At 65.5% G+C, this 56,237-nt stretch carries 52 protein-coding genes and 1 pseudogene (1 of these 53 running past the window's edge); 26 read left to right on the plus strand and 27 right to left on the minus strand.

The window, feature by feature from the left end; translation table 11 throughout:
• From GGD62_RS33730 to GGD62_RS33750, 5 genes are all read left to right on the plus strand, one after another.
• Nucleotides 1-1,764: chemotaxis protein CheW (locus tag GGD62_RS33730; protein WP_183712512.1), on the plus strand; the 1,764-nt coding region annotated here is incomplete at its 5' end.
• A 24-nt stretch (nucleotides 1,765-1,788) separates the two neighbouring features.
• Nucleotides 1,789-2,262, plus strand: coding sequence for a chemotaxis protein CheW (locus tag GGD62_RS33735; RefSeq protein ID WP_179734749.1), 474 nt, complete (start codon nucleotides 1,789-1,791; stop codon nucleotides 2,260-2,262).
• Between the two features lie 72 nt (nucleotides 2,263-2,334).
• On the plus strand, nucleotides 2,335-2,700 hold the full coding sequence (locus tag GGD62_RS33740) for a PleD family two-component system response regulator (protein WP_007600538.1): 366 nt from the start codon (nucleotides 2,335-2,337) through the stop codon (nucleotides 2,698-2,700).
• 75 nt (nucleotides 2,701-2,775) lie between these two features.
• Entirely contained in the window at nucleotides 2,776-3,966 is a 1,191-nt protein-coding gene (locus GGD62_RS33745) for a chemotaxis response regulator protein-glutamate methylesterase (RefSeq protein ID WP_018316919.1), read from the plus strand.
• Nucleotides 3,963-4,835 (plus strand): protein-glutamate O-methyltransferase CheR, encoded by an 873-nt coding sequence (locus GGD62_RS33750; protein ID WP_018316920.1) that lies wholly within the window; start codon nucleotides 3,963-3,965, stop codon nucleotides 4,833-4,835. Before GGD62_RS33745 ends, GGD62_RS33750 begins: the two co-directional genes overlap by 4 nt.
• 159 nt (nucleotides 4,836-4,994) lie before the next feature.
• Here GGD62_RS33750 and GGD62_RS33755 read toward each other — a convergent pair whose 3' ends face one another.
• The 4 genes from GGD62_RS33755 to ctrA form a co-directional block, all read right to left on the minus strand.
• Entirely contained in the window at nucleotides 4,995-6,155 is a 1,161-nt protein-coding gene (locus GGD62_RS33755) for a glutathionylspermidine synthase family protein (protein WP_183712514.1), read from the minus strand.
• A 2-nt stretch (nucleotides 6,156-6,157) separates the two neighbouring features.
• Entirely contained in the window at nucleotides 6,158-6,559 is a 402-nt protein-coding gene (locus GGD62_RS33760) for a hypothetical protein (RefSeq protein ID WP_183712516.1), read from the minus strand.
• Nucleotide 6,560: 1 nt separating this feature from the next.
• Nucleotides 6,561-6,965, minus strand: a complete 405-nt coding sequence (locus tag GGD62_RS33765; RefSeq protein WP_026201752.1) for a DUF350 domain-containing protein — start codon at nucleotides 6,963-6,965, stop codon at nucleotides 6,561-6,563.
• A gap of 184 nt (nucleotides 6,966-7,149) precedes the next feature.
• Nucleotides 7,150-7,851, minus strand: coding sequence for a response regulator transcription factor CtrA (ctrA, locus tag GGD62_RS33770; protein WP_008138878.1), 702 nt, complete (start codon nucleotides 7,849-7,851; stop codon nucleotides 7,150-7,152).
• A 450-nt stretch (nucleotides 7,852-8,301) separates the two neighbouring features.
• Between ctrA and fliI the strand changes: the two genes are divergently transcribed.
• From fliI to GGD62_RS33800, 6 genes and pseudogenes are all read left to right on the plus strand, one after another.
• Entirely contained in the window at nucleotides 8,302-9,627 is a 1,326-nt protein-coding gene (gene fliI, locus GGD62_RS33775; protein ID WP_183712519.1) for a flagellar protein export ATPase FliI, read from the plus strand.
• 121 nt (nucleotides 9,628-9,748) lie between these two features.
• Nucleotides 9,749-10,168, plus strand: a complete 420-nt coding sequence (fliJ, locus tag GGD62_RS33780) for a flagellar export protein FliJ (RefSeq protein ID WP_008138882.1) — start codon at nucleotides 9,749-9,751, stop codon at nucleotides 10,166-10,168.
• A 342-nt stretch (nucleotides 10,169-10,510) separates the two neighbouring features.
• Nucleotides 10,511-11,056: a sigma-70 family RNA polymerase sigma factor gene (locus tag GGD62_RS33785; protein WP_018316925.1), complete on the plus strand. Its 546-nt coding sequence runs from the start codon at nucleotides 10,511-10,513 to the stop codon at nucleotides 11,054-11,056.
• 37 nt (nucleotides 11,057-11,093) lie between these two features.
• Nucleotides 11,094-12,149: an anti-sigma factor domain-containing protein gene (locus GGD62_RS33790; protein WP_018316926.1), complete on the plus strand. Its 1,056-nt coding sequence runs from the start codon at nucleotides 11,094-11,096 to the stop codon at nucleotides 12,147-12,149.
• Between the two features lie 248 nt (nucleotides 12,150-12,397).
• Nucleotides 12,398-13,357 carry an AraC family transcriptional regulator gene (locus GGD62_RS33795; protein ID WP_183712521.1) on the plus strand — a complete coding sequence of 320 codons (960 nt, stop codon included), beginning with the start codon at nucleotides 12,398-12,400 and terminating at the stop codon, nucleotides 13,355-13,357.
• Nucleotides 13,358-13,490: 133 nt separating this feature from the next.
• Nucleotides 13,491-14,709, plus strand: a pseudogene (locus GGD62_RS33800) (NAD(P)/FAD-dependent oxidoreductase).
• A gap of 1,062 nt (nucleotides 14,710-15,771) precedes the next feature.
• Here GGD62_RS33800 and GGD62_RS33805 read toward each other — a convergent pair.
• From GGD62_RS33805 to GGD62_RS33840, 8 genes are all read right to left on the minus strand, one after another.
• The gene (locus tag GGD62_RS33805; protein WP_018316930.1) at nucleotides 15,772-15,972 is read right to left on the minus strand and encodes a hypothetical protein; all 201 of its coding nucleotides are present in this window, start codon (nucleotides 15,970-15,972) and stop codon (nucleotides 15,772-15,774) included.
• 294 nt (nucleotides 15,973-16,266) lie between these two features.
• Nucleotides 16,267-18,408, minus strand: coding sequence for a flagellar biosynthesis protein FlhA (gene flhA, locus GGD62_RS33810; RefSeq protein WP_183712523.1), 2,142 nt, complete (start codon nucleotides 18,406-18,408; stop codon nucleotides 16,267-16,269).
• A gap of 331 nt (nucleotides 18,409-18,739) precedes the next feature.
• A complete protein-coding gene (locus GGD62_RS33815; RefSeq protein WP_183712525.1) occupies nucleotides 18,740-19,042 on the minus strand; it encodes a copper-binding protein in 303 nt (100 codons plus the stop codon).
• Nucleotides 19,043-19,058: 16 nt separating this feature from the next.
• Nucleotides 19,059-19,511, minus strand: a complete 453-nt coding sequence (locus tag GGD62_RS33820) for a plastocyanin/azurin family copper-binding protein (RefSeq protein WP_179734728.1) — start codon at nucleotides 19,509-19,511, stop codon at nucleotides 19,059-19,061.
• A 32-nt stretch (nucleotides 19,512-19,543) separates the two neighbouring features.
• The gene (locus GGD62_RS33825; RefSeq protein ID WP_183712527.1) at nucleotides 19,544-20,875 is read right to left on the minus strand and encodes a copper oxidase; all 1,332 of its coding nucleotides are present in this window, start codon (nucleotides 20,873-20,875) and stop codon (nucleotides 19,544-19,546) included.
• A gap of 13 nt (nucleotides 20,876-20,888) precedes the next feature.
• Complete coding sequence (locus GGD62_RS33830) at nucleotides 20,889-22,328, minus strand: TolC family protein (protein ID WP_183712530.1); 1,440 nt, start codon at nucleotides 22,326-22,328, stop codon at nucleotides 20,889-20,891.
• A gap of 9 nt (nucleotides 22,329-22,337) precedes the next feature.
• On the minus strand, nucleotides 22,338-22,622 hold the full coding sequence (locus GGD62_RS33835; protein ID WP_183712532.1) for a hypothetical protein: 285 nt from the start codon (nucleotides 22,620-22,622) through the stop codon (nucleotides 22,338-22,340).
• Between the two features lie 75 nt (nucleotides 22,623-22,697).
• Nucleotides 22,698-23,138: a hypothetical protein gene (locus GGD62_RS33840; protein ID WP_183712534.1), complete on the minus strand. Its 441-nt coding sequence runs from the start codon at nucleotides 23,136-23,138 to the stop codon at nucleotides 22,698-22,700.
• Nucleotides 23,139-23,363: 225 nt separating this feature from the next.
• On the opposite strand from GGD62_RS33840, the gene GGD62_RS33845 reads away from it, so the two are divergent.
• Nucleotides 23,364-24,551, plus strand: coding sequence for an MFS transporter (locus GGD62_RS33845; protein WP_179734718.1), 1,188 nt, complete (start codon nucleotides 23,364-23,366; stop codon nucleotides 24,549-24,551).
• Here GGD62_RS33845 and GGD62_RS33850 read toward each other — a convergent pair.
• Nucleotides 24,548-24,955, minus strand: coding sequence for a DUF4864 domain-containing protein (locus GGD62_RS33850; RefSeq protein WP_018316938.1), 408 nt, complete (start codon nucleotides 24,953-24,955; stop codon nucleotides 24,548-24,550). The genes GGD62_RS33845 and GGD62_RS33850 overlap by 4 nt on opposite strands.
• A 66-nt stretch (nucleotides 24,956-25,021) precedes the next feature.
• Nucleotides 25,022-25,660 carry a TetR/AcrR family transcriptional regulator gene (locus GGD62_RS33855; protein ID WP_183712700.1) on the minus strand — a complete coding sequence of 213 codons (639 nt, stop codon included), beginning with the start codon at nucleotides 25,658-25,660 and terminating at the stop codon, nucleotides 25,022-25,024.
• Nucleotides 25,661-25,911: 251 nt separating this feature from the next.
• On the opposite strand from GGD62_RS33855, the gene GGD62_RS33860 reads away from it, so the two are divergent.
• The 3 genes from GGD62_RS33860 to GGD62_RS33870 are packed head-to-tail and all read left to right on the plus strand — an operon-like array spanning nucleotide 25,912 to nucleotide 29,715.
• On the plus strand, nucleotides 25,912-26,409 hold the full coding sequence (locus tag GGD62_RS33860) for a (2Fe-2S)-binding protein (RefSeq protein WP_179734714.1): 498 nt from the start codon (nucleotides 25,912-25,914) through the stop codon (nucleotides 26,407-26,409).
• Nucleotides 26,406-27,461 carry a xanthine dehydrogenase family protein subunit M gene (locus tag GGD62_RS33865; RefSeq protein ID WP_183712536.1) on the plus strand — a complete coding sequence of 352 codons (1,056 nt, stop codon included), beginning with the start codon at nucleotides 26,406-26,408 and terminating at the stop codon, nucleotides 27,459-27,461. Before GGD62_RS33860 ends, GGD62_RS33865 begins: the two co-directional genes overlap by 4 nt.
• Nucleotides 27,454-29,715, plus strand: coding sequence for a xanthine dehydrogenase family protein molybdopterin-binding subunit (locus GGD62_RS33870; RefSeq protein ID WP_183712539.1), 2,262 nt, complete (start codon nucleotides 27,454-27,456; stop codon nucleotides 29,713-29,715). The genes GGD62_RS33865 and GGD62_RS33870 overlap by 8 nt, the downstream gene beginning before the upstream one ends.
• A 42-nt stretch (nucleotides 29,716-29,757) precedes the next feature.
• Here GGD62_RS33870 and GGD62_RS33875 read toward each other — a convergent pair whose 3' ends face one another.
• Nucleotides 29,758-29,910: a hypothetical protein gene (locus tag GGD62_RS33875; protein WP_177236994.1), complete on the minus strand. Its 153-nt coding sequence runs from the start codon at nucleotides 29,908-29,910 to the stop codon at nucleotides 29,758-29,760.
• Between the two features lie 191 nt (nucleotides 29,911-30,101).
• Nucleotides 30,102-30,650: a cupin domain-containing protein gene (locus GGD62_RS33880; RefSeq protein ID WP_008561958.1), complete on the minus strand. Its 549-nt coding sequence runs from the start codon at nucleotides 30,648-30,650 to the stop codon at nucleotides 30,102-30,104.
• Nucleotides 30,651-30,798: 148 nt separating this feature from the next.
• Here GGD62_RS33880 and GGD62_RS33885 point away from each other — a divergent pair, with 148 nt between their 5' ends.
• Nucleotides 30,799-32,127: an aspartate aminotransferase family protein gene (locus tag GGD62_RS33885; protein WP_049801758.1), complete on the plus strand. Its 1,329-nt coding sequence runs from the start codon at nucleotides 30,799-30,801 to the stop codon at nucleotides 32,125-32,127.
• Nucleotides 32,128-32,197: 70 nt separating this feature from the next.
• Nucleotides 32,198-33,463 carry a D-amino acid dehydrogenase gene (locus GGD62_RS33890; RefSeq protein WP_183712541.1) on the plus strand — a complete coding sequence of 422 codons (1,266 nt, stop codon included), beginning with the start codon at nucleotides 32,198-32,200 and terminating at the stop codon, nucleotides 33,461-33,463.
• Between the two features lie 276 nt (nucleotides 33,464-33,739).
• On the opposite strand, the gene GGD62_RS41145 is transcribed toward GGD62_RS33890, so the two are convergent.
• The 3 genes from GGD62_RS41145 to GGD62_RS33900 all read right to left on the minus strand — a co-directional run bounded on the left by GGD62_RS41145 (nucleotide 33,740) and on the right by GGD62_RS33900 (nucleotide 35,004).
• Nucleotides 33,740-34,084: a hypothetical protein gene (locus GGD62_RS41145; protein WP_246783404.1), complete on the minus strand. Its 345-nt coding sequence runs from the start codon at nucleotides 34,082-34,084 to the stop codon at nucleotides 33,740-33,742.
• Nucleotides 34,081-34,296, minus strand: coding sequence for a hypothetical protein (locus tag GGD62_RS41150; RefSeq protein ID WP_246800378.1), 216 nt, complete (start codon nucleotides 34,294-34,296; stop codon nucleotides 34,081-34,083). Before GGD62_RS41150 ends, GGD62_RS41145 begins: the two co-directional genes overlap by 4 nt.
• A gap of 63 nt (nucleotides 34,297-34,359) precedes the next feature.
• Nucleotides 34,360-35,004, minus strand: coding sequence for a helix-turn-helix domain-containing protein (locus tag GGD62_RS33900; protein WP_183712543.1), 645 nt, complete (start codon nucleotides 35,002-35,004; stop codon nucleotides 34,360-34,362).
• Between the two features lie 179 nt (nucleotides 35,005-35,183).
• Between GGD62_RS33900 and GGD62_RS33905 the strand changes: the two genes are divergently transcribed.
• From GGD62_RS33905 to GGD62_RS33920, 4 genes are read left to right on the plus strand one after another with little or no spacing between them, the layout of a single operon-like run.
• Nucleotides 35,184-35,942 carry an ABC transporter substrate-binding protein gene (locus tag GGD62_RS33905; RefSeq protein ID WP_092253893.1) on the plus strand — a complete coding sequence of 253 codons (759 nt, stop codon included), beginning with the start codon at nucleotides 35,184-35,186 and terminating at the stop codon, nucleotides 35,940-35,942.
• A 31-nt stretch (nucleotides 35,943-35,973) separates the two neighbouring features.
• Nucleotides 35,974-36,627, plus strand: coding sequence for an amino acid ABC transporter permease (locus GGD62_RS33910; protein ID WP_092253891.1), 654 nt, complete (start codon nucleotides 35,974-35,976; stop codon nucleotides 36,625-36,627).
• Nucleotides 36,624-37,355 carry an amino acid ABC transporter ATP-binding protein gene (locus GGD62_RS33915; RefSeq protein WP_018316950.1) on the plus strand — a complete coding sequence of 244 codons (732 nt, stop codon included), beginning with the start codon at nucleotides 36,624-36,626 and terminating at the stop codon, nucleotides 37,353-37,355. The genes GGD62_RS33910 and GGD62_RS33915 overlap by 4 nt, the downstream gene beginning before the upstream one ends.
• A gap of 12 nt (nucleotides 37,356-37,367) precedes the next feature.
• Nucleotides 37,368-38,654: an FAD-binding oxidoreductase gene (locus GGD62_RS33920; protein WP_183712545.1), complete on the plus strand. Its 1,287-nt coding sequence runs from the start codon at nucleotides 37,368-37,370 to the stop codon at nucleotides 38,652-38,654.
• 55 nt (nucleotides 38,655-38,709) lie between these two features.
• Here GGD62_RS33920 and GGD62_RS33925 read toward each other — a convergent pair whose 3' ends face one another.
• Together GGD62_RS33925 and GGD62_RS33930 are read right to left on the minus strand one after the other, a co-directional pair.
• On the minus strand, nucleotides 38,710-38,952 hold the full coding sequence (locus GGD62_RS33925; protein ID WP_177236991.1) for a hypothetical protein: 243 nt from the start codon (nucleotides 38,950-38,952) through the stop codon (nucleotides 38,710-38,712).
• A gap of 157 nt (nucleotides 38,953-39,109) precedes the next feature.
• A complete protein-coding gene (locus GGD62_RS33930; protein WP_183712547.1) occupies nucleotides 39,110-40,699 on the minus strand; it encodes a gamma-glutamyltransferase family protein in 1,590 nt (529 codons plus the stop codon).
• Between the two features lie 120 nt (nucleotides 40,700-40,819).
• Here GGD62_RS33930 and GGD62_RS33935 point away from each other — a divergent pair, with 120 nt between their 5' ends.
• Nucleotides 40,820-41,593 (plus strand): enoyl-CoA hydratase-related protein, encoded by a 774-nt coding sequence (locus GGD62_RS33935; RefSeq protein WP_183712549.1) that lies wholly within the window; start codon nucleotides 40,820-40,822, stop codon nucleotides 41,591-41,593.
• A gap of 144 nt (nucleotides 41,594-41,737) precedes the next feature.
• Here GGD62_RS33935 and GGD62_RS33940 read toward each other — a convergent pair whose 3' ends face one another.
• Together GGD62_RS33940 and GGD62_RS33945 are read right to left on the minus strand one after the other, a co-directional pair.
• Nucleotides 41,738-41,914, minus strand: coding sequence for a hypothetical protein (locus tag GGD62_RS33940; protein ID WP_018316954.1), 177 nt, complete (start codon nucleotides 41,912-41,914; stop codon nucleotides 41,738-41,740).
• A 9-nt stretch (nucleotides 41,915-41,923) separates the two neighbouring features.
• Entirely contained in the window at nucleotides 41,924-42,157 is a 234-nt protein-coding gene (locus tag GGD62_RS33945; RefSeq protein ID WP_018316955.1) for a DUF6894 family protein, read from the minus strand.
• Nucleotides 42,158-42,419: 262 nt separating this feature from the next.
• Here GGD62_RS33945 and GGD62_RS33950 point away from each other — a divergent pair, with 262 nt between their 5' ends.
• The 3 genes from GGD62_RS33950 to GGD62_RS33960 all read left to right on the plus strand — a co-directional run bounded on the left by GGD62_RS33950 (nucleotide 42,420) and on the right by GGD62_RS33960 (nucleotide 46,471).
• Complete coding sequence (locus GGD62_RS33950; RefSeq protein WP_210318014.1) at nucleotides 42,420-44,438, plus strand: sorbosone dehydrogenase family protein; 2,019 nt, start codon at nucleotides 42,420-42,422, stop codon at nucleotides 44,436-44,438.
• Nucleotides 44,395-45,336, plus strand: coding sequence for an SMP-30/gluconolactonase/LRE family protein (locus GGD62_RS33955; RefSeq protein ID WP_183712554.1), 942 nt, complete (start codon nucleotides 44,395-44,397; stop codon nucleotides 45,334-45,336). The genes GGD62_RS33950 and GGD62_RS33955 overlap by 44 nt, the downstream gene beginning before the upstream one ends.
• Nucleotides 45,337-45,445: 109 nt before the next feature.
• The gene (locus GGD62_RS33960; protein ID WP_183712556.1) at nucleotides 45,446-46,471 is read left to right on the plus strand and encodes a histone deacetylase family protein; all 1,026 of its coding nucleotides are present in this window, start codon (nucleotides 45,446-45,448) and stop codon (nucleotides 46,469-46,471) included.
• Nucleotides 46,472-46,593: 122 nt separating this feature from the next.
• Here the strand turns inward: GGD62_RS33960 and GGD62_RS33965 are convergent, their stop codons facing one another.
• The 4 genes from GGD62_RS33965 to GGD62_RS33980 all read right to left on the minus strand — a co-directional run bounded on the left by GGD62_RS33965 (nucleotide 46,594) and on the right by GGD62_RS33980 (nucleotide 55,305).
• The gene (locus tag GGD62_RS33965) at nucleotides 46,594-47,574 is read right to left on the minus strand and encodes an LLM class flavin-dependent oxidoreductase (protein WP_183712558.1); all 981 of its coding nucleotides are present in this window, start codon (nucleotides 47,572-47,574) and stop codon (nucleotides 46,594-46,596) included.
• Complete coding sequence (locus GGD62_RS33970; RefSeq protein ID WP_018316960.1) at nucleotides 47,571-48,302, minus strand: 4'-phosphopantetheinyl transferase superfamily protein; 732 nt, start codon at nucleotides 48,300-48,302, stop codon at nucleotides 47,571-47,573. Before GGD62_RS33970 ends, GGD62_RS33965 begins: the two co-directional genes overlap by 4 nt.
• Before the next feature lie 234 nt (nucleotides 48,303-48,536).
• A complete protein-coding gene (locus GGD62_RS33975) occupies nucleotides 48,537-48,713 on the minus strand; it encodes a hypothetical protein (RefSeq protein ID WP_018316961.1) in 177 nt (58 codons plus the stop codon).
• A gap of 139 nt (nucleotides 48,714-48,852) precedes the next feature.
• Nucleotides 48,853-55,305: a non-ribosomal peptide synthetase gene (locus tag GGD62_RS33980; RefSeq protein ID WP_183712560.1), complete on the minus strand. Its 6,453-nt coding sequence runs from the start codon at nucleotides 55,303-55,305 to the stop codon at nucleotides 48,853-48,855.
• Nucleotides 55,306-55,447: 142 nt separating this feature from the next.
• Between GGD62_RS33980 and GGD62_RS33985 the strand changes: the two genes are divergently transcribed.
• Nucleotides 55,448-56,237: the 5' end (the start) of an AAA family ATPase gene (locus GGD62_RS33985; RefSeq protein WP_183712562.1), read on the plus strand. 2,672 nt of this gene lie beyond the right edge of the window; 790 of the gene's 3,462 nt are visible here — the first part of the coding sequence; its start codon is at nucleotides 55,448-55,450; its stop codon lies beyond the right edge, outside the window.

The following is a 56,237-nucleotide window of genomic DNA, read 5'->3' on the forward strand; positions in this document are numbered from 1 at the left end:
GAGCTCGACCGCCAGGTGCTCGACCTGATCAAGGACCCGCTCACCCACATGGTGCGCAACTCCGCCGATCATGGCCTTGAGACCCCCGCCGAGCGTCTCGCCAGCGGCAAGGGCGAGCAGGGCACCATCCGCCTGTCCGCCTATCACGAGGGCGGCCACATCATCATCTGCATCGCCGACAATGGCCGCGGCCTCAACACCGAGAAGATCAAGGCCAAGGCGATCTCGAGCGGCCTCGTCACCGAGGCCGAGCTCGAGAAGATGAGCGAAGCCCAGATCCACAAGTTCATCTTCGCGCCGGGCTTCTCCACCGCGGCGGCCATCACCTCGGTCTCCGGCCGCGGCGTCGGCATGGACGTGGTGCGCACCAATATCGACCAGATCGGCGGCACCATCGACATCAAGTCGGTGGCCGGCGAGGGAAGCTCCGTCACCATCAAGATCCCGCTGACCTTGGCGATCGTCTCCGCGCTGATCGTCGAAGCCGCCGGCGACCGCTTTGCGATCCCGCAGCTCTCGGTGGTCGAGCTGGTCCGGGCCCGTGCCAATTCAGAGCACCGCATCGAGCGGATCAAGGACACCGCGGTCCTCAGGTTGCGTAACAAGCTGCTGCCGCTGATCCATCTGAAGAAGCTCTTGAAGATCGACGACGGCGCCGCCTCGGATCCCGAGAACGGCTTCATCGTGGTGACGCAAGTCGGCAGCCAGACCTTCGGCATCGTCGTCGACGGCGTGTTCCACACCGAAGAAATCGTGGTCAAGCCGATGTCGACCAAGCTGCGTCACATCGACATGTTCTCCGGCAACACCATCCTGGGCGATGGCGCGGTGATCATGATCATCGACCCCAACGGCATTGCCAAGGCGCTCGGCGCCGCCGGCTCCTCGGCGCATGACATGGGCGACGAGAACGGCGCGCATCACATCGGCTCGGGCGAGCAGACCACCTCGCTGCTGGTGTTCCGCGCCGGCTCGTCGCAGCCCAAGGCGGTCCCGCTCGGCCTCGTCACGCGCCTGGAAGAGCTGCCCGCCGACAAGATCGAGTTCAGCAACGGCCGCTACATGGTGCAATACCGCGAGCAGCTGATGCCGCTCGTCGCCATGGAAGGCGTCACCATTGCCAGCCAGGGCGCCCAGCCGATCCTGGTGTTCGCCGATGACGGCCGCTCCATGGGCCTCGTCGTCGACGAGATCATCGACATCGTCGAGGAACGGCTCAACATCGAGGTCGGCGGCTCCGCCTCCGGCATCCTGGGCTCGGCCGTGATCAAGGGCCAGGCCACCGAGGTGATCGACGTCGGCCACTTCCTCCCGATGGCGTTCGCCGACTGGTTCACCCGCAAGGAGATGAAGCCGTCGATGCACTCGCAGTCGGTGCTGCTGGTCGACGATAGCGCCTTCTTCCGCAACATGCTGGCGCCCGTCCTCAAGGCGGCCGGCTACCGCGTCCGCACCGCGCCGACCGCGCAGGAGGGCCTGGCTGCGCTCCGGGCCCAGAGCTTCGATGTGGTCCTGACCGACATCGAGATGCCCGACATGAACGGATTCGAGTTCGCGGAAGTTATCCGCTCGGACAACAATCTCGGCTCGATGCCGATCATCGGCCTGTCCGCGCTGGTGTCGCCGGCGGCGATCGAGCGCGGCCGTCAGGCCGGCTTCCACGACTATGTCGCCAAGTTCGACCGTCCCGGTCTGATCGCGGCGCTGAAGGAGCAGACCGCGGGCGCCGCCGGCGCCTCCGAGCTGAACCGGGCGGCGGCCTAAGGGACGGGACCAGGAGATACGCCTATGACCAGCAAGAAGACCCAGTCCAGCGAAGGCGCCATGGTCGAATACGTCACCGCGATGATCGGCGGCCAGCTGTTCGGCCTGCCGATCTCCCGCGTCCAGGACGTGTTCATGCCCGAACGCGTCACCCGCGTGCCCTTGTCCTCGCGCGAGATCGCGGGCGTGCTGAACTTGCGCGGCCGCATCGTCACCGTGGTCGACATGCGCGCCCGGCTCGGCCTGCCGCAGCCCGAGGACGGCAAGGTGCCGATGGCGGTCGGCGTCGACCTCCGCGGTGAATCCTATGGCCTGCTGATCGACCAGATCGGCGAGGTGCTGCGCCTGCCCGAAGCCGGCATGGAAGAAAATCCCGTCAACCTCGACCCCCGCATGGCCAAGCTCGCCGGCGGCGTCCACCGCCTCGAGGGCCAGCTCATGGTCGTCCTCGACGTCGATCGCGTCCTCGAGCTCGCGCCGGAAATGATGGCGGCCTGATACGGCGGCTCGCCGCCGACGTGCCAGTAATTGGAAGTGCCCCCCGCAAAGGGGGAGGAAGCAGAGGTTCACATGCGAACTTGTCTCGTCGTTGATGATTCCAGCGTCATCCGCAAGGTTGCGCGCCGGATCCTGGAGGGCCTCGACTTCCAGATCCTCGAAGCCGAGGACGGTGAGAAGGCGCTGGAGGCCTGCAAGCGCGGCTTGCCCGATGCGGTGCTGCTCGACTGGAACATGCCCGTGATGGACGGCTACGAGTTCCTCGGCCATCTCAGGCGCATGCCCGGCGGCGATCAGCCCAAGGTCGTGTTCTGCACCACCGAGAACGACGTCGCGCATATCGCGCGCGCGCTGCATGCCGGCGCCAACGAGTACATCATGAAGCCGTTCGACAAGGACATCGTGACGGCGAAATTCCAGGAAGTCGGCCTTATCTGAGCGATCGGCCGGAGGCCGAAGGGATTCTTCGGCGCTTGTTTTCAACTGTACCCTTTCAGTCTGAGTTGGTGAGTAATGAGTGTTGCGTTCGCAGGTAATTCGGCCACGACCGGCTCGCGCGAAGCGGGGCCGCTGCGGGTGATGATCGTCGACGACTCCGTCGTCATCCGCGGTCTGATCTCGCGGTGGATCGGCGCCGAGCACGACATGGAGGTCGCTGCCTCGCTGCGCACCGGGCTCGAGGCGGTCAACCAGATCGAACGCATCAATCCTGACGTTGCCGTGCTCGACATCGAAATGCCCGAGCTCGACGGCATCTCGGCGCTGCCGCAGCTGCTTGCGAAGAAGCGCGATCTCGTCATCATCATGGCCTCGACGCTGACCCGCCGTAACGCGGAGATCAGCTTCAAGGCGCTGTCGCTCGGCGCCGCCGATTACATTCCGAAGCCGGAATCGACGCGCGAGGCGTCGGCCGCTGACATCTTTCATCACGACCTGATCCAGAAGATCCGCCATCTCGGTGCGCGGCTGCGTCGCAAGGCCGCGGTGGCAAGCCCGCCGCTGGCGCCGGCGAGCCCGGCTCCGGCCCCGCGTAGTCCTGTTGCGCGGCCCGCAGTGCCCGCTCCGGCGGTGCCTGCTGCGTCATCCGGGGCGCTCACCATGCGCCCGTTCTCCACTCAGACCCCCAAGGTGCTGCTAATCGGCTCCTCGACCGGCGGTCCGCAGGCGCTGATGGCGCTCGTCACCGAGCTCGGCCCGGTGATCGACCGCTTCCCGGTGCTGATCACCCAGCACATGCCGCCGACCTTCACCACCATCCTTGCCGAGCATCTGGCGCGTTCGAGCCGTAAGCCGGCCGCCGAGGCGGTCGACGGCGAGCCGGTGAAGCCGGGACGGATTTATCTCGCGCCCGGCGGCAAGCACATGCGCGTGGCGCGCAGCGGTGCGGACACCGTGATCGCGCTCGACGACGGCCCCGCCGTCAATTTCTGCAAGCCCGCGGTCGATCCGCTCTTCACCTCCGCCATCGACATCTGGCACGGCAGCATCCTCTCCGTGATCCTGACCGGGATGGGCTCGGACGGCATGCGCGGCGGCAAGGACATCGTTGCCGCCGGCGGCAGCGTCATCGCGCAGGACGAAGCCTCCAGCGTGGTCTGGGGCATGCCGGGCGCGGCGGCCAATGCCGGCATCTGCGCGGCGATCCTGCCGCTCAACCAGATCGGCGCCAAGGTCAACCGCCTGTTCGCGGGAGATCGCGCGTGACGCCGGTTGATTACGATTATCTGCGCAAGTTCCTGAAAGAGCGCTCCGGCCTCGATCTGTCGCCCGACAAGCAATATCTGGTCGAGAGCCGGCTCTTGCCGCTGGCGCGCAAGGCGAGTCTATCAGGCATTCCCGATCTCGTGCTGAAGATCAGGAACGGCGACGGCCGGCTTGCGACCGACGTGGTCGAAGCGATGACCACCAACGAGACCTTCTTCTATCGCGACAAGATCCCGTTCGATCATTTGCGCGACACCATCCTGCCGGGCCTGATCAAGGCGCGCGCGGCGCGCAAGAGCTTGCGCATCTGGTCGGCGGCGTCATCGACCGGCCAGGAGCCCTATTCGATCGCGATGTGCGTGAAGGAGATGGGGGCGGCGTTGGCCGGCTGGCGCATCGAGATCGTCGCCACCGATCTGTCGCAGGAGGTGCTGGAGAAATCCAAGGCCGGCATCTACAGCCAGTTCGAGGTGCAGCGCGGCCTGCCGATCCAGCACCTGATGAAGTACTTCACGCAATCCGGCGAGACCTGGCAGCTCAATGCCGACATTCGCGCCATGGTGCAGTTCCGCCAGCTCAATCTGCTGCAGGACTTCTCCCATCTCGGCACCTTCGACGTGATCTTCTGCCGCAACGTGCTGATCTATTTCGACCAGGACACCAAGGCGGTGATCTTCGAGCGGATGGCGAAGGGCCTGGAGACCGACGGCACGCTGTTGCTGGGCGCTGCCGAATCGGTCGTCGGCATCACCGATGCGTTCCGTCCCATCGCCGAGCGCCGCGGTCTCTACCAGCTCAACCCCGCACGCTCCGGCCGCCCCATGGGCGGATTGATGCCGCCGTCGTTGAAGGTTGCCGCGGCGCGGTGACCCTTCCGCGAGTCCGGAATTGTAGGGTGGGCAAAGGCGCACTTGCGCCGTGCCCACCATCGATCCAACACTGCAACAGAAATGGTGGGCACGCTTCGCTTTGCCCATCCTACGATACTTTCAATTGCGCCGAGAGATACTTTTCATGCGCCATTGCACTCACAAAATCGCATGCGGCAGAAACCGCGAGCGGTTGCCGGTGATCGGGCTCTCGTCCTCGCGGATCGACAGGCCGCACGGCTCGTGATTCACCAGCCAGCTTCCCACCACCGGATAGAAGCCGGAGAAATTCGGCAGCGGCGCGAGCGCCTGGCGCACAAAACCTTCGGCGCCGTAGGGACCCGCCTGCTCGTCGAGCGCCATGCCGCCGGACACGATCGTGACGTTGGCGCCTTCGCGCGACAGCAGCGGCTTGCGGACATACGACGTTCCGAGCTCCGCTGCCCGCGCGTCATCCTCGAAGAACGCCGGCAGCAGATGGGGATGGTTCGGAAACATCTCCCAGAGCAGCGGCAAGATGCCCTTGTTGGAGAGCACCGCCTTCCACGGCGGCTCGATCCAGCGCGTGGCTGCGTCCTTCAGCTTTGCGCCGAAGGAATCGTGGAACATCCATTCCCAGGGATAGAGCTTGAAGGCGAGTGCGATGTCGGCCTCGTCGAGATCGACGAAGCCGCCAGGCTCATCGCGCCAGCCGACCTCTTCGATGTCGAGCAGCCTGGTCGAGAGGCCGGCCTGGCGCGCGGTGTCTTCGAGATAAGCGAGCGTGCCGGCGTCTTCCGCGTTGTCGGTGGTGCCGGTGAGATGGACGTGACGGCCCGCGGCGATCTCCTTCCACGCCGCGATCAGTCGCTCATGGATGGAGTTGAACTGATCGGCGCGAACAGGGACGATACGGCGCTCGATCGCCTGCTCGAGCCAGGTCCATTGAAACACCGCGGCCTCGAAGATCGAGGTCGGCGTATCCGCGTTGTATTCGAGCAGTTTTGCCGGCGACTTGCCGTCGAACTTCAAATCGAGCCGGCCATAGAGGCTGCGGTCGTCGCGCTGCCAGCTCTCTGCGATCAGATTCCAGAACGCTTCCGGAATCTGCAAGCGCCGCAGGTATAGCTCCTCGCCGATGACGCGGCCGGCAAGCTCCAGGCACATCGCCTCGATCTCGGCGGTCGGCGTCTCGATGCCGCGCTCGATCTCGTCGAGCGTGAAGCCGTAATAGGCGCGCTCGTCCCAATAGCGTTCGCCGTCGATGGTGTGGAAGACGAAGCCGCATTGCGCCGCGGTCTCTCGCCAATCGTCGCGCTCCAGGCACGTGATGCGCTGCATTGTTAGCCCCCGCCCGAGAAGCCATGGCCGAACGAGCCGAAGCCGCCGCGGCTGACGCTGCTGTGGCCGGAATCGGACGACGTGCCCGATGAGGAGTGGCTCGAGGAATCGCTGCTGAAGAAGCTCGACCGTGACGACCAGCGCGAACTGCCGCTGCTCGAGGAGCTGCTTCTGCTGCTGCAATTGGTGCTTGTCTGCACCGCCGGGTCCGTTCCGGGCGGAGGGGGCTCGCAATTTTGACGCGGCATCATCGTGTACGCGGTGGTACCGACCGCGAGCGTGCCCATCACCAGCAGCGCGACATGGCCGGAGCGCTTCACCGGCTCTTTGGCCGGCAACGGCAATGGCTGTGGCAGGCGTCGCCGGCGCTTGCCGAACTGCTTGTTGGAAGGTTTGTCGGCCATCTCAATAGATCATGCTGGCGGCGTTGAGCAGTCCCGCCGCGAGCGAGGACAGCCCGAGCCAGATGGCCGGCGCCAGCTCGCCGGCCGCGATCCGCGCCGACAGGTTCGGCACCGGCACGCGCACGAGAAAGAACACGATGACCTGCACGATCAGCGCGATCATCGCCCAGATCAGGCAGTCCAGCACGTTGGCCGAATGTGCGATGGCGCTGACCAGCGGCGCCACGAAGCCGAGCAGGCTGAGGCCGAGCGCGATCGCCGCCGCCGGCTCGTTGTCGCGGATCAGCTGGAACTCGTTATGCGCGGTGATGCGGGTATAGACGAACAGATACGCCACGATCGCGATCAGCCCGGTGCAGAAATAGACCAGGAAGGCGGGCAGGCCGGCCAGTGATTGCAGGATCATCGTTCCCCCATCGTGCAGCGACCATTCGTCGATGGGAGGAGGATAGCGGTTCAATGGCGGGAGGGCGATGAACCCGCCTTTGAACCCGCCTTGGCATCTCCAAAAAACAAAACCCCGCCATTTGCGGCGGGGTCCAGGCTGGGAGGAGCAAGCCCGGGAGGGCTTGCGACGTAAACCCAGAAGATCAGGCGGGAATGCGCTCTTCGTGCTCATGGGGCTCGCGCAGCACGTAGCCGCGGCCCCAGACGGTCTCGATGAAATTGCGTCCCTCGGAAGCGTTGGCCAGCTTCTTGCGGAGCTTGCAGATGAAGACGTCGATGATCTTCAGCTCGGGCTCGTCCATGCCGCCATAGAGATGGTTGAGGAACATTTCCTTGGTGAGGGTCGTGCCCTTGCGGAGCGAGAGCAGCTCCAGCATCTGATATTCCTTGCCGGTCAGATGCACGCGCTGGCCGCCGACTTCCACCGTCTTGGTGTCGAGGTTGACGACGAGGTCGCCGGTCTGGATGACCGACTGGGCATGGCCCTTGGAGCGGCGCACGATCGCGTGGATGCGGGCCACCAGCTCGTCTTTATGGAAGGGCTTGGTCATGTAGTCGTCGGCGCCGACGCCGAGACCCTTGACCTTGTCCTCGATGCCGGCGAGGCCGGAGAGGATCAGGATCGGTGTCTTGATCTTGGAGACCCGGAGCTGCTTGAGCACGTCGTAGCCGGACATGTCGGGCAGGTTGAGGTCGAGAAGGATAATGTCGTAATCGTATAATTTACCGAGATCGACGCCTTCTTCCCCCAAATCGGTCGTGTAGACGTTGAAGCTCTCAGACTTCAGCATCAGCTCGATCGACTGCGCGACGGCGCTGTCATCTTCAATCAGCAAAACGCGCATGCCAGTTCCCCATAGTCGCCGCTCCTGGGCGTCAGGTCGGCCGCATTCGCGGCACTCAACAAAACGCCTTTGAACAACTGATTCGGATCCTGACAACAGATGGTTAACAAATCCTGATTCTGGAACGCAAGTCCCCCGGGTGCAATTTTTGTCGAATCGCCCTAAGGTCTTGTGTACGAAGCAGCTTTCGTCACCCGGTTCTGTTCAAGTTCCACTTTAAGAGACGGGCCTAACCGACTCCCGCGACTCAGCCTTCTTCTGAAGGGGAGTCACGCTCAGTCACAAAGACAGTGACGCAATGATTAATGATGCGGGTAAACACGAAGTTAAGCGCCGTTCAGAAATATGGCGAAACTTAAGGTTTTCCCCGTGAAGGCCCGGGGCTCACGAAAGCGGGCGGCCATTCTATGAAGCCTCATATGAAAGCGCGCTCCTGATGAAGGCTCTCTTATGAAGGCGCTTGCCGAACAGATCGGCGATATCGACGGCATCAATATTTACGGCCGCGTCGTCGGTGTGCGCGGCCTGATGGTCGAGGTGGCCGGCCCCATCCACGCGATGTCGGTCGGCGCGCGGCTGGTGATCGAGACGGGCGCCAACCGTTCGATTCCCTGTGAGGTGATCGGCTTCTCCGGCAACAATGCTGTGGTGATGCCGTTCGCCGGCCTCGACGGCGTGCGCCGCGGCTGCAAGGCCGTCATCGCCAATGCCGCCAATCTGGTGCGGCCGTCGTCGGACTGGCTCGGCCGCGTCGTCAACGCGCTGGGCGAGCCGATCGACGGCAAGGGGCCGCTGCCGCAAGGCGCCTCGCCGATGCCGTTCCGCAATGCGCCGCCCCCGGCGCATTCGCGCAAGCGTGTCGGCGCCCCGCTCGATCTTGGCGTGCGCGCGATGAACACCTTCCTCACCTGCTGCCGCGGCCAGCGCATGGGCATCTTCGCAGGGTCCGGCGTCGGCAAATCGGTGCTGCTGTCGATGCTCGCGCGCAACGTCGATGCCGCCGTCAGCGTCATCGGGCTGATCGGCGAACGCGGCCGCGAGGTTCAGGAATTCTTGCAGGACGACCTCGGCGAGGAGGGCCTCGCGCGTTCCGTCGTCGTGGTTGCGACCTCCGACGAGCCGGCGCTGATGCGCCGCCAGGCGGCGTATCTGACGCTCGCGGTCGCCGAATATTTTCGCGACGAGAACCAGGATGTGCTCTGCCTGATGGATTCGGTGACGCGCTTTGCCATGGCCCAGCGCGAGATCGGCCTGTCCGCCGGCGAGCCGCCGACGGCCAAGGGCTACACCCCGACCGTCTTCACCGAGCTGCCGAAACTTCTGGAGCGCGCCGGGCCGGGCCTGGGGGAGGGCGCCATCACCGCGATCTTCACGGTGCTGGTCGACGGCGACGACCATAACGAGCCGATCGCCGATGCCGTCCGCGGCATCCTCGACGGCCACATCGTGATGCAGCGCTCGATCGCCGAGCGCGGCCGCTACCCCGCCATCAACATCCTCAAATCCGTCTCCCGCACCATGCCGAAATCGGCCGATCCGCAGTTCTGGCCGACCATCCAGAAGGCGCGGGCGGTGATGGCGACCTATGCCGACATGGAGGAATTGATCCGGCTCGGCGCCTACCGGGCCGGCTCCAGCCCCGAGGTCGACGAGGCGATCCGCCTGCACGAACCGCTCGAGGCGTTCCTGCGCCAGCGCAAGGACGAAAATGCGTCTCTGGCTGACGGCTATCGCCAATTGGCGCATATCCTCGGTAATTTGGAAACGGAACGCTAACTTTGTCAGGTCATCATCCCATCCCACAGAGTAGCAGAGCCGGTCTTGGCCCCAGTCGGGCCTGTGGGGAGACCGGTGACGTCCCACGTGCAGCGAGGGGACTTCTGGGGAGTATGAGTCGATGAAGTCACGAGATACCCTCATCCGCCTGAAGAAGTTTCAGGTCGACGAGAAGCGCCGCCGGGTCACCCAGATCGAGACCATGATCGCCGACTTCCAGCGGATGTCGACCGATCTTGAACGCGAGATCACGACCGAGCAGGAGCGTGCCGGGATCAACGATCCCTCGCACTTCGCCTATCCGACCTATGCCAAGGCCGCCATTCAGCGCCGCGAGAACCTGACCCGCTCGGCCGACGAGCTCAAGGGCCAGCTCGACGAAGCCAAGGCCGCGCTGGCCGAGGCCTTCGAGGAGCTCAAGAAGGTCGAGCTCCTGGACGAGCGCGACCAGGCCCGCGAGCGCGCCGAGGAAAATGCCCGCGAGCAGGCCGACCTCGACAGCATCGGCCTGATGCGCGCCCGCATCGGCGCCGTCGCCTAAAGACACAGCCAGCGGCCAACCGCCGAGAATTTGTAAAACCCGGACCCGCAAGGTCCGGGTTTTCGCATGCGCTATCCACAGTGTGGCGCCGCACCCCTTGGTGGACGGCTTGGCCACGCGCTATGGTGGTGGATGGTTTACCTCGCCCCGCTTTGAGGGGAGAGGTCGGATTGCCCCGGCGATGCGTAGCATCGTCCGGCGCGATCCGGGTGAGGGGGACTCTCCGCGGGTCCGTCTGCAACCTCCCTTGCGGAGACTCCCCCTCACCCCGACCCTCTCAGGGCGAGCGTAGCTCGTCCCGACCCCGCAGGCGGGGGAGAGGGAGGAAGGTTGGGGGGCTGAATGCTGACGCCAGCAGAGCTGGTCGGGTTGATCGAGGCGGTGGCGAAGGGCGATCAGGCGGCGTTCGAGCGCCTCTACGCCGCCACGCGCGCGAAACTCTATGGCGTCGTGCTCCGTATCTTGCGCCGACAGGATCTCGCAGAGGAGGTCATTCAGGAGACCTACGTCAAGATCTGGAACAGTGCCGGCCAGTTCAATCCCGCGCTGTCGTCGCCGATCACGTGGATGGCCTCGATCGCGCGCAACCGTGCGATCGACATCGTGCGCAAGAAGTCGGAGGTCTCGATCGAGGAGGAGCCGCAGGCGATGGAGGTCGCGGCCGACAGCCCCGATCCGCTGGCGCGCCGGGAGATGACCGAGGAGCTGAAGCGGCTGCTGGAATGCATCGGCCGGCTCGAGCCCGACCGTCAGCGGCTCGTGCTTCTCGCCTATTACAACGGCTGGAGCCGCGAGCAATTGGCGGAGAAATTCGCAGCTCCCGTCAACACGGTGAAGACCTGGCTCCGGCGCAGCATGTTGGATATCCGGGAGTGCCTCGGACTATGAAGGTTTATACGGTGAGGGTGGTTCTGGACTGCATGTGATGGCCTACTCGGAGGACCATATCGCGCTCGCCGCGGAATATGCGCTCGGTACGCTCGAGGCCGATGAGCGCGCGCAGGTCGAGACCATGATGGCGGTGGACCCGGCGTTCGCCGACATCGTGCAGGCCTGGGCCTATCGGCTCGGCGCCCTCAACCAGATGGTCGGCTCGGTCGAGCCGCGTCCGGTCGTGTGGGAGAACATCAGGTCCGAGATCGCGCGCACGGTGCTTGCGCAGCAGCCGCCTGTTCTGGCCGACGTCGTACCGCCGCCAGTCCCGCCCGTCGAAGCCGCACCGCCGGAAGCGCCGCTGGAGCAGGTGCCGCAACCAGAGCCGCAGCCTCCCGAGGCAGAGCAGCCCGAGCCGACGCGCTCCGGATCCGATGCGATACCCGACATCGCGCCGGTGTTCATGCCGCAGGTCCACGCGCCCGATCCCGAGGTCGTCCGGACGCCGCAGGTGCCGATCGCCGACGACACCAACGTGATCCGCCTCGAGGGCCGCGTGAAGCGCTGGCGCTCGATCGCATCCGCGGTCGGCGCGCTCGCGGCCGCGCTGCTGGTGACGCTGTCGCTTCAGATCTTCCTGCCCGACGCGCTGCCGGGGGCTTTACGTCCCGCGCCGCGCATCCAGACGGTGGAAGTGAAGACGCCGGCCGCGCCGCTCACCGCCGCCGCGCAATATGTCGCGCTGCTGCAGGGCCAGGGCGGCGGCCCCGCCTTCATCCTCACCATCGACGGCGCGACCAAGAACTTTACCGTGCGCAAGGTCGGCGCGACGCCGGAGCCCGGCAAGAGCTTCGAGCTCTGGCTGATCTCCGACAAGCTGCCGCGCCCGCGCTCGCTCGGTGTGATCGGCGCCGGCGAATTCACCGCGCGTCCGCTGCTCGCCTCCTATGATTCCGAAGTCGTCAACGGCGCCACCTACGCGGTCACGGTCGAGCAGGCCGGCGGCTCGCCCAACGGCCAGCCGACCTCGGCCCCCATCTTTTCCGGCAAGCTGATCGAGACCGTACCGCCGTCCCAGCCGCAGGCGCCCGCCCCGGCGAAGAAGTAGGTCCCGTAGCCCGGATGCAGCGCAATCCGGGACCACCGCGCCATCAGGCGACACCCCGGATTACGCTTCGCTGCATCCGGGCTACGAAGCTGCGTCCCTGTCGCCACGGTCCATCCTGCCGTCGCATCCCGACAAGTCGCCTTGAATCCGCCCCCGATTTGAACCTTGCCGCAATTCGTGGCGTCAAATTCCCGGAAATTGCAGTCGGCGCCGCCGATCGCGGAGCCGAAAGAGGGGCTAGAAAACAAATGGATGCAGCGAAAACGCCCGGCATCTTCATTCACCAATACACCGGACTGCCGCACGGCCCTGCGTTCGAGCATTGGCGCGAGCGGGCCTTCGGTGCCTGCGGTCTCGATATCGGGCCGAGCCATGGCGACAGCATCGATTGCCGGCTCCAGATCAGCGTGGTCGACAACATCGCGCTCGCCATTCCGGAAGGCGCCTCCGCGCAATATTCCCGCACCCAGAGCCACCTTGCCGACGGCAGCGACGACCTCGTGCTGATCGCCGCACATGCCGGCCTCGTCTGTGTCGGGCAGAATGGCCACACCGTGGAGCTTGCGGCCGCGCAGATGGTGCTCGTCGACATGAGCATCACCGGCACCGTCGGTCACACCGATGAAAACCGCTTCACCAGCATTCGCATGCCGCGCCGCGCGTTGATCGACATCAATCCGCGTACCGAGGACAAGCTGTCGCAAGTGCTCAGCGACGGTGCGGTCGCCGAGACCATCTTCCGCTACCACGCGCTCGCCGCCAATCACGCGCCGCACCTCGACGCGGTGGGCCAGCGCCTGACCGCGCAGCATATGGTCGATCTGGTTGGCCTCCTGCTCGGCACCGATGCCGAGCATGCAAGTCTTGCGCGCGGCCGCGGCCATGCGGCGGCGCGCCTCGACCTCATGCGCGCCGATGTGATGGCCGCGCTCGGCCGCAACGATCTCTGCCTGTCCGAGATCGCGACGCGCTCGGGCTTGAGCCCACGCCAGGCGCAACGCCTGTTCGAGCAGGCCGGCACGACCTTCACCGAATTCGTGCTGGAGCAGCGCCTGCTGCAGGCGCGCAAGCTGCTCGGCGATCCCCGCGCCAGGGCGCGCAAGATCAGCGACATCGCGCATTCCTCGGGCTTTTCCGATTTGTCATATTTCAACCGTGCGTTCCGCAAGCGCTTTGGCGCGACACCGTCGGAATTGCGCGAGGCGTAGGCGCGCCCCGGTTTCGTTCTGCGGATCACAGTTGGCCCATTCGCGGCGATGAGCTATATCTACCTGTGCGGGTAGACCGCTCGATCGCTTGTCGTTCCCTTGTCGTTCCATTGGGAAAGTGCAGTCAACGGACATGGCGCGTATCGTCGTGCTCGGCGCCGGATTTGCAGGCCTGTTGGGCGGCCATCGGTGCCGCACGCAAGCGCGACGAGATCGGTGCTGTCAGCGACATCGAGATCTGCCTGATCGATCGCAATCCCTATCACAACATCCGTGTGCGCAATTACGAGGTCGATCTCAGCGAGGTCGCGATCCCGTTGCCGCAGCTGCTCGATCCCGTCGGTGTCAGTCACGAGATCGGCGAGGTCGAAGCCATCGATCCGGTCCGGCACGAAATTTCGCTGGTCACGAGCAGCGGCGAGCCGACACTGGTCTATGACCGCCTGGTGCTGGCGCTCGGCAGCGAGGTGATGCGTCCCGACATTCCAGGCCTTGCCGAGCACGCCTTCGATGTCGATACCTATACCGCGGCGCTCCACCTCGAGGATCATCTCGTCTCGCTCGGCCGCAGCGCGCCGTCGCCAGGGCGTTCGACGGCGGTGGTGGTCGGCGCAGGCTTTACCGGCATCGAGGTTGCGGCCGAGATGCGCGACAGGCTGGCGCGCGCGGGCCTCACCGGCAGCCGCCGCATCATCCTGGTCGATCCCAATTCCGCGGCCGGCGCCACCATCGGCACGCTGGCGCGCCCCGTCATCGAGACGGCGTTGGCCGCGCTCGACGTCGAGATGCGCCTCGGCGTGCGCGTCGTCTCGGTCGAGGCGGCCGGCATTCGCTTGAGCTCCGGCGAGTTCATTCCGGCGCAGACCGTGATCTGGTGTGCCGGCATGCGTGCGAGCCCCCTGGCAGCGTGCTTTCCGGACGCGCGCGACCGGCTCGGGCGTCTGCTGGTCGATCCCTTCATGCGGGTTGCGGATGTCGGCGGCGTGTTCGCGGCCGGCGACGTCGCTTCGAGCGTGGTCGACGGGCTGCATCCGACCGTGATGTCCTGCCAGTTCGCGCGCCCCATGGGCCGCTTCGCCGGCCACAACGTGGTCGCCGATCTCGCCGGCCTGCCGATGCTGCCGCTGCGGATCGACTGGTACGTGACCGTGATCGATCTCGGCGGCTGGGGCGCGCTCTATACGGAAGGGTGGGATCGCGAGGTGAGGGCGACCGGCGCGGCCGCGAAGGCGACCAAGAACATCATCAACCGCAAGCGCATCTATCCGCCGCTGACCGGCAGCAAGGAAGAGCTGTTCGCGGCGGCCGCGCCGACGGTGCAGGCGCCGCCGCCGAGCTATGGGTCGCGGTAGTCTCGCGCTGCTCGCCCTACCAGCCCTTGCGTTGGTCGACGGGCAAAACACGCGAGCCCTGGGTCAACGCAGGGCGACAAAATATTCCACTTTACCGAAATTCGGAAATGACGTATGTGTCGCCTTAACCCGGCCCAAGGAAGAGGGGCGTATCGCGATCGTCACGAACGCGGGCCGGGCGGCGGTGGACGCAGGTGACATCGGCGCGAACAGCTTCGCAGGGCGGGTAACCGTGAGCGAAGACCTCGCGCACACGACCGGTGTGATCCGCGTACGGCAAAATCGTGTCGTCCTGGCGCCCGGGGTCTGTGCGCCAAGTCTTGCGGTGATGGGTGTCGTTCAACCGGACGCATCCGTCAGCCATCCGCAAGGCGACGGGGGCAATAGTGCAACGCTCCCCGGGGAGAGCACGACATAAGCCGTAAAGCCACTGCGCAGGGAAGGCCGGGATGTCCTGGCTACACCTGTATGCCGCTGTGCAGCTTCTTGTTACGCAGATTTCGCACAGTGGACCGCGGGTGCCAGCCGGCGCCCGGTCTTCCCTGCGCCCTCTTTCAAACGAGGGTGAAGCGATAAAGCAAAGCTCGGGCGAAATGCGCTGCGAGGATGCGAAGCTGTGTCTGCGAACGTGTGTCTGCAATGAAGATGCGAATGCCCACGTACTGCGAGCTCTCATCTGTGACCGTCACCCTGAGGCGCCGGAGCGAAGCGGAGGCCTCGAAGGGCGACAGTCCCGCTGTATCTCGGCGCTCATCCTTCGAGGCTCCGCATGCGATGCGTTTGCATCGCATGCCTCGCACCTCAGGATGACGGGATCGACATTGTCTCCGCGGAAAGACTCTGGATTGCTTCGCTGCGCTCGCGCGCTGCGTCCGGGACATGAGCAGGGGATGCCGCTGCTTCTCGCACTCTATCAATCCCTCACCCAGACATGAGAAAGCGCCCGTGGGGGGCGGGCGCTTTCTGTAGTCGACTTGGGGTTGGGGTCGTCTACATATCCACGTGGCGACTTTGGGGGGCTGGTAAAGAGCCGCGTGAATTCACAAAACTCGTCAGATCTCCTTAGCGAACGAGGGACGCATTCGCGCTGGTGATAACAACCGGCTTGTCGGCCTTGATGACGCGGGCGCTCTGGGTCAGACCATCATCCGAACCCGTGCGTGCCGTGATGCCGAGGCCCGCCACCGCGATCCCTGCGACGAGGGCGACGACCACGACTTTCAAATGGGTCGCGCGATCTGCGCTGTAGATCGAGTGGTTCATGGAAGCCTCCTGCCGCCATCTACCCGAAGTAGTCGCCGGCCGTTTCAGGCAGGTTCATGCTTCCGGTGCCCAACAACCTAGTATTGGGGGGATTCGTTCCCAAGAGGCCATCACAAGAGCGTGACAGGACGTGAAAGATCGCGATCAAAAGCGATCCTTGATCGTGCGTTTTGGTAATTATTTCAAAGCTGTAATGTGTTTCTCAGGCGCCTTGTCGAGGGTTGGTCCACAAGGCGCCAGGAACTCAAAAACCATTTGCCTGTGGCCGAAAAACACACGGCTTCTTAAGGCAAATCAGATGCTTCCGACCGTTTTCAACCTCGCCCTGGGGTGGATCTCGGCCTGCGACAGCACCGTCGTCTGGGCCCGGAACCGTTCCACCAGGGAGCGGACGAAGGGACGAATTGCCGCAGAGGTGACCAGCACCGGCGCCTCGCCTTCGCGGGCGGCGCGCTCGAATGCCTCGCGCACGCCGGTCATGAACTCCGACAATTTCGAGGGCTGCATCGCAAGGCTGCGCTCCTCGCCCTGGCCGATGATGGATTCGGCAAAGGCCTGCTCCCACCGCGCCGACAGCGCGATCAGCGGCAGATAGCCGGCATAGGAGGTGTTCTGCGCGCAGATTTGTCGCGCCAGGCGGGCCCGGACATGCTCGACCATGGTGGCGGGATTGCGCGAGAAGGCGAGCGAATCGGCGATGCCTTCGAGGATGGTGGAGAGATCGCGGATCGAGATGCGCTCGGCGAGCAGCAGTTGCAGCACGCGCTGGATGCCGGAGACCGTGACCTGTCCCGGCACGATGTCCTTGACCAGCTCGCTCTGCTCCTTCGGCAGCTCCTTGAGCAGCTTCTGCACCTCGCCATAGGAGAGCAGGTCCGACATGTTGGCCTTGAGCAACTCGGTGAGGTGGGTCGAGAGCACGGTCGCGGCGTCGACGACGGTGTAGCCCTTGAGCGAGGCCTCCTCCTTGAGGCTGGCGTCGACCCAGGTCGCGGGCAGGCCGAAGGTCGGCTCGGTGGTGTGGATGCCGGGCACCTGCACCTGGCTGCCGCCGGGGTCCATGACCATGAACTGGTTCGGCCAGATCTTGCCGGTGCCGGCGTCGACCTCCTTGATCTTGATGATGTAGGTGTTGGCCTCGAGCTGGACGTTGTCGAGGATGCGCACCGCCGGCATCACAAAACCCATCTCGATCGCGAGCGAACGGCGCAGCGCCTTGATCTGCTCGGTCAGGCGGTCGGTGCCGTCGGGGCCGTTGACCAGCGGCAGCAGCGCATAGCCGAGCTCGATCTTGAGGTCGTCGATCTTGAGTGCCGCCGAGATCGGCTCCTCGGCCGCCGCAGCGCCCGGTGCGCCGGGCTGGCCGGCGACCGGCGCGGCCATGGCGGCTTCCTCGGCCTGAACGGACGTCTTCTTGTGGTTGCGGGCGTGCCAGGCCAGCGCGCCGGCGCCGGCACCGAGTGCGAGGAAGGGGATGGTCGGAATGCCCGGCAGGGCCGCCAGCACCAGCATGACCGCCGAGGACATCGCGAGCGCCTGCGGATAGCCGGAGAACTGCTTCATCAGCGCCTTGTCGGCGGCGCCGGAGACGCCGGCCTTGGAGACGAGCAGGCCGGCGGCGGTCGAGACGATCAGCGCCGGCACCTGGGTGACGAGACCGTCACCGACGGTCAGCAGCGTGTAGCTGCGCCCGGCGTCGGCAAAGGACATGCCCTGCTGCGCCACGCCGATGATCATGCCGCCGACGACGTTGATGAAGACGATCAAAAGGCCGGCGATGGCATCGCCGCGGACGAATTTGGAGGCACCGTCCATGGCGCCGAAGAAGCCGCTCTCGTCCTCCAGCTCCTTGCGGCGGTGCTTGGCGACCTTCTCGTCGATCAGGCCGGCGCCGAGGTCGGCGTCGATCGCCATCTGCTTGCCGGGCATGGCGTCGAGGTGGAAGCGGGCGGCGACTTCGGCGATGCGGCCCGAACCCTTGGTGATGACGACGAAATTGACGATGATCAGGATGGCGAAGACGATGATGCCGATGACGAAATTGCCGCCCATCACGAAGCTGCCGAAGGCCTCGATGACGTGACCGGCGGCAGCCGTGCCCTCGTGCCCGTGCGACAGGATCAGCCGGGTCGAAGCCATGTTGAGCGACAGGCGCAGCATGGTCGAGATCAGCAGGATGGTCGGGAAGGCCGAGAATTCCAGCGGTGTCTGGATGAACAGCGAGGTCATCAGGATCAGGATCGACAGCGTGATCGAGATCGCCAGGAACAGGTCCAGCACGATCGCGGGCAGCGGCAGGATCAGCACCACCAGGATGGTGAGGATGCCGAGCGCCAGCGCGATGTCGCCGCGCTTGAGGACGTTGACGATCTCGTTGAGGGAGGGAATCGAGGGCCTTGCGGTGCCTACGCCCTGTCCCGCGGTGACGTCGACCATGGTAGCTGCCTCCCCGCGCGACTGCCGTCCGCGCGCCCCAAACGTCTGCGCGGCGGCCGAAGGGCCGCCGTTCCGAAAGTGAGGCACCGCACTGGCGTCCACGGGAGCTCCCGTTCTACGCGGCTGACGACACTCGACTTCACCCGGCAATTTTTGCCCGGTGTATGGTTAGCAAAGGGTTAACGCGGGGGCGGGAAGCGGGGCGGACCGGTGTGTTTCGGGGGCCCAAGGCCGTCATTCCGGTGCGATGCGAAGCGTCGAACCCGGAATCTCGAGAGTCCGGGTTCGCGCCAAGCGGCGCGCCCCGGAATCACAGTCGAGTGGAAGGCTCCTACTTCGCCTTGTCCATCTTGGTCACCGTATACCCCGAGGCCGCCTCCTCGGCCTCGAAGGTCACCTTGTCGCCGACCTTCACCTGCTTGAGCATCGCGGGGTCCTTGACGCGGTAGACCATGGTCATGGGGTCCTCCATGCCGAGGCTCTTGGCCGGCCCGTGCTTGAGCGTGATCTTGCCGGCGCCCTCGTCGATCTTTTTCACCTCGCCGCTGATCGAGGCGGCCCCAGCCGCGAGGGTGGCAGTGGTAAGGCCGACGGTCAGCGCCAGCGCTGCGGCAATACGAATGATGCGGTTCATGGGAGTCTCCTTGTCGCTACTTCACGGTGACGTGGCCGACCATGCCGTAGTCGCGGTGGTCGGGAATGAGGCACGAATATTCGAACGTGCCGGGCTTGTTGAACTTCCAGAGGATCTCGGCCGTCTTGTTCGGTGCGAGCCTGACCCCGTTGGGATCGTCGTGCTCCATGTGGGGATGCTTTTTCATCTCGACGGCATGCGCGAGATTCTCCTTGGTGGTGGCGAGCAGGAATTCGTGGTCCTCCTTGCCGACATTGCGCAGCACGAAGCGGACCTGTTCGCCGCGCTTGACCTCGATTTTGGCAGGCGCGTAGTCCATCTCGTTCAGCAGGATCTCGATGGTGCGCGCGGGCTTGTTGGGGTCGCCGGGCTCGCCGGCCGAAAAGGTCCCATGCCCGTGCTTGTCGTGCGCAAGGACCGGCGCGGTCAAAAGCGCCGCCAGCGCGAGGCCGAGTTTGATCGTCTTCATCGTCATCTCCAGTTGGTGGTTCATCGAAACGCTCACATCTTCATCTTGTGCGTCGGCTTGCCCGGCTGCCGCACTGGTGCCGCATCGGGCGCCTCGACCTCGTAGGCGACGGTGCCTTGCGGAAACTTGTACGGGCCCGGATCGCGATAATCGTCGCGCGCGAGGTCCTCGCGGATCTTCATCACCGTGAACATGCCGCCCATCTCGATCGGGCCGAACTGGCCGGTACCGGTCATCATCGGCAGCGTGTTGTCGGGCGCGGGCATCTCCATGTTGCCCATCGCCATGCCGGTCGAGCCCATCGCCATGCTGTCGGGCGCGAGCTTGCCGACGGCCTTGGCGAGGTCCTTGCGCGACACGCCGATCAGGTTGCGCACCTCGTGTCCCATCGCATTCATGGTGTGATGCGACTTGTGGCAATGGAACGCCCAGTCGCCGGGATTGTCGGCGAGCACGTCGAACACGCGAACTGCGCCGACCGGCACGTCGGTCGTCGTCTCCGGATATTGCGCGCTCTCCTGAATCCAGCCGCCATCGGTGCAGGTCACGGCAAAGCTGTGGCCGTGCAGATGGATCGGATGGTTGGTCATGCTGAGATTGCCGATGCGCACGCGCACCTTGTCGCCGAGCCGCACCGGCAAGGGGTCGATGCCGGGAAACACCCGCGCATTCCAGGTCCACATGTTGAAGTCGGTCATCTCGTTGACCAGCGGCAGATAGGTGCCGGGATCGACGCGATAGGTGCTCATCACGAACACGAAGTCGCGGTCGACGGGCCGGAAGTTCGGATCGCGCGGATGCACGACGACCATGCCCATCATGCCCATCGCCATCTGCACCATCTCGTCGGAATGCGGGTGGTACATGAAGGTCCCGCTCTTCCTCATCTCGAACTCGTAGACGAAGGTCTTTCCCGGCTGGATGTGCGGCTGGGTCAGCCCGCCGACACCGTCCATGCCGCTGGGAATGATCATGCCGTGCCAGTGCACGGTGGTGTATTCGGGCAGTCTGTTGGTGACGAAGATCCGGACCTTGTCGCCCTCGACCGCCTCGATCGTCGGGCCCGGCGACTGGCCGTTGTAGCCCCACAGATTCACCTTCATGCCCTCGGCGAATTCGCGCACTACGGGCTCGGCGACGAGATGGAATTCCTTCCAGTCGCCGTTCATGCGGAACGGCAGCGACCAGCCGTTCAGCGTGACGACGGGGCGATAGTCGGGTCCGCTGACGGGATGCAGCGGCGGCTGCATCACCACCTTGTCCATGTGCGCAGCTTCCGGGATAGATGCCGCCTGCACGCGGCCTTGGACCGCGGATGCGCCGACGAGCGCGGCGGTGCCCAAGAATCCTCTGCGGGAAAACATGCCGGCCTCCATCTCAGTGGCCGCCGTCGGCAGGCGCTGCCGCGGCGATGGTGGTTGAAGTGTCGCCGCCCGCAGCAGGCGCGCCGCCGCCATTGACGGCGGTCTGCAGGTCGGATTGGGCGAGGAAGAATCGTTGCCGGGCATCGATCGCGCCGCGCAGCGAGGCCAGACGCTGTCGTGCTTCGGTGAGCAGCGCAAAGATGTCGACCTGCATGCTGGAGAAGCGGAGCTGCATCTCCTCGGTGATGATCTTGCGCAAGGGGATGATCTCGCGCTGGTAGTGGCTGGCGATGTCGTAAGTGGATCGGTAAGTCCGATACGCATCGCGCGCCTCCGAGCGCACGTTCACGGCGCGCTCGGTCAGGCGGTTGAAGGCGAGATTGTAGATCTCTGCCGCCTGTCGCATCCGCACCTCGCCGCCGTCGAAGATCGGGATCTGGAACTGGACGTCGAAGCCGCGTTCGCGGAATGGCGCGCCTTCGGGATCCCGGGTGCGGCGGGAGATGCCGGCGAGATCGAGCAGCGTCACGAAGCGCGTCGCCTCGGTGAGGTTCAGCGACTTCGCCAGCGCCGTCAGCTCCAGCCGGGCGATCTGCAGATCGATGCGATGGGCCGCCGCATCGGCCTCGATCGAGGGCAGTGCCTGCGGCCGGCGCGGCAGCGGCGGCAATTGATTGGGCAGACGGAAGTCGAGGCCGCCGTCCCACAATCCCATCAGCCGCGCGAGCCTTTCGCGCGCGCTCGTCGCCGCCTGGCGCGCGGTGGCGAGGTCGGCGGTGGTCTCGGCGTAGAACACCTGTTCGCGGGCCTGGTCGAGCTTGTTGAGCGAGCCGGTCTCGCCGAGCTTGACCGCAAGCTGTGCGGTCGATTCCGCCGTCGCCTTCGCATCCGTCAGCAGCGCCACCATCTCGTTGCCGGCGACAGCGCGCACGTAAGTGCCGCGGACGTCGGCGGCGAGCCGCAAGGTCGCCAGCGCCGCGCGCAGCTGCGCCTGGCGGAATCGGTCGCGGGCAATGTCGGAGCGGAACGGCAGGGTGGCGAGCGCAAGAATGTCGCCGACCACCTGGCGCTCGATCTCGCTGGCGCCGTTGCCTGAGATCCGCGAGATCGAGAACACGGGATTGGGCGGCAGGCTCTGCTCGACCAGATCGGTCTCGGCCAGCGCCAGCTCGTTATAGGCGGCTTGCAATCCCTTGTTGTTGAGCAGTGCGATCTGAACGGCGGCCTCCACACTCAGCGCCCGCGACAATAACTGGCGAACGCGCGCGTCAACCGCGCCCGCTCCCTCGGGCGTGCGAACGAAGGCGACATCCTTGTTGATGGTCTGGCTCGTCAGCTCGGAGACCGCGCTCATGCCGCTGTCGGGCGAGAACGCGGCGCAGCCGGCAAGTCCGGGTGCGACAAGGCCGAGCGCGGCGAGAACGAGCAGGCTTGGCGCGAATTGATGGGTCATGGCGCGCTCCTACCGGTCTTGCTTCGGCCGCGGCGCGACGGCGTCGTTGCGATCGCGCCACGGCGCCGGCGCTGCAGGCCGCAGGCTGGTGTAGGGCGCAACGGTCGACCGATAGCCGACGGGCGCGACCTTCGCCGAGGGATTGGCGGGATCGGCGCCGGCGACTTGCGTCGTTGCCGACATGCAGCCGGACAGCGCCAGCGCAATCACGGCCAGCAACGGCCAATAGAATCGAAAGAGTCGTCCACCCACCGCGGATGCGGCGGCGAACTTCGCCCCGGAAAGCGTAAGCATGATTCATCCCTGATCTGAAAGACCACAGGTCCGCGCGCGCAAAAGCGCGCAACGGCCCGAAATCGACGTGTCAGATCAGGCGATGGGAGGACGGTAGTGCAGGGGCGGCGCCGCGCTGTGCAGGCTGGCCACGATCTCGGCCGCACAGGTGGACATTGGCTGGACCGGCGTCGCGACGACCGGCAGATCGGCCGGCAACGCGCTGACGCACATCATCGCACAGCAGGGGCCGACTGTTCCCTTGCCGCCATGGTCATGCTGAGCCGGCGCGTCCTGCTTGGCTTGGTGATGCGCGTGCACCCCCGCGTGGTCGTGCGATGCGCCGTCGTGCGCATGACCCGCCGCCATCTGATGATGGACCGGTGCGGGATCTCCCAGCAGGGCCTCATCAAGGCACGGCGCCGGGCCGCTGCCCAAGGCGAGGCTTGCGGCCGGCGCGAGCACGCAGAACAGATAGGCGAGGGCGATGATCCGCCCCACCCTGATCCGCATCGCTCGTGTCAAACGCAGCAACATTCCGCCGACATGTGTTCCGCGCGGCAATTTGCTCACGCAGATTGCAAACTAATCGCAAAACGCGCATTCGCCAAGAACTTATTACCGCAGTGCACCGCGCATGCCCAATATCGCGCCACGATGCTTGACCACAAGGCGATCCGCGAACATGTTCCGCGCGTGCACGCGCCCAATCATCCAGGACAAAGCTCTGATTCATTCAGCCCTGATTCCCGTCAGGCCTGGATGCGGCTGCTCATTGCGCTTGTGATCGGCTCGATCGGCGCCGTCGGTATGTGGGCGGTCGTGGTCGTGATTCCCGTGGTGCAAGCGGAATTCGGTGCCACACGCGGCGCGGTGTCGCTCGCCTTCACGCTGATGATGTTCGGTTTCGGGCTTGGCGGCGTGATCGCCGGCAAGATCACCGACCGGTTCGGCATCGTGCCCGCGATGGCGATCAGCATCGCCTTCCTCGGCGTTGCCAATGTGCTCGCGGGGCTGTCCGCGCATCTCTGGCAGTTCGTGGCGGCGTATTTCCTGATCGGCCTCGGAACGTCGGCGACCTTCGCGCCGCTGATGGCGGAGGCCTCGCACTGGTTCGAGCGTTATCGCGGCCTTGCCGTGACCATCGTCGCCAGCGGCAATTACTTCGCCGGCACGATGTGGCCGCCGATCGTGAACTGGGGCATGCAGGAGGTTGGCTGGCGCCACACCCATATCGGCATCGGCATCGTCTGTGTCAGCCTGATGACGATGCTGGTGCTGGTGTTGCGTGCGCAGATGGGCGACGACAAGGTCCAGGATCACGCCAATGCGCCGCCGCCGCGCGTCGACCTCAAGCTCTCGACCAACACGCTGACGGTGCTGCTTTCGATCGCCAGCATCTCCTGCTGCGTCGCCATGGCGATGCCGCAGGTGCATATCGTCGCCTATTGCGGCGATCTCGGCTATGGCGTGGCACGCGGCGCCGAGATGCTGTCGCTGATGATGGCCTGCGGCATCGTCAGCCGGATCGGCTCGGGTTTCCTCGCCGACAAGATCGGCGGCATCCGCACACTGCTGGTGGGATCGGTGGCGCAGGGCTTCGCGCTGGTGTTCTATCTGTTCTTCGACAGCCTCGCCTCGCTGTATCTCATCTCAGCGATGTTCGGCCTGTTCCAGGGCGGTATCGTGCCGAGCTATGCCATCATCGTGCGCGAGGCGATGCCGGCGAGCGAGGCGGCAACGCGCGTCGGCATCGTGATCTTCGCCTCGGTGTTCGGCATGTCCTTCGGCGGCTGGGTGTCGGGCATCATCTTCGATGCCACCGGCTCCTACGCCGCGGCGTTCGCCAACGGCGTGGCGTGGAACGCGCTCAATATCGGCATCGTCGTGTTGCTGTTGATCCGCTCGCGGATGAAGTCGGTCAGGACCGGACCGGGCTTCGCAACCTAAACCGCCTGTCCCGCCTTCATCAGCGAGCAGCCGGTGATCTTGTAACTGCCGTCCGCCTGCTGCTCGAGCGTGTACAGGGCCTCCCAGGCCTCGCCATTGGCATCGACGATGTGAACGCGCTGCGCAATCCATCCGCCCTCGATCTTGCTCTCGCCGAACTCGAAACTCTTGTGCCGGTAGACCGGCGCGTAGCCGCTTTGCACCATGGCCATGAAGATGTCCGGCGCGGGAAAGATCTCCCGGATCGCCGGCGCGGCAAAGGAATAGGCCGCGCTCGCATCGTCGCGGGCGAAGGCCTGCTCCTGGGCCCGGATCACGCCCTGCGCCGTCGCGACATCGTCGGCGCGTGCTGAGATGGGATTGAAGGCAATACTGAGAGCGACCAGCAAGGCGGCAATGCGCATGACAGGCTCCGCGTTGAAATCCCGGCAATGATGATCCTAGCATGACCTCAGGGAAATACGGGCGCGCTATCGCTTCCGTTTCACCGCGGGCTTGGCTGGCCTGGCCGCGCGCGCCTTGGCCTTGGCAACGGATTGCACCCGCAATCCGTCGACGAACACGTCGAGCAGGCGCAGCACCGAGGCTTGCCATCCCGGCTGATCGTGCATGTAGCACATCCCGAAAAACGCCCGCAGCAGGTCCTCCGGGCTGATATCGGCGCGCATCTGGCCGGCTGCGACCGCGCGCGCGAGCAGCGAGCCGATCGCCTTGGTCAGCCGCTCCATGGAGAAAACGGCAAGTTCCGACGAGCTCTGATACGCCAGCGCCAGCGCGGCCGACATGCCTTTCTTGGTGGCAACGAATTCGACGGCGGACCGCAGCCAGCGCCGCAGCGCTTCGACCGGATCCTTTGCGGTTCGCAGGTGCTCGGCAAGCTCGCTGAGCTGCCCGACCTCGCGCCGGTATACGGCTTCGAACAGATCCTCGCGCGTTGGGAAATGCCGATAGAGCGTGCCGATGCCGACGCCGGCGCGCTTGGCCACGGCCTCCAGGCTCGCCTCCGGGCCGCCGGCGTTGAACACGGCCTTGGCTGCTTCGAGCACGCGCTCGCGATTGCGCACGGCATCGGCGCGGGGCTTCCGGGTCTGGTCGGTGTGGTCGTCCATATCAGGCAATGTAGATCACGAATTGGTTAGATTGAACCCTCGTTGAACCCTTGCCGGGCTGCATCGCGTTGGAGCCGCACGGGGTTTTGACCAATTCCAATATTTTTCCTCTGGCCCTTGTTAAGCGGAGGGAGCCTCCGTATCTTCGCCTCGATGTTGGCCGGCTTCTGCCCGGTCAATTTGGATCGACGGCGGCCACGGCGGTGGCGCGCTGCGCGATCACTCATGTCCAAATCTGATCGGAGCCTTGTATGAACCACTCCATCAGCCTCACCGTGAACGGTGCGCGGCGCGACTTCGTCCTCGACGATCCACGCGTCACGCTGCTCGATCTCCTGCGTGAGCGCCTCCATCTCACCGGAACCAAGAAGGGATGCGACCGCGGCCAGTGCGGCGCCTGCACTGTTCTGGTCGACGGCAAGCGCATCAACTCCTGCCTCGCGCTCGCGATCAGTCATGACGGCGCCGACATCCTCACCATCGAAGGCATTGCGCGCGGCGACCAGCTGCACCCCGTGCAGGCCGCCTTCATCGCCCATGACGGATTTCAGTGTGGCTTCTGCACGCCGGGTCAGGTCATGAGCGCGATCGGCATGATGCGCGAAGGCCAGGCCGGCAACGATCCCGAACGCATCCGCGAATGCATGAGCGGCAATCTGTGCCGCTGCGGCGCCTATGCCGGCATCGTCGATGCCGTGCTCGATGCGCAAGGACAGATGGACGAAAGCGATCAGAGGCGCTCCGCATGAAACCGTTCGATTACGTCAGGCCTGCCACCGTCACTGAAGCGGTTGCCGCCGCTGCCCAGCCGGGCGCGGTCTATCTCGCCGCTGGCACCAATCTGCTCGATCTGATGAAGGGCGGCGTCAGCCGTCCGGATCGTCTCGTCGACGTCTCGCATCTCGATGGGCTCGACGGCATCGAGCGCCTCGCCGATGGGTCCTTGCGCATCGGTGCGCTCGTCAGCAACGCCGATCTCGCGCATGATGCGGACTTTGCAAGGTCCTATCCCGCCGTCGCCGAAGCCCTTCTCTCCGGGGCATCCGCGCAGTTGCGCAATGCCGCGACCGTCGGCGGCAATCTGCTGCAACGGACGCGCTGCGCGTATTTCTACGACACTGCCAGCCGCTGCAACAAGCGCGAGGCCGGCAGCGGCTGCGATGCGCGCGGCGGCGAGAACCGCACCCACGCGGTGCTCGGCTGGAGCGAGAGCTGCATCGCCACGCATCCCTCCGATTTCTGCGTGCCGCTGGTCGCGCTCGGTGCGGTCGTCGAGATCGAGGGGCGGGCGGGCCGGCGCGAGATCGCGCTCGACGAGCTGCATCGCCTGCCCGGCGATACGCCCGAGCGCGAGTCCGCGCTCGAGCCGGGCGATCTCATCGTTGCAGTGCGCCTGCCGCCGGCGGCGCGCGAGTTTGCCCCGCATGCGCGCTACCTCAAGGTCCGCGAGCGAACCTCCTACGCCTTCGCGGTGGTCTCGGCCGCTGCTGCGTTGCGGATCGAGAACGGCAGGATCGCCGAAGCGCGGCTTGCGCTCGGCGGTGTCGCCGCAAAGCCCTGGCGTGCCAGCGCTGCGGAAGACGTTCTCAAGGGCGTCGCGCCCACGACCGATGCCTTCCAGGAAGCCGCCTGGCGTGCGCTGACCGACGCAAAGCCGTCCGGCGACAACGCCTTCAAGATCGAGCTCGCACGCCGCATCGTCGTGCGCGCGCTGACCCTCGCTGCCGCCGGTACGCCCGCGCGCCTGCCCGCACTGCCGGCCTCTCCCTTTGCCTCGACATCAGGAGCCATCCATGCCTGAGCTCAACCTCACCAGTGCGCCTGCCCATCTGCGCCACGGCTCTAATATCGGCCAGCCGCTGACCCGTCGTGACGGCGTCCTCAAGGTCACGGGGCAGGCGACCTATGCTGCCGATAATCATCCGCCCGGCATGCTGTTTGCGGTGATCGCGACCTCCAGCATCGCGCGCGGACGTGTGGCGTCGCTCGATGTCGCCGCCGCCAAGCGCCATCCCGGCGTCGTCGATGTCATGACGTCCGACCACAAGCCACCCCTCGCCATCGACCCCGAGATCAAGACCAATCCCTTCGTGTTTCGGATGGAGGCTTTGCAGAGCAACGAGGTCCGCTACGCCAATCAGCCGATCGCGGTCGTGATCGCCGAGACGCTTGAAGCCGCGACGGAAGGTGCCGCGCTGCTGGCGCCGCGCTATGAGACGCTGCCTGCGCTCATCGGCCTCGATGCCGGCGAGAGTTTTGTGCCGCCCGTCGTCGGCGTCGGCAACCCCACCGAAAATCACCGCGGCGATGTCGAGGCGGGCCTTGCCTCGGCCGAGACGCAGATCGACGCGACCTACGAGACGCCGCCGCAATATCACAACGCGATGGAGCCGCATGCGGTCGTGGCTCACTGGGATGGCGACAAGCTGTCCGTGGACATGCCGACCCAGGGCCTGAAGCTGTCGCTTGCGCGCATCGCCGAGCTGTTCGGTATCGCGCACGACAAGATCCACATCCGCAGCCCGTTCCTCGGTGGCGGCTTCGGTTCGAAGGGGCTCATGGGCGGCCCGCCGGTCCTCGGCATCATGGCGGCGAAGCTGGTCGGCAAGCCGGTCAAGCTGGTGCTGCGCCGTGAGCAGATGTACGGCCCGGTCGGCCATCGCGCGCCGACGCGCCAGCGCCTGCGCATCGGTGCCGACGGAGAGGGGCGCCTCACCGCGCTCGATCACCATGCGCGGACCGTATCGAGTACGTTCGACGATTTTTACGAGCCCGCGGCCGATGCCTCGCACACACTCTATGCGGCGCCTGCGATCCGCACCTCGCATGACGCCGTGCGCGTCAACACCGGCACGCCGCTGTTCATGCGCGCACCCGGTGAGGCGACCGGCTCGATTGCGCTGGAGAGCGCGATCGACGAAATGGCGTGGGCCTGCGGCATCGATCCGCTTTCCTTCCGCCTGAAGAACTATGCCGAGGTCGAGCCGATCACGGGAAAACCGTTCTCGTCAAAGGCGCTGCGGGCCTGCTACGATCAGGGCGCGGCGCGCTTCGGCTGGGCGAAGCGTCCGCTGCAGCCGCGTCAGATGCGCGACGATGCCGGCCTGCTGGTCGGCTGGGGCATGGGCACGGCGACTTTCCCGGCGCTGATGTTCCAGGCCGAAGCACGCGCGGCGATCCGCCGCGACGGCTCGGGCGTGATGGAGATCGGCGCACACGACATGGGGCAGGGTGCCTGGACGGCACTGGCGCAGATCGCGGCCGACGCCGTCGGCCTCGATGTCGACCGCGTCACGTTCAAGGCGGGGACATCGGACCTGCCCGATGCCGGCATCGCCGGCGGCTCCGCGCACACCGCAACCGCGGGTGCGGCGATCCACAGCGCGGGCGCGGCCGTGATCGCAAAGCTCGCCGATCTCGCCACCAATGACGAGCGCTCTCCGCTGTTCGGCGCCGGCAATGCCGGCGTGATCGCGCGTGACGGCAGACTGATCCGGCGCGATGACGAGAGCCGCGGCGAGAGCTATGCCGAGATCCTCACGCGCGCCGGCGTCGCCGAGGTCGAGGCGCACGGCACCGGTGCGCCGAACCCCGCGGCGATGGAGGAATATGCCATGCATGCCCATGGCGCGGTGTTCGCGGAAGTGAAGGTCGATCCCGAACTCGGTCAGGTCCGCGTCACCCGCATGGTCGGGGCCTTTGCCGCCGGGCGCATCGTCAACCCGCGTATGGTGCAAAGCCAGCTGTTCGGCGGCATGATCTGGGGCCTCTCCTTTGCGCTGCACGAGGAGGCCGTCACCGACCGCCGCAGCGGCCGGATCATGAACGCCAATCTCGGCGAGTACCACGTTCCCGTGAATGCCGACGTGCCGCCGCTCGACGTGATCACGGTCGAGGAGCACGACCCGCACGTCAATGCGCTCGGCATCAAGGGCGTCGGCGAGATCGGCATCACCGGCAGTGCCGGCGCGGTCGCGAACGCGGTCTGGCATGCGACTGGCGTGCGCGTCCGCAAATTCCCGATCCGGATTGAGGAGTTGCTGACGCAGCGTTGAGGCGGTAGGCGGAGCGAGGCCCGCTCGCTCTGCGGCGGACGATCAGTTCATCATCCTGCGGAGAGCCTTGATCTGCTCTTTCTGCACTTCGATGTATTTCGCGATGGCCTTGCGCAGCTCGCGCGAACGGAGCTTGTCGGTGTCGCGCAGGACTTCGTCGAGCGCGGCTTCCGCATTGGCAAGAGTGGTCTTCATGCGCGAGCCCCTGTTACGAAGCGGCCCCGGAGTACCCAGGAGTCCGGGGCCATAACCTCAGCACCTCTAAGCCAGGCTGCTCGGCTACGGTTCGTAATATATAGCGGTCCGGCGCGCGGAAATTGAGATGGCTCAACCACCGTAAGATACCGGTGGCCGCCCGGAACCTTCCGGATGCGACTGTTCGCGATTCAGAACGTCGGCGGCGTGCAGGCCGAGATCACCTCGCACGGTTTGCCGCCGACGCAGCGGAAACGGTGCGGGCGGCGGCTCTCGAAATAATAGGCATCGCCCGGATTGAGGATGCGCCGCTCGTCTTCGACGGTGACTTCGAGCTTGCCCGAGATCACGATGCCGCCTTCCTCGCCGTCATGGACGAGGTGGACGCGCCCGGTGTCGCTGCCGGGCTCGTAGCGCTCTTTCAGGATCTGCAGGCTGCGGCCGAACAGATTGTCGCCGATCTGCCGATAGGAGATCGGCTTCTTGCCGACTTCGGTCAGCTCCTCGGCGCGGTAGAAGATCTTGCGCCTCGACTCCGGCTCCAGCGCGAAGAACTCGGCGAGCCCCATCGGGATGCCGTCGAGGATACGCTTGAGGGCGCCGACCGAGGGGTTCATCTGGTTGGATTCGATCAGCGAGATGGTCGAATTGGTGACCCCGGCGCGCTTGGCCAGCTCGCGCTGCGACAGCTTGTGGCGCGCCCGGATGAATCGCAGCCGTCCACCGATGTCGACGCTCATACCCAGATCCTGTGTTGCAGGTGTTGTGGATCGCGCAAATATGGACCGGCAGCCCCAGCGAAATCAATGGCTTGCAGGTCACCAGAAAAGGACTTGTTGCGCTTTTGAAGCCGTGGCTCTGCTAGAGGGTCAGCAAAGGAGCGCGGCCGTGACCCTTCATCAGATTCCGAACACTATCAAGACCGACTCGTTCTGGATGCCGTTCACGGCCAATCGGCAGTTCAAGAAGGCGCCGCGCCTGTTCTCCTCGGCCGAGGGCATGCACTACACCACCGTCGACGGCCGCAAGGTGATCGACGGCTCCGCCGGCCTGTGGTGCGTCAATGCCGGCCACGGCCGCAAGCAGATCGCCGCCGCAGTCGAGCGCCAGCTGATGACGCTGGACTTCGCACCGTCGTTCCAGATGGGCCATCCGCTGGCCTTCGACTTCGCCGAGCGCCTCGCCGAGATCGCGCCGAAGGGCCTCGACCGGATCTTCTTCACCAATTCCGGCTCCGAATCGGTCGACACCGCGCTGAAGATCGCGCTCGCCTATCACCGCGCCAACGGCCAGGCGAGCCGCACCCGCCTGATCGGCCGTGAGCGCGGCTATCACGGCGTCGGCTTCGGCGGCACCTCGGTCGGCGGCATGGTCGCCAACCGCCGCGCCTTCGCCACCCTGCTGCCGGGCGTCGACCACATCCGCCACACCCACGATCTCACCCGCAACGCCTTCGCCAAGGACCAGCCCGAGCACGGCGCCGAGCTCGCCGACGATCTCGAGCGTCTGGTGGCCCTGCACGGCGCCGAGACGATCGCTGCCGTCATCGTCGAGCCGGTGCCCGGTTCGACCGCGGTGCTGCCGCCGCCGAAGGGCTACCTGCAGCGCCTGCGCGAGATCTGCGACAAGCACGGCATCCTCCTGATCTTCGACGAGGTCATCACCGGCTTCGGCCGCCTCGGCACGCCGTTCGCCGCCAACTTCTTCGGCGTCACGCCTGATATGATGACCACCGCCAAGGGCATCACCAACGGCACCATTCCGTGCGGCGCGGTGTTCGCGCATCGCAAGGTGCATGACGCCATGATGATCGGCCCGGAAAACGTCATGGAGCTGTTCCATGGCTACACCTATTCGGCGCACCCGACCGCCTGCGCCGCCGGCATTGCGACGCTCGACATCTACAAGGACGAGGGCCTGCTGACGCGTGGTGCCTCGATCGCCGAATATTGGCGAGATGCGCTGCATTCGCTGAAGGGCCTGCCCAACGTCATCGACATCCGCAATTGCGGGCTGATGGGCGCGGTCGAGCTGTCGCCGCGTGACGGTGCGGTCGGTGCGCGTGGCTACGACGTCATGGTCGACTGCTTCAATCGCGGGCTGTACTTCCGCATGAGCGGCGATTCCTTTGCGCTGTCGCCGCCGCTGATCGTCGAGAAGAGCCACATCGACGACATCGTGTCGATCCTGGGTGACGCCATCAAGCGGGTGGCCTGATAATTGCTCTCGCCGTTGCGAGTTGTTTCCTTGCAGCGGCGAGCGTGATGCCGCGGGAGTTTGACCAAGCGTGAAAGTTCTGATCCTCGGCAGCGGTGTCATCGGCGTCACCTCTGCCTACTACCTTGCACGTGCCGGCCACGAGGTCACGGTCGTCGACCGTCAGCCTGAGCCGGCGCTGGAGACCTCTTTCGCCAATGCCGGCGAAGTGTCGCCCGGCTATTCCTCGCCCTGGGCCGGCCCCGGCGTGCCGGTGAAGGCGGTGAAGTGGCTACTGATGAAGCACGGCCCGCTTGTCGTCCGGCCGAAGCTCGATCCCGTCATGTGGGTCTGGCTGCTCAAGATGCTGCGCAACTGCACCAGTGCGCGTTACGCGGTCAACAAGAGCCGGATGATCCCGATCGCGGAATACAGCCGCGATTCCTTGCGCGATCTGCGTCGCGACATCGGCATCCAGTATGACGAGCGCTCGCAAGGCACGCTGCAGCTGTTCCGTTACCAGGCCCAGCTCGACGGCACCGCCGAGGACATCGCCGTGCTCAAGCAATATGGCGTGCCCTTCGAGGTGCTGAGTCGCGAGGGCTGCATCGCGGTCGAGCCGGCACTCGCCGGCGTGAAGCAGAAGTTCGTCGGCGGGCTTCGCTTGCCGCAGGACGAGACCGGCGACTGCCACATGTTCACGCAGGCGCTGGCCAAGCATGCCGAGGCGCTCGGCGTGCGCTTCATGTTCAACACCTCGATCGACCGCATCGTCACCGACGGCGCGCGCGTCAGCGGCGTCGCGACCAGCGCCGGCATGTTGCAGGCTGATGCTTACGTGCTCGCGCTCGGCAGCTGGTCGTCGCGGCTGGTTGCGCCGCTCGGCATCTCCTTGCCGGTCTATCCGGTGAAGGGCTATTCGATCACGGTGCCGATCAAGGAGACCTCCGGCGCGCCGGAATCGACCGTGATGGATGAGAGCTACAAGGTCGCGATCACGCGGCTCGGCAATCGCATCCGGGTCGGCGGCACCGCCGAAATCTCCGGCTATTCGGACAAGCTCTATGATGCGCGCCGGGCCACGCTCGATCATTCCTTGTCCGATCTGTTTCCGCGCGGCGGCGATCTCGCCAAGGCGACGTTCTGGAGCGGCCTGCGTCCGATGACGCCGGACGGCCCGCCCGTGATCGGCCCGACGCAATTCGCCAACCTCCACCTCAACACCGGCCACGGCACCCTCGGCTGGACCATGTCCTGCGGTTCGGGTCGCGTGCTCGCGGACATGCTGTCGGGCAAGAAGCCGGACATCGACGTGAGTGCGCTGACGGTGGACCGGTATAAGCACCGGTTTGGGTGAACCTCTATCCCCTCGTTATTGCGAGGAGCGCAGCGACGAAGCAATCCAGAGTCTGTCCTTTGAGGCAGTCTGGATTGCTTCGCTCCGCTCGCAATGACGCTGTGGATGCAGCGGAGCCCCAATCCATCCCCGTCACCCTGAGGTGCTCGCCGCACGGCGCAACGCGCCGTGCGGCGAGCCTCGAAGGGCGACGGCCCGGGTCCATCGGGGCCGTGCATCCTTCGAGGCTCGCTGCGCTCGCACCTCAGGATGACGGGAAACTAGGTGGTGCCCGGCTCAAGGCCGCTTGCGGCGCGCAGATATGGTCCGGGCGATATGGCCTTCGTCGCCATACATTGCGTCCCACAGATTGACGCCAGAGGCCCACGATCCAATCCAGTCTTCGATACTGGGAGCGTCCTCGAAGAATGCGTCGGTCCAGTCATCGCCATCATGACCGTTGGGATCGAAAACCCGCATCCGGAAATCCGGGTCGAGACAATCGACGCACGAGTAGATGGCGCATCCCCAATGGCAGATCGGCAGAAGGCCATCCGGCCAAGCCAGCTCTGGCGCACTCCGAAATACGTCGTAGATCGCAACAGCGGTCTTGCCGGTATCGTCGGGAACGCCTTTGGTCAATCCATGAGCCCGTATCCGGGGCCAAAACCTCCATTGCCGATATCTGCATACATTCGTTTCAACAGGGGTGGCAGCCGGAAACGAAGATGCTCTTCGTCGGAGGCAATGTCGCCTGCCCTGGCGGGGATTAGTGCCGCGCGCGGAGGTCGGCCCAGATCGGTTGGGTTTGTCTTCAGCCGTCGCTGGATCGCAGCGATGATGAGGTCATCCATCGACGAGGCCCTTCGTCCTGCAGAATGCCTTCACATCATGCCAGCAGACGGCGTGCCGGCAAACTACCCCGCCCCCGTCACGCAATTCACCCACAGCACCATGGCCTTCGCATCCTCGGCCGGATTGGAAAACCGGTGTGGCCGGCGGCTGGCAAAGCGAAAGCTGTCGCCGGTCTTCAGCGACCAGGTCTCGCTGTCCACCGTCAGCATCATCTCGCCTTCGAGTACGAGGCCGGCCTCTTCGCCGTCATGGGTGTAGAGCTCGTCGCCGGTGGAGCCGCCGGGTTCCAGATGCACCAGGAACAGATTGAGCTTGTTGTCGGCGCTCGCCGGGCTGAGCAATTGCTTGGAGACGCCGGTGCGCCAGAGCTTCAGCTCGGGCCGCTGCAGCCCGCGCGTCACCACCTGATCGGAGGTGCCGTCGGCGCTTGGGCTTGCGCCGAACAGTGCGGCTATGCCGACGCCGAGCACGTCGGCGAGCGTCGCCAGCACGCGTAGCGATGGTGACGACAGGCCGCGCTCGATCTGGCTGAGAAAGCCGATCGACAGGTCCGTGCGCGCCGCGACCGTTTCCAGCGAGAATTGCCTGACGCGCCGGAGATCCCTGATGCGGCGGCCGACCGCGACGTCCATCGCGGGCTCGGCGGATTTGGCGACGGCTTTGGTCTTCACCCTCTTCACCGGCTTTATCGCGGCCGGTCTGCGCATTCTTTTGCCACCGCTCACGTCAAACCGCTTCCTTCATGTGCATGAAAACCACTTGCATCATCCGCGAAAGTGTGACCAAATTTTCATATTGGTGAAAATAGGCCGAAACGGCTCGGCTCGCAACGTCTGATCACGACACCTGCGAGCGCCGCCATCGGCCAGACCCAAAGGGGGATGCGATGAAGCGTTTTGGTCTGGCCGCGGTCGCGGCGCTCGCACTGATAGCCGTGGCGCCCGCTTCGGCGCAGCAGGTGCTGAAGGTCGGCTCGACCCCGACGGGTATTCCCTTCACCTTCCTCGACACCAAGACCAACACCATCCAGGGCATCATGGTCGATCTCGTCACCGAGGTGGGCAAGGATGCCGGCTTCAATGTGCAGATCGAGCCGATGCAATTCTCGGCGCTGATCCCGTCGCTGACCTCGAGCAAGATCGACATCATCGCCGCCGCGATGTTCATTACCGCACCGCGCAAGGAAGTCGTCGATTTCTCCGACCCGATCTACACCTACGGCGAGGGCCTGGTGGTGCCGAAGACCGACACCAAGGCCTACGCTACGCAGGACGACCTCAAGGGCGAGACCGTCGGCGCGCAGGTCGGCACCGCCTTCGTCGATGCGCTGAAGAAGTCCGGCCTGTTCGCCGACGTGAAGGCCTACGACACCATTCCGGACATCCTGCGCGACGTGAACACCGGTCGCCTCAAGGCCGGCTACGCCGATTATCCGATCCTCGCCTACAATCTGAAGCAGGGCGGCTTCCCCGAGGTGCGGCTCGTCGATGGTTACAAGCCCGTCACCGTCGGCTCGGTCGGCATCGGCGTGCGCAAGGGCGAGAGCGCGCTGCTCGGCAAGATCAACGCCTCGCTGGCCAAGCTGAAGGCCAACGGCACCATCGACAAGATCCTCGATAAATGGGGCCTGAAGGCCCAGGGCTGATCGATAAATTCGGATCGATGAAGGCTGCCCGATGAAAGGCTTCTGGCGCGACGCCGTCGAGTTCTTCCCGATCCTGATGAACGGCGTCGCACTGACGATCGTCGTCACCATCGGTTCGCTATTGCTCTCGACGGTGCTCGGCCTGATCTGGGCGATGATGCGGGTGTCCGGCATCAAGGCGCTGTCGATGATCAGCGCCAGCCTGATCAATGTGATCCGCGGCATCCCGATCATCGTGCTGTTGTTCTACCTCTACTTCGTGATGCCCGATCTCGGCGTCACGCTATCGGCCTTGCAGGCCGCGATCCTCGGGCTCGGCGTCGCCTATTCGGCCTATCAGGCGGAAAATTTCCGCGCCGGCATCGAGGCGATCGACAAGGGGCAGATCGAGGCGGCGCAGTCGATCGGCATGGGCTGGTGGCTCACCATGCGGCGCGTGGTGCTGCCGCAGGCGGTGCGCATCGTGCTGCCGCCTTACGGCAACGTCATGATCATGATGCTGAAGGACTCTTCGCAGGCCTCCACCATCACGGTCGCCGAGCTCGCGTTGCAGGGCAAGCTGATCGCGTCCTCGACCTTCAAGAACACCAGCGTGTTCACGCTTGTTGCGCTGATGTATCTCACCATGAGCATTCCGCTGATCCTGCTGGTTCGTCACTTCGAGAAGCGGGCCGGCAAGCGATGATCGAGCTGAACGACGTCCACAAGAGCTTTGGCGAGAACGAGGTGCTCAAGGGCATCACGGCCTCCGTGCAGAAGGGCGAGGTGGTCTGCATCGTCGGTCCCTCCGGCTCCGGCAAGTCCACCATCCTGCGCTGCATCAACGGGCTCGAAAGTTACGACCGCGGCGAGATCAGCGTTGAGGGCCTGAAAGTCGATCGCGATGCGCCGTCGATCGTGAACATCCGCACCCAGGTCTCGATGGTGTTCCAGCGCTTCAATTTGTTTCCGCACCGGACGGCGCTGGAGAACGTGATCGAGGGGCCGCTCTTCGTGAAGAAGGAGCCGCGTGCCCGGGCGCTGGAGCGCGGCCGCGCATTGCTTGCCCAGGTCGGGCTTGCCGAGAAGGCCGATGCGCATCCGCCGCAGCTCTCCGGCGGCCAGCAGCAGCGCGTTGCGATCGCGCGGGCGCTCGCCATGCAGCCCAAGGCGATCCTGTTCGACGAACCGACCTCGGCGCTCGATCCCGAACTCGTCGGCGACGTGCTCGGCGTGATGCGCAAGCTCGCCGACGACGGCATGACCATGGTCGTCGTCACTCACGAGATGGGCTTTGCCCGCGACGTCGCCGACCGCGTGCTGTTCATTGACGGCGGCGTCATCGTCGAGCAGGGGCCGGCCAAGGCGCTGCTCAACCAGCCCCAGCATCCGCGCACGCAGGATTTTTTGCGGCGTGTGCTGCATCCGCTTTGATTGGTCTTTGCCATGCCTGCGCGCCTGCCTCTGCCGCCCTCGCTCTATGCCGACACCGCCGTTGCGCCGGCCGCCACGCCGCCGCTCGATACGGACAGGAATGTTTCGGTCGCGATCGTCGGCGGTGGTTACACCGGCCTGTCCACGGCGTTGCATCTGGCGGAGCAGGGTGTCGAGGCGCTGGTGCTGGAGGCGCAGGAGCCGGGTTGGGGCGCGTCCGGCAACAATGGCGGCCACACCAATCCCGGCCTGAAGCACGATCCTGATCAGATCGAGGCGGACTTCGGCGCAGACCTCGGCCGCCGTATGATCGAGTTCTCTTACGGCACCACGAATTTCACGCACGATCTGATCCGCCGCTACCAGATCCCGTGCGAGGCACGTCAGAACGGTACGCTGCGCGCGGCCTATCACGAGGCCAGCGCTGCCGCGATCAAGACGACCGCTCAGCAATGCATCCGCCGCGGCATGCCAGTGACCTATCTGAACCGCGAGCAGCTCCGCGAGATGACCGGCACCGACCGCTACATCGGCGCCATGCTGGATGCGCGCGGCGGCGATCTGCATCCGCTCAGTTACGCCCGTGGTCTCGCGCGTGCGGCGGTCTCGGCCGGCGCGAAGGTGCATGGCGAGACGCCGGCGCTGTCGCTGCGCCGCGATGGCAGCCGCTGGCGCATCGAGACGCCGCGGGCGGTGGTTCATGCCGACAAGGTCCTGCTCGCCACCAACGGTTTTACCGACGATCTCTGGCCGGCGCTCCGCCGCACAATCGTGCCGGTGTTTTCCTCGATCGCGGCCACGGCGCCGCTCTCCGATACGGTGGCCCGCGCGATCATGCCGACGCGGTCCGTGCTCTACGAGAGCGGCCACATCACGGTGTATTACCGCATCGATCAGCACAATCGCCTCTTGATGGGCGGCCGCGGCCCGATGCGCTGGATCAAGTCGCCGTACGACGTCGCCTATCTCATGCGCTATGCCGAGCGGCTATGGCCGCAGTTGAAAGGCGTTGCCTGGACTCACGGTTGGAATAGCCGTCTCGCCATCACCGGGGATCATTACCCCCATGTGCATGAGCCGGCCGAAGGCATCCTGATCTCGCTCGGCTGCAACGGCCGCGGCGTCGCGCTCGCGACCGCGATGGGCGCGCAGCTCGCGCGTCGGCTGATCGGCGGCGCCAAGGCGGAGATCGACATGCCCATCACGGGCATCAAGCCGATCCCGATGCACGCGTTCTGGCCGGTCGGGGTGACGACCGCCGTGATCGCCGGCCGCATACGGGACCGGCTCGGCATGTGAAGAAGGCGCCGCCCGGTCAGGAGCGACGCCTTGCATCATTGGCAGATATCCGACTTCAGCAGCGGCCCTGTTTCCACAGGCCGGGCGGGCACCCGTGACCGCGCCAGCCGACCTTGCGTCCGCGCGACCATCCGGGTGGTGAGCCGTAGTAATGATGGCCCATCGAATGACCATGACCATGGCCGTGCCCATGTCCACCGCCATGTCCACCACCATGCCCGCCCTTGGCCAGGGCAGGACTGGTGAATGTGAATCCGGCTGCAAGGATCAGCGACGCGGCGAGCGCAAGTTTCTTCATATGTCCTCCACTGGGGCGAGCGCACTTGTCCGTTCAATCAACGAACGGCCGGTAGGTAAGTTCCCTGCGAATGTGGAGGAGTCGTGACGCTCGCGCAGATGCGTAATCGCGCGAGAACTCAACGCGCGCTGGCACATTCCCGCATTGATCGATGCGCTCAGGCTTCCGCCACCGCGTCGGCCCAGGGCTGGAAGATCTCGACCGCGCCGGAATTCGTGTCGCCCTCGCGCATCACCACGCTCGGGCAGGCGAATTTCTGCGGTAAGGTCTGCACGCGGGTCTCTTCATAGTCGAAACGCGAGCCCAGCGTCTTGCGCACGTCCTCCGACAAGCGAGCGTCCCCGATCACCACCGCGCCCTCGCTGGCGTCGATGCGCGGCTGGTGGATGGCGGCATCGAGGTCCATGCCGAAATCCATTGCGAAGGAGACGAGCTGCATCACCGAGGGCAGGATGCGGCGGCCGCCGGAGGCGCCGACCGCGAGCCGCTTGCCGTCCTGTGTCTCGGCGATGACGGGCGTGTAGTTGCAGAGACAGCGCTTGCCGGGCGCGAGCGAATTGGTGGTGCCCGGCGTCGGATCGAACCACATGATGCCGTTGTTCATGGCGATGCCGGTGTGCGGCGTCACATATCTCGAGCCGAACGAGGAGAGCAGCGTCTGCGTCACCGCGGCGATGTTGCCGTGGCGGTCGACCACGGAAAAATGCGTGGTGCAGGCGGGTGCGAGATATTCGGCGCCGAGCGAGCGTTTGCCGTCGGCATCGCCCATGTCCTTGAGCCGCTCGCGGAAGGCCGCCTGCAGAGCGAGCGCATATTCGACATAGGCAGCCGCGTCCGGCGCGCTTGCCGGCGTCAAGCTCTGCTGCAACAGGCGCAGCGCGTGCGCCATGGTGGGCCCGGCCGTGAGCTCAGGCGTCGCATAGACCTTGCCGCCGCGATACGGGATCGCCAGCGGCTCGCGCAGATGCGCGCGGAAGGCGGCGAGGTCCTCGACCGACAGCGAACCGCCATCGGCCTTGATGTCGGAGGCGATGCTCCTGGCGAGATCGCCCTGGTAGAAATCGCGCGGTCCGGCCTCGGCGAGATGCGACAGCGTCGCTTTCAGCGTGTCCTGCGGCAGTCGCGTCTCGGCCTTGATGCCCCATGGCGCGCTCGGCGGCAGCCCATCCTTCAGAAACGCCGCCGCGCTGGCGGGATAGCGCCTGAGATCGGCGGCCGAGCCCGAGATCGTCACCGTGGTCCACCAATCGACCAGCAAGCCTTCGCCGGCGAGCCTGGCTGCCGGCGCGACCAGATCCTTCCACGGCATTTTGGCGTAGCGGCGGTGCGCCTCTTCCATCCCGGCGACGACGCCGGGCACGGCGATCGAGCCGGGGCCGTGGATGTTGCGATCGTCCTTCACCCGCGGCCAGGGGAAGAGATCGGACGCCGGGCCTTCGCCGCTGAGCGGATAGTCGGCAACGCGCAGGCTCTGCGGCGCACACATGCCGTAGTCGATCACCTCGTAACGATTTTCCTTGGCACGGTAGAGCACCATCGCACCGCCGCCACCGATGCCGCTGTTCCAGGGCTCCACCACATTCAGCGCCATGGTGGTTGCAACGATCGCGTCCACGCAGTCGCCGCCCGCCGCCAGCACCTGCGCGCCCACTTCGGCCGCCCGCCGCGATTGCGAGGCGACGATGCCGCCCTTGGAGCTGACGGCGGGTTTGCGGATGGTTTGGTTGAGGCTGAACTGATGAGGCATGATGTCGTCTTGATCTCTGTTGTTCTGGCGTTGCTGTGCCGGCGCGGAAGCTCAGCATTGGCTGATGTTGCGAAGGATGGCACATTGCCGCCAACGAGAAAATCCAAAGGGAGACGCGACATGGCTGGTGTGAAACAGGCGCGGGATGGCGCGGTCGGAATCCTGACGCTGGACGAGCCGGCGAGCCTGAATGCGATGACGCCGGACCTGCTCGGTGCGCTCGCCGCCGCCATCGGCGAGATGTCGCAGGACGAGGGTATTCGAGCCCTGATCCTCACCGGGGCGGGGCGCGGTTTTTGCTCAGGACAGAATTTGAAGGCCTCGGAAGCGCTGGGTGAGGATCTTGCTGCCGGCGTCATGAGGTTCTACTGGCCCGCCTTCAAGGCGCTGCGGGAATGCCGCGTGCCCGTCGTCGTCGCCGTTAACGGCGTCGCGGCCGGCGGCGGCTTCAGCCTGGCGATGGCCGGCGACATGATCGTGGCGGCGCGGTCGGCGAGCTTCATCCAGGTGTTCAGCCGCATCGCGCTGGTGCCGGATCTCGGCTCGACCTGGCTGTTGCCGCGGCTGATCGGCCGCCAGCGCGCCCTCGAGCTGATGCTGCTGAACGAGCCGCTGACGGTCGAACGCGCCCAGGAGATCGGCCTGGTGCGGCAGGTCGTCGAGGATGCAAAGCTCATGGACGAGGCGCTGGGTCTGGCGCGCCGCCTCGCCGAGGGACCGACCCGCGCCTTGGTGGCAACGCGCCTGCTCGTCGAGGAGAGCGAGCATGCGACCTACGAGGCGCAGTTCCGCCGCGAGATCGAACTCCAGGCGGTGATCCGCAAGAGCGCCGACGCCCTCGAGGGGCGCAACGCCTTCGTGGAGAAGCGCAAGGCGAAGTTTACGGGGAGGTGAGGTGGGGCACGCTTGCCCTGCTCGTCATGCCAGGGCTTGCCTCGGGCATCCGTCTTTGGCCCACGCCCCAAAACGTAGATGGCCGGGACAAGCCCGGCCATGACGAAGGAGAGACGGAGATTGGAAGCCGCGAGGCCTCAGCGCTCAGAGCGAGCGGTTCAGCCGGCTGGCCTGATACTTGGCGCGCCATTTGGGGCCCGGCCCGCGCATGTAGTGCAGCTCCGGGCGGTAGGGGTCGCCCGCGACCCTGATCAGCGTCTGCCATTTGGCGGCGACGAAGTTCACGGGCTGGCGGAACAGGCTCAGTGAAGCGAGCAACATGACATCACCTCAATGCGGCTTGCCGAGCATGGCGGTGAAGGGAAGATCGAACAGATCCTCGCCGTCGGAGCCGCTGACATGGATCACCCAATCGCGCCAGTCTTCAGCGCCGGGCGTCTGGATCATCGAATTCATGATCTGGGAGGCACGGTCGCGCGCCTCCGTGAGATTGGAGACGGCGGCGCCGTAGCGGTCGATCAGCGTGCCCTCGGTGTTGGAGCAGTGAAAATAGACCTGGACCATATGCGCCTCCTGGCGGGAGTAACTTGGATGGCAAATCGATACCACCCGAAGCCTTCGCGAAACATTCGGGTCGAGCCCGGTAAGGGAATCTACGGATATTGGTCGGCTCAGAGGTCGTTACAGGTTTAATCACAGGCGAGTGATGTTCGGCTGGACGGCGTTCGGACGGCGTGAAACAGCTGTTTCGCGGGAAATCTTGGGGGCCGCCGTGAGCTACTTCACATCCAGGCGTGGACGCCGAAGCCTGCGCGCATGCGCGGGGATGTTGGCGGTTCTGCTTGGGCTCGCCTCGGCGGCGTCATCGGAGCCGCCCCGCCGCAGCGGCTATGCGGTCGGCGCGGAAACCTGCGGCAATGGCGATCTCGCTTTTCCCAGGATCCAGATCGACATGAAGGCCGGATTTTGCGCCGGCCTCGTCGCCAGCGAAGAGGATGGCCTGAAATTCCCGCGCGCGATTGTCCAGGTGCCGGGCCGGGAGCTGTTCGTGGTGGCCGACATGGGCGGCTGGGGCCACACCGACGGACGGCTGCTGCTGCTCGACCCGCGCGCGGCCCAGGGCCAACGGTTCAGGGAGCTTCTGACGGGAATCGAATATCCGTTCGGCCTGGCCATCGGCCCGGACAAAAAGCTCTACGCCTCGACCGCCGAGACCATCTTCCGGTTCGACCCGCTCGCCGACAATCCGCGCGGCACGGTCGAGACCATCATCCGTCATATGCCTGGCCGCCGGATCACGCTGCCCGACGGGACAAGGCTCCAGGAGAGCGCGCATCCGCTCAAGCAGTTTGTCTTCGACAGTAACGGGCGGCTATTCGTCAATGTCGGCTCGCACAGCGACGACTGCATCACGCCGGCGCCGATCACAAAGCCTTGCGCGACGGCCGAGGGCGCTTCCGCGATGGCAGCGATCTGGCTGTTCACGCCGCCCACGGGTGGCGTCTTCCCGGCGCTGAAGCCTGGCGATGCCGATCCGCCGCACACCGTCTATGCGCGGGGCTTGCGCAACTCGATGGCGCTGGCGCTGCATCCGAAGTTTCCCGAGGCCGGCTACGCCTTCCTGCAGGGCGAGAACAGCCGCGACTTGCCCGACATCTTCAAGCCGAACGAGGAGATCAACGCGATCGAGCAGGGCAGGCATTATGGCTGGCCCTATTGCTACGATCTGTCGACGCCGAGCCCGGAATTCAGGAACGTGCTGCAAGGTGGGCTCTACAAATCGCTCTGCACGGCCAACGCGCTCTACAAGCCGCCGCTCTCGCTGATGCCGCCGCACGGCGCGCCGCTCGCGATGCTCTATTATCACGGTGGCAAATTTCCGGAGCTGGAGGGCAAGCTACTGGTCGGCCTCCACGGCTATCGTCCGACCGGCAGCCGTGTCCTCGTCTACGACGTCGACGATCGCGGTTTCCCCAAGCCGTCCCCGGCGCCGGTGCGCTACCACGTCAGTTGCGCCGCCGATCCGGCGCGCAGCTTTCAGACAGACGCCGGCGAGGTCGCCGCCGCGCCGTTCGACGAGCTGATCGCAGGCTGGCACCGCGTCAACGGCACGCGGCCGCAAGGTGCGCCGGTCGGCATGACGGTCGCGGAAGACGGCGCGATCTGGCTGGTCGAGGACAAGAACCGGACGGTGATCCGCATCGATCGTGCCGCGGGTGATCCGCCACAGCCGCTGCCGTGCGACATGCGCAGCCAGGCGATGATCAATCAGCTCGCGGCCTTCGTCGCCGGGGATGCGCAGAACAGCGCCCGGCTGACCACGCTGCGCAAAGGCCTCGTCGAGAAGCATTGCGTCGGCTGCCATTCCGATTTCGGTTTGAAGGGCGGCCAATCGGAGGCGGAGAAGGACGCGGCGGTGCTCCGCTTCATGCTGTCGCAGGACGGCTGGATCTATCCCGGCGATCCCGATGCCGGCAAGCTGCGCACGCGACTGCGCGGTCTCGGCGCGGAGAAGCTGATGCCGCCGGGCGGCGAGAGCCTGCCGAAGACCGAGCCTGGCTACAAACGCCTGCTGGACACCGCGGATCTGCTCGTCGCGACAATGGTTCCGGGCACGCGGATGCGGATCAAGCCGGGCCCGCCGCAGCGCAAATTCTTTGGCAAAACCAGCAAGGAATGCGGCGAAATACCGGCTGCGAAGGTCGTTGTCGTGACACAAAGGAGCGCTGTAGACAAACCCGGCTTCAGCCGATTCTTCCGGCCTGCCGATCCCTATTTGAATGGCGAGTGCACCGACGGCGATGGCTATTACATCCGGCAGGAATTTCTGGTGCCTGTGCAGTAGCGTCCTACTCGCCGTTGCGACGGCATCCGCCCAGGCAGAGACCAAGCTGTTCGAGAGCGCGCAGGTGACGCCTCCCGGCGAATATACCTTCGGCATCGAGGGCCCCGCGGCTGACCTCGACGGCAATTTGTTCGTGGTCAATCTCGGCAAGCCCGGCACCATCGGCCGGCTGCCAGCCGGCGCCACCGCGTCGGAGCCGTTCACGGCGCTGCCCGATGGCAGTGTCGGCAACGCCATCCGCTTCGACCGCAGCGGCACCATGTTCATCGCCGATTACAAGAAGCACAACATCTTCGCGATTGCGAAGGGAGCGACCGAGCCGTCTCTCTGGTTTCACTCCGACGAGATGAACCAGCCCAACGACATTACGATTGCACGCGAGGGCACGATCTATGCGAGCGATCCGAACTGGAAGGGCCGCGAAGGCCATATCTGGCGGATCGCGAAAGGCGCCGACGGCACGGTGCAGGGGCAGATCATGTCGGCGCCGCGCGCAATGGGCACCACCAACGGCATCGATCTCAGCCCTGACGGCAAGACGCTTTATGTCGGCGAATCCAGCAGCGGCCAGATCTGGTCCTATGCGATCAATGGCAACGAGCTCACCGGCGCAAAGCTCGTCAAGGCATTTCAGCCCGACACCGTCGACGGACTGCGCACGGACGTCATCGGCCGGCTCTATGTCGCGCGCATTCTCAAGGGCACGATTGCGCTGATGAAGCCGAACGGCGCGGTCGAGCGGGAGATCGCGCTGAAGGCCAAGGAGCCGACCAATCTCGCCTTCGGCGGCAGCGACGGCAAGACCGTCTTCGTCACCCAGCGTCAGGGTGGCTTCATCGAGTCCTTCCGCACCGATCAACCGGGCCGCGAGCACTGCCTCCAGCGCGGACGCTGCTGAGCCGAGGGCGATCTGCTTCCGCCGCAGGGCGAGACGGCATTCTTCTTGCTTGCATCTGGCCGCCGCAGCGATCAAGACGTCTGTGAGCACGCGACCACGGAGTGTTTGAGTGAAAGCCGTCCATACCGAACTGCACCGCAGCCACGATCCGCAATTCTTCCTGGTTCGCGGCGTCGTCAAACGCACCACCGAGCAGCCGGAGCGCGCCGACCGCCTGCTGAAGGGGTTGAAGGACGGCAAGCATCAATTGGTCGAGCCGACCACATTCGGGCAGGGACCTCGCGCGCGCATTCACAGCCCGGAATATCTGTCGTTCCTGAGCGAAGCCTGGGACGCCTGGACCGCGCTCGGCGATTCCGGCCCCGAAATGATCGGCAACATCCATCCGGTGCGCCACGCTGCGACCTACCCGACCCACATCGTCGGCAAGCTCGGCTGGCACACCGCCGACACCGCAGCGCCGATCGGTCCGGGCACCTGGGCTGCGGCCTGTGCCGCGACCGACGTTGCGGTCACCGCCGCGCAGATGGTGATGGACGGCGAGGATGCTGTCTATGCGCTCTGTCGTCCGCCCGGTCATCACGCCTATCGCGACATGGCCGGCGGCTTCTGCTTCCTCAACAACAGCGCGATCGCGGCGGCGCATCTGCGGCAGAAGCACGAGCGCGTGGTGATCCTCGACGTCGACGTCCATCACGGCAACGGCACGCAAGGCATCTTCTACGCCCGGCCCGACGTCTACACGGTGTCGATCCATGCCGATCCCATCGCCTACTATCCCTATGTGTGGGGCTATGCCCATGAGCGCGGCGAGGGACCCGGCCTCGGTACCAATCTCAACATTCCCCTCGCCATCGGCACCGGTGATGACGGCTACATCCAGGCGATGGACGTGGCGCGCAAGGTGATCGAGTCCTTTGCTCCCGGTGCCCTCGTGATCGCGCTCGGCCTGGACGCCTCCGAGCACGATCCGCTCAAGGGATTGGCCGTCACCACGCCCGGCTTCCGGCGCATCGGCCAGGCCATCGCCAGGATGGGCCTGCCGACCGTGTTCGTGCAGGAGGGCGGTTATCTCTCGGATATTCTGGGCGCGAACCTGACCTCGGTGCTGGCCGGATTTGAAGAGGCGCGGTGAGGGATCTTCGCCTCTCCCGCGTTGGTGGTCATGCCCGGGCTTGTCCCGGGCATCCACGTTCTTCGAGCGTGGAGCAAGACGTAGATGGCCGGGACAAGCCCGGCCATGACGGCGAGAGTGATCTAAAACATCCCGCTCGCCGCGAGCGCCATGCAGACGTGCTGCATCTCGGCCTCGTCCGCCACCATGTCGAGCATAACAGTGGTGAGCCCCTTGGCCGCAAAGTCCTTCAGCTTCGCGCCGATCTCCCGGTAGCTGCCGACGAGATAGGGGCAGTCGGCCTGGAAGGTCAGGAACGGCAGCAGCCAGTAGCCATTGTCCTGAAGTTCGCCGGTCTGTCCCTCGTACAGGTGCCGCTTCCACACGGAGTCGCTGTTCTCGACGGTGAGCACGAGCAGCTCGCGATCGTCAGGGTTGTCGCGGAAACGCAGCTTCGCGGCCTGCCGCGCCTCCTCGCGTCCCTCGCGGGCGAAGATGCCGAAATTCATGCCTGATACGTTGAGGCCGCGATCGAGATCCGGCGGCAGCATCTGCATCTTGATGCAGCCGGTCTCCTTCGCCACGCGCTGGGCCGCCTCGGATTGGCCTGCGATCAGGAATTCGGGCATCAGCTCCGCCGGCAGGCGCGGGCGAAGCTGCAGATGGTGCGCACGGTAGAAGCGGCCCTCGAAATTCACCGGCCGCGGGCTTGCCAGCAACTGCCGCATCAGCCCCACGAATTCGCCGAGCCTGATATAGCGGTCGGCATGCGACTGGTCGTCGCCCAGCCCCTGCAAGTCGCTGACCGCGGTCCCCGTGATCATGTTGAGATAGACCTTGCGGCCGTGAAGCTGCGCCAGGGACGAGACGAATTTCGCCGCCGTGAACGGGTGCATGTAGACCGGATTGACGGCGATCAGCGGCGAAGATCGCGTCGTCGCAGCCATGACGTGCTGGGCCATGGCCCAGGGCTCGACGAACACGTCGTTGCCTTCGAACAGCAATATGCCTTCGAATCCGTTGCGGTCGGCGAACTGCGCCACCCGCATCAGCTCGCCGACATATTTTCCGGCGTCGCGGTTGCGTGAAATCGCGGGAAAGACGCGCAGCCGCGGCTGCGTCATTCAGCCGCTTCCTGGAGCGGCCAGGCATTGCGACTGATGGGAAGGCCACCGTCCGCACGGGAGCCGTCGGCGATCGCGAGGCGATGCGAGGGCGAGGGCGAGCACAGCGAGAACCGCCAGCCGTCGGGATCGTCGGCGATATCGGGCTTGAAGCTGATCTCGATGGCCTCGCGCGAGACCTGCATCGCGAAGGCGTCGAGCGGCAGATTGAGCCCAAATCCCCTGGCCTTCAGATAGGCCTCCTTGAGCGTCCAATAGTCGAAGAAGCGCTCGGTCGCCGCAGGCTCGGGCAGTCCGCGCAGCGTTTCGACCTCCTCCGGCGCAAAGAAGCGAAGCGCGGTGGACAGCGGCGCCACCCGCCGCGACACGGTTTCGACGTCGACGCCGACGGACTCATGTCTCGACACGACGCAGGCGACGCAGCCGTCGGCATGAGACAGGCTGAAATGCAGCGCGCTCGAGGTCGCGGGTGCTGCGACAAACGGCCGCCCATAGCGGCCGGCTGCAAAGGACCAGTCGGACGGCGCGACGTTGGAGGCGATCTGCGACAGCGCCAGGCGCAGCATCGCATGTGCGAAAATATACTGCCGCCGATGCCGCTCGAACATGAAGCGATCGGCCCGGACCCGCTCGTCGACCGAGAGCAGCCGTCGACAGGCCTCGACCGCGCCCGGCGCGTCGATGGACTCGATCAGTCCGACAAAGAGTTCAATTCTGTCGTCCGCCATCAATTGGGCCTTTTGCGTCAGGCCGAAGGCAGATCCCCGGTCCCGACGGAAGAAACAACTGAGCAAGAATCAATCAAGCGGACCGCTTCTAGCGGTCCACCCGGGCGAATTCTTGTCGATTTGCAGGCCGGTTTACAGGCGCAAGCTTGTGCGAGACCCCAACTCGACACGCGAGCGGCCCATCCCCGAAAAGTGAAGCCCTAAAGATTCGTACGGCGTCCCGGCCGACGAATCTTACTTCTTCTTCTTCTTCTTCTTGGCTTTCTTCGAGCCGCCAAGCACCGAAAGGCTGGCGTCGACGTCCTTCAGCGCGGACTGGAGCTTCTTCTTCTCGGCACCGAGCAGCTTCTGGAGGGCCTTGCGGTCCTTGTCGCTCAACGACGTGCCCTTTGTAAATTTGATGAAACCCATAACACTCCCCCGGTGGAAAATAATCGTCCAAATCAAAACGCGGGAATAATCTTGCGCGACGGCGCCAAATAATCAAGATGCAACTTGGTCATGCACAGCTTTGACGAGTGAACCCGTATTAGTCCGCGATGTCATCCGCTCACGCCGCGTTGCGCGCGAGTAATCGGTCGAGCGGCGTGTTGGGCTGGGCGACGGCGGCCCCCAGCAGCGCAACGAGATCCTCCATCCACGCGCCGACCCTGCGGCCGTCGAGTAGCTCAAGCTTGTAATTGCATGAGCCGGTGATGCCGGTCGGGCGCTCCTTGAGCATCAGCGACAGCCAGGTCTGGTCGATCGGCAGCACCGGCTGGCCTTCGCGTGCGATGTTGCCGATCGATCCTGTCGCGAGGTCCGGGAGATCGAGCGGCTGGCGCAGCGGATTTTGCAGCGTGAAATAGACCTGGAGCAGCGAGGCCGGATCGATCCCCTCCCGCTCCAGATGGTCGGCCAGGATGTTGAAGGGCAGCTCTTGCCGCGCATGCGCGTCGAGCACGCTCGGGCGTACCCGCGCTAGCGCCTGCGTGAACGATAGCTCCGGCGTGATTTTGGTGCGGACGATCACCGTGTTCTCGAACGGGCCGACGATTCGGTCGGTGTCCGGCTGGGCGCGATTGGCCATGGCGGTCGCGATAGAGATGTCGGTGCGACCCGTCCGGGCCAGCAGGAGGGCCTTCAGACCGGTGAGCAGGCACATGAACAGCGTGCCATTGTGCCGGCCGGCGAACACCGTGAGTCGGCTGATCAGCTCACGATCCAGATTCACCGGATGATGCCCGGTCGACGCGCCCGGGCTTGATTCGCCGTCGAAAACGGACACCGCGCCGCGCAAATTCTCCGCCCAGTCGGCCGCCTGCAGGCGGGCGGCGTCCGTGCCGCACCACCAGCGCTGCCAGCGTGCGACGTCCGAAAAGGCCGGGGGCGGCTTCGGTAGCGGTACCGACTGATATCCGGCCAGCGCCGCATAGCGGCTGGACAATTCCTCGAACAGCACGCCGATCGACCAGCCGTCGACAATGGCATGATGCAGCGTCAGCAGCAGCACATGTTCGTCGTCATGGAGCCGCAACAGCCGGGCGCGGAGCAGCGGCGCGCGCGTCGTGTCGATGGGCGTAGAGGTCTCCTGTTGGATCAGAAGATCGATCTTCCGGAGCTCCAGTGCCTTGCGCCGCTTGTTGGCGTGGGGATGACCGTCGCCGATCGTCTCGATCGTCAGGACACGGCCGAGGGTGCCGGGTGCGGCGATGCGGCTGACGGGCTCCTCGCCGTTCCAGCCGAACGCGGTCCGCAGCGATTCGTGCCGGCGCACGACGTCCTCGATCGCCTGTGCCAGGGCGGCCGCATCGAGCGGACCCTGCAGACGGAACGCGAAGGGCAGGTTGAACAGCGGCAACCCCGGGAGGTTCTGCTCGATCCGCAGCATCTGGTCCTGCGCGATCGAGAGCGTTGGTCCGCTGCTATCGGTCAGGCTCGCTTCAGCCAGACTTTTCACGCTTGCGGCAGGCTTGCGCGGCGTCGCCGCCATGGCCTGGTCGACCCGCCGGGCAAGCCCTTCGATCGTCGGTGCCTCGAAGATGGTCTTGATCGGCAGCGACACGCCGAGCGCGCGGGCGATACGCGCCATCGCCTGGCCCGCCAGCAGCGAATGGCCGCCAAGGTCGAAGAAATTGTCAGTGACACCCAGGCTTTCCACCTTGAGCAGGTCGATCCAGATGTCGGACAGCACCTTTTCAGTAAAGCGCCGCGCCGGCACGGGCGCGTCCGGTCCGGGCGCCTCCTGCTGCGTCGGCACCAGCAGTGCGGACCGGTCGATCTTGCCATGGGCATTAAGCGGTACGTGATCCAGGAACAGGAATGCGGACGGGATGGCGTGGCCCGGCAACCGGCTCTTCAGGAATTCGCGCAGCTCGCTGGCGCTGATCCGGCTGGCGGGCCGTGCGACGATATGGGCGATCAGCCTGACATCGCCGCTCGCCTCGCGGCGCGGCTCGACGATGCCGGTCCGCACGCCCGGATGGTCGGCCAGCGCGTTCTCGATCTCCTTGAGCTCGATACGGTAGCCGCGGACCTTGACCTGATGGTCGGCGCGGCCGAGGCATTCGATCGTCCCGTCGGCACGGCGGCGGGCAAGATCGCCGGTGCGGTAAAGCCGACTGCCTGGCTGGCGCGAGAACGGATCGGGCAGGAAGCGCTGCCGGCTCTGCGCGGGATCGTTGACATAGCCGCGGCCGATTCCGGCGCCGCCGATGCAGAGCTCGCCGGTCACGCCGACCGGCTGCGGCTGGAGGTTGGCGTCGAGCACGTAGAGCTGGGTGTTCGGCAGCGGCGCGCCGACCGGAACGTTGCTCGTCGCGGTCGCCGGCGCTTTGGTCAGGCGATGCAGGGAGACGTCGTCGGAACATTCCGACGCGCCATAGGCGTTGATCAGCGGCACCTTTGGGCAACGGGCGAACCAGGCCCGGCAAAGCTCGACGGGCAGCGGCTCGCCAGTCGAGATCAGGAGGCGCAATCTCGCAAAGGCGCGCCGGACCTGCGCCTCGTTCATCCGTTCGACGATGACGCGCAAAAGCGATGGGACGATCTCGAGCACGGTGATGCCTTCGCGTTCGATCTCCCGCGCCAGCAGGATCGGGTCCTGCACGATCGCGTTGTCGCAGACATGCACGCGCGCGCCGACCATCGGCCCCGCCAGGAACTGCCAAACCGATATGACAAAGCTCTGCGGCGCGGTCTGCGCAATCACGTCCCTGGCGGAGAGGCCGAGCTCGGCAATCAGCGAGGCCAGATGGTTCGACAGGCCCCGCTGCTCGATCATGACGCCCTTCGGCGCGCCGGAGGAGCCGGACGTATAGATGAGATAGGCGAGGCTAGAGGCTGTGTGCCGTACGGCGCGGGACGGCTTGGTCGATCCCGAGGCGATCGCATCTTCGAGTTCAGCCACCGGGATGCGCTCGACCAGCGGTTCGAGCAGCGCGGCAACCATGGGTGACCGCGCGCGGCTGGTCAGCAGCATGCGGGCGCAGCTCGATCCGAGAATGGTCGTGAGCCGCGCCGGCGGCTGATCGGGATCGAGATTGAGGAAGGCCGCGCCCGCGCGCTGGACGCCGATCATCGCGGCGAGCAGTTCGGGGCCGCGATCCGCAAGCAAGGCCACCACGCTCTCGGCACCGACGCCTTCGCGCACCAGCCAGCGCGCAACCGACCGGCTGCGGCGCGCCAGCTCGCGATAGCTCAGGGAGGTGTGTCCATCCGTCACCGCGATGGCGTTCGGCGTCATCCTGGCCTGACGGTCGAAGCGTTCACTTACATTGCCGCTTGTGATGAAATTGGCCGGCGCGCCCCGGCCTGTCGTCAGCAATTGCCGGCGCTCGGCCTCGTTGAGGAGCGGCAGGCGCGAGATGCGCTGCTCCGGATTGGCGATGACGGCCTTCAGCAGAGACTTGAACTGTGCCGCCATGCCGTCGATCGTCGCGGCGTCGAACAGGTCGGTGGCGTATTCGAAGAAGCCGGTGAAGCGGCCGTCGGCCTCGACCAGCTCGAGCGTGATGTCGAAGCGCGCCACTTTCGGATCGATCTCCAGCCGCCGCGTCGAGAGGCCGGGAAAGCGGGCCGCCTCGATCGAGGCGTTCTGGAGGATGAACATGATCCGGAACAGCGGATTGCCGTCACTGCGGCGTGCGATCTGCAATGCGCGCAACACCTCCTCGATCGCAAGGTCCTGGTTGCGGTAGGCATCGAGCGTGATCTGCCGGACCCGCCGCAACATCTCGCTGAAGCTCGGGTCGCCGCTAAAATCGTTGCGCAGGATCAGGGTGTTGGCAAACAGCCCGATCAGGCGCTCGCTCTCGATCTGGTTGCGATTGGCGATCAGCGATCCCGTCGCGACGTCCTCATGCCCAGTGTGGCGGTACAGCAGGCACTGGAAGACTGAGAGCAGCGTCATAAAAGGCGTGACGCCCTGATCCTGGCTCAATGCTCGGACATCGCCCGAGAGAGCCTTGGAGAACTCGAAATAGTGGCGAGCGCCGTGACCGCTCCAGACCTCCGGCCTTGGCCGGTCGGTCCGCAGCGGCAGCGTGGTGACGCCGTCGAGTTGGCCTCGCCAATAGTCGAGCTGGTCCTTGGCTGCTGGCGTCTGCGCCCAGCTCTGCTGCCAGAGCGCGAAGTCGCGATATTGAAAAGCGGGCAAAGGCAATGCCGCCACGCTCTTCTTGTGAGCGGCGGCGTAGTGGGCGGCAAGCTCCTCCCAGAACAGGCGTTGCGACCAGCCGTCGGTGACGAGGTGATGGACATTGACCACCAGCGCATGGCTCGTCTTGTCGAACGACAGCAGGGTGACTTTCAGCGGCGGCTCCTGCGCCAGGTCGAACTTGTATTGCGCGAGCTTGAGCGCCTCGCGCCTGATCACTGCGGTCCGCTTGTCGGCAGGACAGGGCTTGAGCTTGACCCGCTTGAGCCGCGGCGGCGATTGCAGCACGAGCTGCGCCGGCTCGCCCCGTCGTTCGACGACGACCGAGCGTAGCGCCTCGTGGCGTGCGCTGATCGCGGCAAGGCTCGCCTGAAGCGCGGCGACGTCGATCTGGCCGTTGAGCACCGCGACTTCGACGACGTTGTAATTGTAGCGCGTCGGATCGAGCCGCGAGAGCACGTACATCCTCTGCTGCTGGAACGAGAGCAGCGCGTCTGCTTCCATCGCCTGCCGCCAGGCCGGCAGTGTCGCCCCGTGCCGGCTTGCGGCGGTGTCGATCCGGGCTGCAAGCGCGACGACCGTGGCGCAATCGAAGATGTCCTCGAATGAGAAGTCGACGTTGAAGCGTTCGCGCAGGCGAGAGCGCATCTGCGTCACTGCGAGCGAATCCGCGCCGAGCGCGAAGACGTCCTGATCGATTCCGACCTGCGGCAGCTCCAACAGGCCGGCCCAGATCGCGGCGAGTTGTGTCTCCAGCGCGTTGCGCGGCAGCCGTGCCTCGTCGCCGTTCTCCGGCTTGGCGATCAGCTCGGCCAGCGCGTTGCGCTTGACCTTGCCGCTGCCGCCTTTCGGCAGGGCTGCCACGCTGCGGATCAAGCTCGGCACCTTGTAGGCCGCGAGCCGTTTGCGCGCGAACTGGCGCAGCTGATCCGAGGTCGCCTCCTTATCCGGTCGCAGCACCACGACGGCGGCGACGTTCTCGCCGAGCTTTTCGTGCGGGACGGCGAACACGCCGGCCTCCAGCACCGCCGGATGGCTGAGCAGGACCTCTTCCACCTCCAGCGGCGAGATCTTCTGCCCGCCGCGATTGATGACGTCCTTGATGCGGCCGACGATGAAGAGATAGCCGTCCGCGTCGAGATAGCCGAGATCGCCGGTCCGGAACCAGCCGTCGCGGAAGGCGGCCTGTGTCGCCGCCTCGTCGTTGTAATAGCCGCGGCTCATGTTCGGTCCGCGCAGCATGATCTCGCCACGCTCGCCGCTCGCAAGCGCGCGGCCCGTCTCGTCCATGATCGCGATCTCGGGGCCGGCGGCGCGCCCGACCGATCCGACCTTGCGTTGCTCGAACGGATTGGCCGCGATCTGCGAGGCCGCTTCGGTCATGCCGTAGGTCTCGAGCACGGGAACGCCGAACGTCGCCTCCAGTCCTTGGAGGATCGTGGGCGCGAGCGAGGCCGAGGCCGAGCGGATCACGCGCAGCGACGACGATCGGGCGCGGTCCGGGTCGGATTCCGCCGCCGTCAGCAGCGCGCGATGGATGGTCGGCACCGCCGTGTACCAGGTCGGCTGCAGCTGCCGCATCCAGCCGAAGAAGGACGGTGCATCGAAACCGTCGGTGCAGATCACGCTGGAGCCCGCGGCCAGCGCCGTCAAAAGGCCGGAGATCAGGCCATGGGCGTGAAACAGCGGCAGGACGTTGAGCAGGCGATCGCGGGACGAAAGCGACAGCACGTGGCCGGCATTGTAGGCAGACAGGCATACATTGCGATGCGTCAGCGGTACCATTTTGGGCCGCGCCGCCGTGCCTGACGTCAACAGGATGAACGCATCGTCGTCGCCGCGCGAGGCGCCGCCGGTCGCCGCCGGCCCGACCGTCGGACCGATGAATTTGCCGCCGCCCAGATTGTCTTGCGGTCCCGGCACAAAATCGATCACCGCGATATCGAGTGCCTTGGCGACGTCGCGGCTTGCCGAGTTCATGTCGGCCCGGGTCACGAGCGCGGTCAGCTTCAGTTCGCTGAAATAGCGCTGCAGCTCGTCCGCGGTCAGATCGGGATTGACGGGGACGCAGGCGCCGCTCGAGGCAACCGCGATCAGCGCCAGCGCGCTGTCGGCGCCGCGCGGCAGCGCAACCGCAATCCGGTCGGCAGAGGTGATGCCGAGCCGGCGCAGCGTGCCGACGAGATCCTGCGTCACCTCGCCAAGCGCGCCGTAGTTGAGGACGGGCCGACCCGGGGCGAGGAGGGCGGGCGCCTTCGGCGTCTTGCGGGCGTAGAAATCGAGCAGGCCGCCGATATGGACGAAGGTCTTCGTTTCGGCCGCCGTGCCGCTTGATTCCTCCGGGGCTGGGAGTGTGACGTCCGACAATTCCGTTCCCTTTTGATCCGATTGAGCTATTCTTCCAAGAAGTCAGGGAACGCGTCCAGTCTGAGGTGAAGTTTTGGCCCCAAAATCTGTGGTTGAGGGGCCCTAAGCCCTTCGACGGAATTATGGTCGGGCAGAAATCACCATGCTGGAGAATGGGCCGGACACGGGAAGGGAAGGCGACCTGAAGCGCTGGCTCGAGGGCGTCGGCCTCGGCCACTACACCGATCTCTTCGTACAGCACCGTCTCGATCTCGACGTCATGGGTGACCTGACCGAATCCGATCTGGTCGAGCTCGGATTGCCGCTCGGCGATCGCAAGCGGCTGCAGCGGGCGATGGCGGCGCTGTTCCAGGCGGAAACGGCCGAGGCGCCCGCGACAATAGTGCCGCCAACGCGCACGGAGATCGGCGCTGAACGGCGTCAGCTCACCACCATGTTCTGTGACATGGTGGATTCCACCTCGCTGTCCGTGCAGTTCGATCCGGAAGACGTTCGCGACATGATCGCGAGCTTCCGCGAAACCTGCGTCCGTGTGGTCAAGCATTACGAGGGCTTTGCCGCCCGTTTCGTCGGCGATGGTATCCTCGTCTATTTCGGCTATCCGACCGCGCATGAGGACGATGCCGAACGCGCGGTGCGCGCCGGGCTCGAGATCGTGCGGCTGCTATCGAGCGCACGCGCGACCGAGCTGCGCGGTGGGCTCAGCCACTCACCCGCCGTCCGCATCGGGATCGCGACCGGCCTCGTCGTGGTCGGCGATCTCGTCGGGCAGGGCACCGAAGAGCGCGACTCCGCGGTCGGAGAAACCGTCAATCTCGCCGCGCGCCTGCAGGGCCTCGCGCCGCCCAACGGCGTGGTGATTTCCTCATCGACCCAGTCGCTGTTGAAGGGGAAGTTCGACTACCGCAATCTCGGGGTCCATGCCTTGAAGG

It is taken from the genome of Bradyrhizobium sp. ERR14, assembly GCF_014198235.1.
Taxonomy (GTDB): Bacteria; Pseudomonadota; Alphaproteobacteria; order Rhizobiales; family Xanthobacteraceae; genus Bradyrhizobium.

Coding starts and splice junctions, on each gene's coding strand:
- GGD62_RS33735 (WP_179734749.1), top strand. CDS start 1,789: ATGACCAGCAAGAAGACCCAGTCCAGCGAAGGCGCCATGGTCGAATAC.
- GGD62_RS33740 (WP_007600538.1), top strand. CDS start 2,335: ATGCGAACTTGTCTCGTCGTTGATGATTCCAGCGTCATCCGCAAGGTT.
- GGD62_RS33745 (WP_018316919.1), top strand. CDS start 2,776: ATGAGTGTTGCGTTCGCAGGTAATTCGGCCACGACCGGCTCGCGCGAA.
- GGD62_RS33755 (WP_183712514.1), bottom strand. CDS start 6,155: ATGCAGCGCATCACGTGCCTGGAGCGCGACGATTGGCGAGAGACCGCG.
- GGD62_RS33760 (WP_183712516.1), bottom strand. CDS start 6,559: ATGGCCGACAAACCTTCCAACAAGCAGTTCGGCAAGCGCCGGCGACGC.
- GGD62_RS33765 (WP_026201752.1), bottom strand. CDS start 6,965: ATGATCCTGCAATCACTGGCCGGCCTGCCCGCCTTCCTGGTCTATTTC.
- ctrA (WP_008138878.1), bottom strand. CDS start 7,851: ATGCGCGTTTTGCTGATTGAAGATGACAGCGCCGTCGCGCAGTCGATC.
- fliI (WP_183712519.1), top strand. CDS start 8,302: ATGAAGGCGCTTGCCGAACAGATCGGCGATATCGACGGCATCAATATT.
- fliJ (WP_008138882.1), top strand. CDS start 9,749: ATGAAGTCACGAGATACCCTCATCCGCCTGAAGAAGTTTCAGGTCGAC.
- GGD62_RS33785 (WP_018316925.1), top strand. CDS start 10,511: ATGCTGACGCCAGCAGAGCTGGTCGGGTTGATCGAGGCGGTGGCGAAG.
- GGD62_RS33790 (WP_018316926.1), top strand. CDS start 11,094: ATGGCCTACTCGGAGGACCATATCGCGCTCGCCGCGGAATATGCGCTC.
- GGD62_RS33795 (WP_183712521.1), top strand. CDS start 12,398: ATGGATGCAGCGAAAACGCCCGGCATCTTCATTCACCAATACACCGGA.
- GGD62_RS33805 (WP_018316930.1), bottom strand. CDS start 15,972: ATGAACCACTCGATCTACAGCGCAGATCGCGCGACCCATTTGAAAGTC.
- flhA (WP_183712523.1), bottom strand. CDS start 18,408: ATGGTCGACGTCACCGCGGGACAGGGCGTAGGCACCGCAAGGCCCTCG.
- GGD62_RS33815 (WP_183712525.1), bottom strand. CDS start 19,042: ATGAACCGCATCATTCGTATTGCCGCAGCGCTGGCGCTGACCGTCGGC.
- GGD62_RS33820 (WP_179734728.1), bottom strand. CDS start 19,511: ATGAAGACGATCAAACTCGGCCTCGCGCTGGCGGCGCTTTTGACCGCG.
- GGD62_RS33825 (WP_183712527.1), bottom strand. CDS start 20,875: ATGTTTTCCCGCAGAGGATTCTTGGGCACCGCCGCGCTCGTCGGCGCA.
- GGD62_RS33830 (WP_183712530.1), bottom strand. CDS start 22,328: ATGACCCATCAATTCGCGCCAAGCCTGCTCGTTCTCGCCGCGCTCGGC.
- GGD62_RS33835 (WP_183712532.1), bottom strand. CDS start 22,622: ATGCTTACGCTTTCCGGGGCGAAGTTCGCCGCCGCATCCGCGGTGGGT.
- GGD62_RS33840 (WP_183712534.1), bottom strand. CDS start 23,138: ATGTTGCTGCGTTTGACACGAGCGATGCGGATCAGGGTGGGGCGGATC.
- GGD62_RS33845 (WP_179734718.1), top strand. CDS start 23,364: ATGCGGCTGCTCATTGCGCTTGTGATCGGCTCGATCGGCGCCGTCGGT.
- GGD62_RS33850 (WP_018316938.1), bottom strand. CDS start 24,955: ATGCGCATTGCCGCCTTGCTGGTCGCTCTCAGTATTGCCTTCAATCCC.
- GGD62_RS33855 (WP_183712700.1), bottom strand. CDS start 25,660: ATGGACGACCACACCGACCAGACCCGGAAGCCCCGCGCCGATGCCGTG.
- GGD62_RS33860 (WP_179734714.1), top strand. CDS start 25,912: ATGAACCACTCCATCAGCCTCACCGTGAACGGTGCGCGGCGCGACTTC.
- GGD62_RS33865 (WP_183712536.1), top strand. CDS start 26,406: ATGAAACCGTTCGATTACGTCAGGCCTGCCACCGTCACTGAAGCGGTT.
- GGD62_RS33870 (WP_183712539.1), top strand. CDS start 27,454: ATGCCTGAGCTCAACCTCACCAGTGCGCCTGCCCATCTGCGCCACGGC.
- GGD62_RS33875 (WP_177236994.1), bottom strand. CDS start 29,910: ATGAAGACCACTCTTGCCAATGCGGAAGCCGCGCTCGACGAAGTCCTG.
- GGD62_RS33880 (WP_008561958.1), bottom strand. CDS start 30,650: ATGAGCGTCGACATCGGTGGACGGCTGCGATTCATCCGGGCGCGCCAC.
- GGD62_RS41150 (WP_246800378.1), bottom strand. CDS start 34,296: ATGGATGACCTCATCATCGCTGCGATCCAGCGACGGCTGAAGACAAAC.
- GGD62_RS33900 (WP_183712543.1), bottom strand. CDS start 35,004: ATGCGCAGACCGGCCGCGATAAAGCCGGTGAAGAGGGTGAAGACCAAA.
- GGD62_RS33905 (WP_092253893.1), top strand. CDS start 35,184: ATGAAGCGTTTTGGTCTGGCCGCGGTCGCGGCGCTCGCACTGATAGCC.
- GGD62_RS33910 (WP_092253891.1), top strand. CDS start 35,974: ATGAAAGGCTTCTGGCGCGACGCCGTCGAGTTCTTCCCGATCCTGATG.
- GGD62_RS33915 (WP_018316950.1), top strand. CDS start 36,624: ATGATCGAGCTGAACGACGTCCACAAGAGCTTTGGCGAGAACGAGGTG.
- GGD62_RS33920 (WP_183712545.1), top strand. CDS start 37,368: ATGCCTGCGCGCCTGCCTCTGCCGCCCTCGCTCTATGCCGACACCGCC.
- GGD62_RS33925 (WP_177236991.1), bottom strand. CDS start 38,952: ATGAAGAAACTTGCGCTCGCCGCGTCGCTGATCCTTGCAGCCGGATTC.
- GGD62_RS33930 (WP_183712547.1), bottom strand. CDS start 40,699: ATGCCTCATCAGTTCAGCCTCAACCAAACCATCCGCAAACCCGCCGTC.
- GGD62_RS33935 (WP_183712549.1), top strand. CDS start 40,820: ATGGCTGGTGTGAAACAGGCGCGGGATGGCGCGGTCGGAATCCTGACG.
- GGD62_RS33940 (WP_018316954.1), bottom strand. CDS start 41,914: ATGTTGCTCGCTTCACTGAGCCTGTTCCGCCAGCCCGTGAACTTCGTC.
- GGD62_RS33945 (WP_018316955.1), bottom strand. CDS start 42,157: ATGGTCCAGGTCTATTTTCACTGCTCCAACACCGAGGGCACGCTGATC.
- GGD62_RS33950 (WP_210318014.1), top strand. CDS start 42,420: ATGTTGGCGGTTCTGCTTGGGCTCGCCTCGGCGGCGTCATCGGAGCCG.
- GGD62_RS33955 (WP_183712554.1), top strand. CDS start 44,395: ATGGCTATTACATCCGGCAGGAATTTCTGGTGCCTGTGCAGTAGCGTC.
- GGD62_RS33965 (WP_183712558.1), bottom strand. CDS start 47,574: ATGACGCAGCCGCGGCTGCGCGTCTTTCCCGCGATTTCACGCAACCGC.
- GGD62_RS33970 (WP_018316960.1), bottom strand. CDS start 48,302: ATGGCGGACGACAGAATTGAACTCTTTGTCGGACTGATCGAGTCCATC.
- GGD62_RS33975 (WP_018316961.1), bottom strand. CDS start 48,713: ATGGGTTTCATCAAATTTACAAAGGGCACGTCGTTGAGCGACAAGGAC.